We start from the raw sequence: 56,690 nt of genomic DNA, 5'->3' as shown, positions 1-56,690 counted from the left end.
ACCGCCGCGGCGCGTTCCGCTCTCGGCGCCGCCACACTGGTGGCGGGCGCCGGCCACCACCTCGAACTTCCCGAGCTCCCCGCGACCGCCGAGCGCATCCGCCTCGGCAGCGTCGCCCTCGCCGCCCGCCGCATCGCCAACCACCGCGGCACCGCCGTCGTCCTCGCCGACGGGGACCCCGGCTTCTTCGGAGTCGTCCGCACCCTGCGCGCCCCCGAGTTCGGACTCGAGGTCGAAGTCGTCCCCGCCGTGTCCTCCGTGGCCGCCGCCTTCGCCCGCGCCGGGATGCCCTGGGACGACGCCCACGTGGTCGTCGCCCACCCCCGCTCGCTGCGCCGCGCCGTGAACGTGTGCCGCGCCCACACCAAGGTCGCCGTCCTCACCTCGCCGGGCGCCGGCCCCGCGGAACTCGGCCTGCTCCTCGAAGGCGTCCACCGCACCTTCGTGATCTGCGAGGAACTGGGCACCGACCGCGAGCAGGTCAGCGTCGTGACCTCCGACAAGGCCGCCGACCACACCTGGCGCGACCCCAACGTCGTCATCGTCATCGGCGGATTCGTCGCCGCCGCCGAGGGCGGCGGCTGGATCGCCGGCCGCGAACCGGGAGCGGGCCCGCGCGGCTGGGCGCTGCCCGCCACGGCGTACGGCGGCGAACTGGGCGAAGGCGAAACGGATCTGCTGCGCGCGGCCCAGCTCGCCCGCCTCGGCCCGCGCATCGGCGACCTGGTGTGGGACATCGGCTCCGGCAGCGGCGCCTTCGCCACCGAGGCCGCCCGCACCGGCGCCGCGGTCATCGCGGTGGACCGGGACCCGGCCGCCTGCGCCCGCACCGAGGAGTCGGCCCGCCGCTTCGGCGTCCAGATGCACGTCGTGCCCGGCACCGCCCCGCACGTCCTGGAGAACCTCCCCGAACCCGACGTCGTGCGCGTCGGCGGCGGGGGAGCGGCGGTGGTCTCGGCCGTCGCCGACCGCCGCCCGCAGCGCATCGTGACCCACGCGGCGACCCGTGACGCGGCCGAACTCGTCGGCCGGGACCTGACCGAGCACGGTTACCAGGTCGAGTGCGCCCTCATCCAGGCCGTCGAACTCGACACACGGGCCTGGACGGAGAAGGAACGGAGCGTCGCGTTCCTGCTCACAGGGCGTCTGCCCGATCGCGCCCCGTGATCCGCTTGTCGTACCGCGCGCGGTAGGCTGGCCGATCGTCGTACCGCATTCGTGCCCGGCGCTTCGTCGGCCAATGTCCGGAAAACGCGCCCCTTTTGGGCTGGGTGTGGTAGGGCGCAACCGGAGGACGCGCAACGTGGCGCAGTCCACAGTGGACCGTCGCGGATCAAGCTGTCGCGACGGCGGGACGACCTGGACAATGCCAGTTAATGGCTTTGTCTCCTTTACGGGCGGGTCGTTCGTGCCGCTGGGCACGCACGCTCGTTCTTCATTGCGGGGGGCGGTCGGTGCGCCGTTCCGGGCGAGCTGGTCGTAGGAGCACTAACCGATGGGCGAGGGGTACGCATGACCGACACCGGCCAGGTCCCGGGCGAGGGACTGCCGGAGAACGCAGGCATGGTGGAGCAGCCGGGCGCCTCCGCGCACGGTGCGTACACCTTCCTCGACCCCTCCGACACTCCCGCCGAGGACGACGACCTGCTGCTCATGCCGGGCGCGCAGGGCGCGTGGGGCAACGAGGTGGCACCGCCCCCTCCGCTGCCCCTCGCCCCCGAGCCGGGCCCGGTGCCCGGCCAGGAGCCGGGGCCGCAGCTCGTCCACGAGCCCGGACCGCACGAGACGGACGGCCGGGACAGCGGCTCGGTCGACCTCGGTGCCGTCCGCATGCCTCCCGCCCCGGCCCCGGCGCCGCAGCCGACGCCGCCCCGCCGGCCGCTGCACCTCGGCCCGCCGATTCCGGACGGCTCGTCCAGCCCGGTGCGCTCGCTCGCCGACCGCGGCCCCGCGGGTGCCCCCGCGGGACCCGCGCCCGTACGCCAGGCCGGCCCGCCGACCATCGGCCCCGAGTACCTCGACGTCCCGCAGGCCGGCGAGGTACCCCAGCAGGGCGCGCCCTGGGGTGCGGCGCCGCAGTCGCAGGACGAGCCGCCGGTGCCGCAGGCGGGCTCCGGGGGGACGCCTGCAGAAACGGTCGCCCCCGAGGTGGCGCCGACCGCCGACGCCGACCCCGCCGAGGCGCCGGCGCCTGCCGTGGACGCCCCCGGCGAGCCGGTGCCCGCGTTCGAGCAGCCCGCCGAGGCCGCGCCGCTCCCGGAGGCGCCGGACGCCCCCGAGGCCGCGCCCGGAGAGTTCCAGGCGCCGGCGCCGGAAGCCACCGAGGTCCCGGCTCCGGAGACCTCCGACGCCGTACCGGCGCCCGAGGCCGGACCTCTGACCGACGCCGCGCCGGCGACGGAGGGCTACCTGCACCAGCAGGCCCTCGACACCGCCCTCGGCCGGCAGGCCGTGCACGGTTCCCCGGAGCCGTACGCCCCGGCGGACCCGGCCGCGCCGCAGGATCCGGCCGCCCCCGTCGTCCCGCAGGCCCCCGACGGCTCGGCGGACGCCCACACCGGGCAGACCGCCTTCGACGCCGTCCGGCCGGAGGAGCACCTTCCGCAGCCGCAGGCGCACCCCGAGGCCGTCGAGCCGTCCGTTCCCGGCGACGACCTCCAGCCGACCGCGCCCGCCGCCGAACCGGCACCTACCGAGCCCGCGCCCGTCCAGGACGCCGCCGACCACCTCCACGCGGCCCCGGACCCGCAGGCCCCGCAGCTCGCCGACGACCCGCAGCCCGCACTCGCCACCCCGCCGCAGCTCGCCGACCCGGCGGCCAACGAGGCCGACGCCGGGACCGGGCTGCCGGAGACCGCCGGGAGCTTCGCGCCCGCCGTGGAAGCGCAGCAGCCGTCCGCCGAGGCGCCGCAGTCGCCGAGCGAGCCGGAGACGGCCCCCGTGCCCGAGGCGCCGCTCCCGGACGCCACGCCCGGCTTCGTCGTCCCCGACCCCGGGACGGCGCACGTCCAGCAGTTCTCCGACGCCCCGGCCGAACCGCCGCGGGGCGTCCCGGTGGGAGTCGGCGCACACGCGACGGCACCGCAGGCGGTGCTCGGCCAGGCGCCGGTGGCCCACCCGCAGGGCGAGGTCCTGCCCGAGGAGGCTGCCGGGCTCCCCGAGCCCGCGCCCGTCGAGGCGCCCAGCGAACAGCGCGCAGGGCGGCACGCCCACCGGTCCGTCGGCGGGTTCGTCCCCGTCGACGGCTCGGTGCCGACCACCCCGCACCTGGCCCCGACGCCCCCGCACGCCATGGCGGTGCCGCCGCTGCCCCCCGAGCAGGAGCTGGAGCAGCCGCAGCAGACCACTTACGCCGCGGAGCCCGAGGCGCCCGCACCCCTCCAGGCACCGGCCGCGGAATCCGGCCCCGTCCACCCGCCGGTGGACGAACCGGCCCCGGTGGCCGAACCGGCCCAGGAACCGGCGGCCGGACCCGGCCTCGTCACCGTCCCCCCGGCGGACGGCGAACCCGTCGCCGCCGTGCCCGCCCCGCGCGAGGCCGAGGCACCCCCCGCTCCGGAGCCGCCCGCCGCGGACCCGGAACCCGTAGTCGCACAGCAGGCGGACGACCTGGACACCCAGGGCGCCGACCAGGAAGAGAGCACGGCCGCAGTGGAAGACGTACGAGAGTCCACCGGCCCCGCGGCGCCCGGTTACGACGACGCCGAGCGCGAGGCCGTGCTGCGCGTGATGCGGGAGCGCCGCGACATCCGCAACGGCTTCCGCAGCGACCCGATCCCGCACGACGTGCTGCTGCGCGTGCTGGAGGCGGCCCACACCGCGCCGAGCGTCGGCCACTCCCAGCCGTGGGACTTCGTGGTGATCCGCTCCGCCGAGACCCGCCGTTCGATGCACGAACTGGCGGCCCGCCAGCGCGAGGCGTACGCCAGGTCCCTGCCCAAGGGCCGCGCCAAGCAGTTCAAGGAACTGAAGATCGAGGCCATCCTCGACACCCCGGTGAACATCGTCGTCACCGCCGACCCGACCCGCGGCGGACGGCACACCCTGGGCCGCCACACGCAGCCGCAGATGGCTCCCTACTCCTCCGCGCTCGCGGTCGAGAACCTCTGGCTCGCCGCGCGCGCCGAGGGCCTCGGCGTCGGCTGGGTCAGCTTCTTCGACGAGCGCGAGATGGTGCGCGCCCTCGGCCTGCCCGAGCACCTGGAGGTCGTCGCCTACCTGTGCGTCGGCTACGTCGACGAGTTCCCGGACGAGCCCGAGCTGATGCAGGCCGGCTGGTCCAAGCGCCGCCCGCTGTCGTGGGTGGTCCACGAGGAGACGTACGGCCGCCGCGCGCTGCCCGGCGAGGAGCCGCACGACCTGCTCGCCGAGACCGTCACCAACATCCGCCCGCTCGACGCCAAGGCGCTCGGCGAGGCCTGGGAGCGCCAGAAGCGGATGACGAAGCCGGCCGGCGCCCTCGGCATGCTGGAGATCATCTCCGCGCAGCTGTCCGGGCTGTCCCGCCAGTGCCCGCCGCCGATCCCGGAGCCCGCGGCCGTCGCGATCTTCGCCGGCGACCACGGTGTGCACGCCCAGGGCGTCACCCCGTGGCCGCAGGAGGTCACCGCCCAGATGGTGGCCAACTTCCTCGGCGGCGGCGCGGTCTGCAACGCCTTCGCCAACCAGGTGGGCGCCGAGGTCTGCGTCATCGACGTCGGCGTCGCCTCCGACCTGCCCGCGACCCCGGGCCTGCTGCCGCGCAAGATCCGCGCGGGCACGTCCGACATGACGACCGGCCCCGCGATGACCCGCGAGGAGGCCAGGGCTGCCATCGAGGTCGGCATCGAGACGGCCCGCGACCTGGTGGCGGCCGGCAACAAGGCCCTGCTGACCGGCGAGATGGGCATCGCCAACACCACCGCGTCGGCGGCCCTGATCTCCGTCTTCACGGGCACCGACCCGGGTGAGGTGACCGGGCGCGGCACGGGCATCAACGACGAGACCCTGGCCCGCAAGACCGAGGTCGTGCGCCGCGCCCTGGAGGTGCACCAGCCGGACCCGGCCGACCCCATCGGTGTCCTCGCCGCGATCGGCGGCTTCGAGCACGCCGCCATGGTCGGCCTGCTGCTGGGCGGCGCGTCCCTGCGCACCCCGGTGATCCTGGACGGCGTCAGCGCCGGGGCGGCGGCCCTGGTGGCCCGCGCGATCGCCCCCGAGGTCCTCGCGGCCTGCATCGCCGGGCACCGCAGCGCGGAGCCCGGCCATGTGGCAGCTCTGAACAAGCTGGGCCTGCGCCCGCTGGTCGACCTCGACCTCCGGCTCGGCGAGGGCACGGGCGCCCTCCTGGCGCTGCCGGTGGTGCAGAGCGCGGCCCGGGCGATGCACGAGGTGGCGACCTTCGACTCCGCGGGCGTGACCGAGAAGTAGCCGCGAGCACCGCGTCCTGCCCCCGTCGCCCGGCGGCGGTACGGCAGGACGCGGCCCGCCCAGACCGCTCGCCCGGACCGCCCGCACGGCGTCCCGAGGACGGTGTCCCGGTTTCGGGCGGGGCGGGGCGCGGGGAGGTAACCCGCACCCGCCCGAGCCACCGCTCCCACCCGCAGCTTAAAATCCGCACGTCAGGCCCGCTCCGAAGGCGCAGGGGGCCCGTCTCGCACCGCCCCGCACGAGGAGCCGCACCTCCATGGCCGAACACCCCGCCTACCCCGTGGGCCTCCGTCTCGCCGGCCGCCGCGTCGTCGTCCTCGGCGGCGGCCAGGTCGCCCAGCGCCGCCTTCCCGCGCTCATCGCGGCCGGCGCGGACGTCCACCTGGTGTCCCCGCAGGCCACCCCGTCCGTCGAGGCGATGGCGGACGCGGGCGAGATCACCTGGACGCGGCGGCCCTACGAGGACGGCGACCTCGCCGACGCCTGGTACGCCCTGATCGCGACGAGCGACCCGGCGGCGAACGTACGGGCGTCCGCCGAGGCGGAGCGGCACCGTGTCTGGTGCGTCCGCTCCGACGACGCCGACGCGGCCACCGCCTGGACCCCGGCCACCGGGCACAGCGAGGGCGTCACGGTCGCCGTGCTGACGACGAACGCCCGGGGCCGCGACCCCCGCCACACCGCCGCCATCCGCGACGCGGTGGTGGAGGGGCTGCGCGACGGCACCCTGGTGGCCCCGCACCACCGCACCCGCGTTCCGGGCGTCGCCCTCGTCGGCGGCGGCCCCGGCGACCCCGACCTGATCACGGTGCGCGGACGGCGGCTGCTCGCCGAGGCCGACGTGGTCATCGCCGACCGTCTCGGCCCGCGCGACCTGCTCGCCGAACTCCCGCCGCACGTCGAGGTGATCGACGCCGCGAAGATTCCGTACGGCCGCTTCATGGCGCAGGAGGCCATCAACAACGCGCTGGTCGAGCACGCCCGGCTGGGCAAGGCGGTGGTCCGCCTGAAGGGCGGCGACCCCTTCGTCTTCGGCCGGGGCATGGAGGAGGCCCAGGCGCTCGCCGAGGCGGGCATCCCGTGCACGGTCGTCCCGGGCATCTCCAGCTCGATCTCGGTCCCGGGCGCCGCCGGCATCCCCGTCACGCACCGCGGGGTCGCGCACGAGTTCACCGTCGTCAGCGGCCACGTCGCCCCCGACGACGAGCGCTCCCTCGTCGACTGGGCGGCCGTCGCCCGGCTGCGCGGCACGCTCGTCGTCCTGATGGGCGTCGACAAGATCGGCGCGATCGCCCGCACGCTCATGGACAACGGCAGGTCCGGGGACACCCCGGTCGCCCTCGTCCAGGAGGGCACGACCGCCGCCCAGCGCCGCGTCGACGCCACCCTCGCGACGGTCGCGGACACCGTGCGCGCCGAAGAGGTCAAGCCCCCGGCGGTCATCGTCATCGGCGAAGTGGTGAACGTGGGCGCGGGCCTCCTCAAGGAGCTGTTCGACGAGGCGGCCTCCGCGAACCCGGCCTCCGGGCTCGCCGAGTAGCCGTGCGGGACCCGGCCCGCGACCCCTCCGGGGGCTCCGGCGTCGGGACCCACGGAGGGCCCGCCGTCCGGGCACTCCGAGTAACCCCGGGTAACCCACCCGTTCCGAGCCGTTGGCACCGCACCCAGGACAAGGCAGTATCACCCTGTGGCCGATCTCATCACCGTTGAGGACCCCGACGACCCGCGTCTGCGCGACTACACGGGCCTGACCGACGTGGAGCTGCGCCGCAAGCGCGAACCGGCCGAGGGCCTGTTCATCGCCGAGGGCGAGAAGGTCATCCGGCGCGCAAAGGACGCCGGCTACGAGATGCGCTCGATGCTGCTCTCCGCCAAGTGGGTCGACGTCATGCGCGACGTCATCGACGAGCTGCCGGCCCCGGTGTACGCGGTCAGCCCCGAGCTCGCCGAACAGGTCACCGGCTACCACGTGCACCGCGGGGCGCTCGCCTCCATGCAGCGCAAGCCGCTGCCGACGGCGGACGAACTCCTCCGCTCGGCCCGCCGCGTGGTCGTCATGGAGTCGGTCAACGACCACACCAACATCGGCGCGATCTTCCGCTCGGCGGCGGCCCTCGGCATGGACGCGGTGCTGCTCTCCCCGGACTGCGCCGACCCGCTCTACCGGCGCTCGGTGAAGGTCTCCATGGGCGCCGTCTTCTCGGTGCCGTACGCCCGGCTCGACTCCTGGCCCAAGAGCCTGGAGACGGTCCGCGAGGCCGGGTTCACCCTCCTCGCGCTCACCCCCGACGAGAAGGCCGCGACCCTGGACGAGGCCGCGCCCCACCGGATGGAACGCGTGGCCCTGATGCTCGGCGCGGAGGGCGACGGCCTGTCCACCCGGGCGCTGGTCGCCGCCGACGAGTGGGTCCGCATCCCGATGGCCCACGGTGTCGACTCGCTGAACGTCGGCGCGGCCGCGGCGGTCGCCTTCTACGCCGTGGCCACGGGCCGCCCGACGGCCTGACCACGCCGGGGCACCCGTCGTCCGCCCCTACGGAGCGGCGCGGTGCCCGTCCCCCGGCGGCGCGTACGCCTGTTCCTGCCGCACGTCGGTACGGGCGTCCCCGCCGCCGAGTCCCCGGGCCGGTCCCTGGCAGCCCTGCGCCGCCGCGATGCCCAGCGCCACCAGCAGCGTCACCACGACGAACACGAACAGCCGCTGACGCAGCAGCCGCGGATTGGCGGGCCGCCGGCCGGTACCGGTGGTGCGGGGCCCCGGCCGCCCGGCGCCGCTGCGCGGAGCGGGCCGCTTGCCCGAGCGGGTGGTGTTGCGCGACGGCGTCGGACGCGAACCCGACCGGGAGCCGCCGCCGGTCCTGGAGCCGCCGCCGGTCCGGGCCGGGGGAGTGCCCTGACCCGGCTGCGGGCCCTGCGGACGCCGCTGGGTGCGCTGCTCGGCGTACTGCTCGGCGAGCCGTCCACTCGGCCGGTCCGGATCGGAGCGCGGCGCGGGCGGCCGTACGTCCGCGAGCCCCTGTGCCTCACGCGCCGCGATCTCCTTGAGCCGCAGCGACAGTTGCAGCGTGCTGGGCCGCTCCTCTGGATCCTTCGCGAGACAGGCCCGCACGAGCGGGGCCAGCGCGTCGGGAACACCGTGCAGCTGCGCCTCCTCGTGCACCACCCGGTACAGCATCACCTCGGAACTGCCGTGCCCGAAGGGCGAGTCGGCCGTCGCCGCGTACGCGAGGGTGGCCCCCAGCGAGAACACGTCGGTCGCCGGGGTGACCGCGGCGCCGCGCACCTGCTCGGGCGCCAGGAACCCGGGGGACCCGACCGCCGTGCCGACGTGGGTGAGGGTGGAGGCGCCCGTCGCCCAGGCGATCCCGAAGTCGATGATCCGGGGGCCCTTCGGGGACAGCAGGATGTTGGACGGCTTCAGGTCGCGGTGGACGACACCGGCCTCGTGCACGGCGACCAGGCCCTCGGACAGGGCGGCACCGACCGCGGCCACGTCGGCCGCGCTCAGCGGACCCTCCTCGGCGACCTTGTCGTGCAGCGAGGGGCCGGGAACGTACTGGGTGGCGAACCAGGGCCGGTCCGCCTCGAGATCGGCCGCGACGAGCCGCGCCGTGCAGCCGCCCCTGATCCGCCGGGCCGCCGAGACCTCGCGCGCGAACCGCGACCTGAACTCCTGATCCTCCGCCAGATCGGGCCGGATCACCTTCAGGGCGACCCGCTGGCCGCGCCGGTCGGAGCCCAGGTAGACAACGCCCATCCCGCCCGCGCCGAGCCGTCGGTGAAGCCTGAACGAGCCGACGACACGCGGGTCCTCGCGCCTCAGGCGCATCATCGCCATGTCCATCCCCGCTGCCCGGTCCGTTTGACGAGCCACAGCTTACGTTTCCACGGCCGGGTGCGCGCATAGGCCGCGCCCTCACGACCCGATCGATTGTCAGTGCCGGGTGGGAAACTTGAAAGGTGGTCAGGGAACGCGCGACCGGGCCTGCTGCGAGCTGCCCGGGATCCCAACCATCCGTCCCAGAAGGGGGATTGAACGCGTGAAGGGTGACCGAGTGGAGATCGTCGTGGACGCCGGGGACACGACGCGTACGTACGAGGTGGTGGCGAGCAGGGCGGGCCGCCGGGTGGAGACGGCGGTGCGGCGGGGCGTCGTGGAAGTGAGCGAAGTCACCCGCAGCGGATCAGTGGTGCGCACCGCCCGGTTCATGGCGAATCGGGTGCTGGCGCTGGTGGAGCAGCCGATCCCGAGGGAGGACAGCTCGGAACAGTAGGGGCACACCGGGCGTCCCCTCCGGGAAGACCCTGAGACCCGGGACCTCGTCTCCACCCAGGGGAGTACGCCGCAGGTCATCGCTCATCCTCCGGGAGGCCCGGCAATCGGTACGAGGGCATGACGACCCGCGCCCGCCGCGCACCTAGATTTGAGGTCAAGCGGCGGGTGCAGCACTCGTCCCCCGAGGTCAGACACCCGCCGCTGCCAACCACAACAGAAGCTCGGTCAGGAGAGGGACCATGGCCCACACGGCATCGCGGACGGTGATCCGCGCGCAGGGACGCAAGGCGTACACCGCCGCGTTCGGCACCAGCCGCCCCGGCCGCCGCCACCCCTTGGTGGCGACAGCGATGGTCCTTCCTCTGGCGGCCCTGCTCGTGGTCGTCTTCGGCGGCTGGGAAGCGGTGGTCACACAAGCGTCGTCCGTGGGCGTGATGCTGGGGCGCTGAGCGGCGCCCCAGGCCCGGAAGAGCGGTCCGGGCGGGGACATCCGGCCATGAAACCCCGTGGGGACGGGGGTGCGGCGGACGGCACAAATGCCCGCGCAGCTGGGGAGCTGCGCGGGCATTGCCATGTCCGCGTCCGGCCCCGCGTCGCGGACCGGCCCGCCCCCGCACCGCCGGTGACCGGAGCGCCGCGCCGCCTGCGTACGCTCACTCCGGACCGAACGCATCCGAGGGGGACCCGTGACCGCAGAGGTACTGCCCGCGCTGACCGCCCAGGCGCGCGGCGCGGCCCACCCCGCCGGCGCCGGCTGCGCGCACGACGACACGGTGCTCGCCGACCGGCGGGACGGCACCGTCGTCCGCCACGGCGACACCGTCGCCAAGGCGCACGACGCGGGCACGGACCACCGCGAGCTCTCCCGCCGCCTGGCCGTCGCCGCGCACCCCGCCCTCTCCGGCGTCCTCCTCCCGCCGCTGCGCCCCGCCCCCGTCGACCTGCACGGCCGCCCCGTGACCTTCTGGCCCTACGGCACCCCGGTCGACCCGGAGACACCCGAGGCGGCGCCCTGGGAAGCCGCCGCGGCCCTGCTGGCCCGGCTGCACCGGGGGCCCGTGCCGGACGGGCTGCCCGCCATGCGCGGCCCCGTCAAGGCGGCCCGCGCGATCACCCGGCTCAGGGCGGCCGGCCCGCACCCCGCCGCCGCACCGGTCCTGCGCGCCTGGTCGGGCCTGCCGCCGTGGGCCCGCGCCGAGGCCCCGATGCCGGAGGGGCCCGGCGCGCTCTGCCACGGCGACCTCCACCTGGGCCAGCTGGTGCGCCACCCGGCGGCGACCGGCCCGTGGCTGCTCATCGACGTGGACGACCTGGGCCACGGGGTGCCCGCCTGGGACCTGGCCCGCCCGGCCGCCTGGTACGCCTGCGGTCTCCTGCCGCCCGAGGCGTGGCACCGCTTCCTGTCCGCCTACCGGCAGGCGGACGGTCCCGCCGTCCCCGCCGACGGCGACCCCTGGCCCGCTCTCGACGTACCGGCCCGTGCCCTCACCGTGCAGACCGCGGCACTGGCGATCGCCAAGTCCGCGGCGGCGGACCGCTCCCTGGACGAGGTCGAACTGGCCGTCGTCGACGCCTGCGACCGGATGGCCGCCCTCCCGCCCGAGTTGACGCCGGCAGGCCCCAAGTAGGGTGCAACCGACCGCAGCCGGGCAGTGTCTGTCCTGGTGTCACACGAAGCAGCACCGACGGCGAGGAGTTGAGCCGAGCATGCAGTGTCCGAAGTGCCATGCGCCCATGCACACCTACAACCGCAATGGCGTCCAGATCGAGCAGTGCAGCGGCTGCCGCGGGATATTCCTCGACTACGGCGAGCTGGAGTCCCTGACCCGCCTGGAGTCCCAGTGGTCGCAGCCCGGCCCGCCGCCCCCGCCCGCCCCGCAGGCCTACCCCTCGGCCCCGGCACCGGCATGGGGTGCCCCGCAGGGCGGCCACGGCGGTCACTACGGCGGCCACCACCGCCAGAAGAGCTTCGGGCGGATGCTCTTCTCGTCCTGACGAACGGGGGCCCTCCACGCCGGAGGGCCCCTGTCCGCTTCCGGCGGCCGGCGGGACGCACGACGAAGCCCCCGGCCGTCGAGACGGCCGGGGGCTTCGGCTGGTGCGCGATACTGGGATTGAACCAGTGACCTCTTCCGTGTCAGGGAAGCGCTCTCCCGCTGAGCTAATCGCGCGGGGCGTGGTGCGGTGTACTGCGTGCGCGATACTGGGATTGAACCAGTGACCTCTTCCGTGTCAGGGAAGCGCTCTCCCGCTGAGCTAATCGCGCGGGTAAGGATCTTGGACGAGATCCAGTGGACGATACTGGGATTGAACCAGTGACCTCTTCCGTGTCAGGGAAGCGCTCTCCCGCTGAGCTAATCGTCCTTGGAGGTGGAGACGGGATTTGAACCCGTGTAGACGGCTTTGCAGGCCGTTGCCTCGCCTCTCGGCCACTCCACCAGGAGTGCGGGGGGTCGGGAAGATCCCCCACTTCCTGCGAGCGGACGACCAGGTTCGAACTGGCGACCTCAACCTTGGCAAGGTTGCGCTCTACCAACTGAGCTACGTCCGCTTGTCGTTTCCGGTCGGCTCACGCGTCCCGGCGACGTGTTGAACTCTAGCGGATTCCACGGCCAGCACAAAAACGCGTTTACGCAGCGTGCTGCGGTGTGCCCGTACCAGGACACGGCCGGGCCCGGCCGCAGGTCACCCACCCTAGACTCGACAGCGTGCACGACCTCCCTGCTCTCGCCCGCTTCGGCGGCCTCGTGGCGACCGGTCTCCTCGACGTCACCAGCGACCCCGCGGCCTTGGAATCCGCCGGCTTCTGGGCCGTCGCGGCCGACTTCGAGGGCCGTCTGACCTGTGCCCGCTTCGCCGACGTACGGCCCGAGGCGGTGCCCGCCCCCGTGCCGGGGGACTGGCGGGGGCCGGCCGTCGGTGACTGGACGTCGTCGCTCGACCGCGCCGGGTACACCGAGGGCGTACGCCGCATCCGGCGGCACATCGCGGCCGGCGAGGTGTACCAGGCGAATCTCTGCCGGGTGCTCTCGGCGCCCGTCGCGCCCGACGCCGACGTGGACGCGCTGACCGCGCTGCTCGCCCGGGGCAACCCCGCACCGTACGCGGGAACGATTCGGCTGCCCGGTCACGGCGTCGAGATCGCCACCGCCTCCCCGGAGCTGTTCCTGCGGCGCGACGGGCGGACCGTCGAGTCCGGCCCGATCAAGGGGACCGGACGCACCGAGGCGGACCTGCTGGAGAAGGACTACGCCGAGAACGTGATGATCGTGGACCTGGTCCGCAACGACATCGGGCGGGTCTGCGCCACCGGCACCGTCACCGTCCCCGACCTGTGCGTCGTGGAGAAGCACCCCGGACTCGTCCACCTCGTCTCGACCGTGCGCGGCGAACTGCGCGAGGACGCGGGCTGGCCGGAGCTCCTCACCGCCGCCTTCCCGCCCGGCTCAGTCACCGGCGCCCCCAAGTCCAGCGCACTGCGGATCATCGACGCCCTGGAGACCGCGCCCCGCGGCCCCTACTGCGGCGGCATCGGCTGGGTCGACGCCGACCGGGGCACCGGGGAGCTGGCGGTCGGCATACGCACCTTCTGGATCGACCGGGCGGCGGGCGAGCTGCGCTTCGGCACCGGAGCCGGCATCACCTGGGGTTCGGACCCCGAGGGCGAGTGGCGGGAGACCGAGCTGAAGGCCTCCCGGCTGCTCGCGGTAGCGTCGGGGGCGTACGAGGCGAGTGGAGGGACCCTTTCGTGAAGACATGGCTCGACGGCGGGCTCAAGGACACCGAGTCCGCCCGCGTCTCCGTCCTCGACCACGGACTGACCGTGGGCGACGGCGTCTTCGAGACGGTGAAGGCGGTCGACGGGCGGCCGTTCGCCCTGACCCGTCACCTCGACCGGCTGACCCGCTCCGCGCGCGGCCTCGGCCTGCCCGACCCCGACCTCGACGAGGTGGGCCGCGCCTGCGCCGCCGTCATCGAGGCCAACCCGATGCCGCTGGGCCGCCTCCGGATCACGTACACCGGCGGTCACGGCCCGCTCGGCTCGGACCGCGGCGAGCACGGCCCGACCCTGGTCGTCGCCCTCGGCGCGTCCACCCGCCGTCCCGACTCCACCGCCGTCGTCACCGTGCCGTGGACCCGCAACGAGCGAGGCGCCCTCACCGGGCTCAAGACCACCTCGTACGCGGAGAACGTCGTCGCGCTCGCCCGCGCCCGCGAACAGGGCGCCTCCGAGGCGCTGTTCGCCAACACGGTGGGGCAGCTCTGCGAGGGCACGGGGTCGAACGTCTTCGTCGTCCTGGACGGCGAGATCCACACCCCGCCGGTCGTCTCCGGCTGCCTCGCCGGCATCACCCGCGCCCTCGCCGTCGAGTGGACGGGCGCCCGGGAGACCGATCTGCCCTTCGACGTCCTGGAGCGCGCCGACGAGATCTTCCTGACCTCGACGCTGCGGGACGTGCAGGCGGTGCACCGCGTCGACGGGCGCGAACTGCCGGGCGCGCCCGGCCCGGTGACCGCCAAGGCGATGCGGATCTTCGAGGAGCGCGCGGGCGACGACCTCGACCCGTGACCCGCGCGCGGCCGTAATCCGGATGACGCCGGAGCCCTGGGCGGGTACAACACCCGTGATGACCACGACCCTGCGGCCGACCGAGCCGCTCCAGCACCACGCCGACGGGACGCGTTCGCGCCACTTCCAGATCTGCGTGAACAGCCGTCCCGTGGGCGCGATACACCTCGGCACCCACGCGCTCTTCGGAGCCGATGTCGCCGTGGCGAGCGACCTGCGCGTCGACGAGGCCGAGCGCGGACGCGGCCGGGGCACGGTGGCCGCCCTCGCTGTCGAGGAGGTGGCCCGCGGCTGGGGCTGCCGGCGGATCGAGGCGTCCGTGCCCGCCGACGCGGAGGCCGCGCTCCGCCTGACCCGGGCGCTGGGCTACGTCACCCGCAACCGCGGCATGGAGAAGCGCCTGGCCGCCACGCCGCCCGAGCTGCCCGCGGGCACCCGCGCGCGCCCGATGACCGAGGAGGAGTTCCGGCCCTGGGAGGCGCTGGCCAGGGAGAGCTACGCCCAGCTGTGGATCGAGCGGGGGGTGCCCGCGGCCGAGGCGCACGAGAAGTCCCGGCGCGACCACGACCAGCTGCTGGCGCAGGGGACGGCCACCGAGAACGTGCTGATCAGCGTCCTGGAGCACGAGGGGACCCCGGTCGGCACCCTCTGGGTGGCCCTCCAGGAGGAGCGCGCCTTCGTCTTCGACGTCGAGGCCGACGCGGCGTACCGCGGCCGGGGCCACGGGCGCTCCCTGATGCTGCTGGCCGAGGCGCAGGCGATCGCCGCCGGCCGGTCGGTCATCGGCCTCAACGTCTTCGCGGGCAACACCCCGGCCGAGCGGCTGTACGAGTCCCTCGGCTACGAGACGACGGCCCACCACCTGTACAAGAACCTGCTGTAGGCCCGCTCCGGCGGCGCCGGGACCGGGTCAGGCCCCGTGCTCCGCCAGCAGCCGGTCGGCGATCTCCTCGACGCGCTCGCGCAGGCCCTCCTGGCTCTCGCCGTCGAGGCGCTCCCCGTCGATGACGTACGTCGGGGTGCCCGTGACGCCGATCGCCTTGCCCTCGGCCTGGTCGGCGTCGACGATCAGGATGTGCCGGCCGTCGATCAGCGCGGTGTCGAACTCCTCGGCGTCCAGACCGAGTTCGCGGGCCACCTCGACGAGGAACGGTTCGCCGCGCCGGTCCAGCTCCTCGACGCGGCCGAGCACGGCCTCGACGTACGGCCAGGCGCTGCCCTGCTCGGCGGCCTCCTCGGCGGCCTGGGCGGCCGCGAACGCGTGCTTGTGCTTCTCCAGCGGGAAGTGCCGCAGCCGCAGCTCCAGGCGGTCCCCGTAGCGGGCGCGCAGGGCGCGCAGGTCGTCCAGGGCGGTGCGGCAGTCGGGGCACTGCAGTTCGCACCAGACGTCCAGGACCGGGGTGACGGGGCGCGCGGCGGGGGAGTCGTTCATGGCGCACAGTCTTCCAGCCGCGGCCCCGGTGTCCCAACCGGGACCTGGGGAGGACCCCGACCCGGAGATGTCCCTGAGGTCCGCCCGGAGCATGGCACGGCGGGCCCGGGCCGGTGCAGGATGGAAGGGACGCAAGCACCCTTCCCGACCGCACACGCCGGAGGACCGGATGATTGCCGAGACCGTCTGTTCCGCCGTCTCCGCGGCCGGGCTGGGTATCGCCGTGGTCACGGCCTACCGCAAGCGCTTCCTGGCCGCGGCCCGGATCGCCGCCTACTCCCTGGTGCCCGTCGGCCTGGTGATGACCGGCGCGGTCGGCTGGGCCGCGGACACGGCGTTCAGCCCGACCGCGTGGGCCGGGTTCGCCGTGCTGGGCGGCGCCTGGCTGCTGTTCCTGACCACCCGGGCCGTGGAGCGACGCGGCGGCGGCACCCGCAAGGAACGCAGGGCGGCGCGGGCCGCCCGTCGCGAGGGCGTGGCCCCCGAGGCGTCGGCGCCCTCCCTCGGCGAGGGCGCGCGCCCGGCGGTGCGGCCCGCCCCGGCGCAGCGTCCGGCGGGCTCCTCGGACGACTTCAGCGACATCGAGGCGATCCTGAAGAAGCACGGCATCTGAGCGGCGCGGTCGGCGGCATCGGCAGCCGCGGGCAGCCGCCCGCTCCGCCGGCGAACCGAAACGACCCAGCCGAAAGTGATCAGCCGGACCCGCGCAAGTGATCACGTCCGTCACCGCGGTTCGCGAGAATTGATGAACTCCCGGTCATTTCGGGCGTGATGAGCGCCCAAGGGGTCTGCTGTAGGTCATCATCACGGCGAGATGCTGGACACAACACAGAGCGACACCGCCGCCCCTCCCGAGGAACGGCGAGGTTGTCTCTTCGCACTTTCCCAGCCGCCGCTGATGATCTTCCTTGCGGTGATCGGCTGTCTGCTGCTCATGGCTTCGCTGCACGATCTGCTGCTGCTCTGAGCCGTACACGGAGCCCCTGGCGCCACCCGTTGCGGGCTCCGTCAGCTCGCCGCTTCCTTGCGCCGGGCGCGGTAGGCGGCCACGTGCAGGCGGTTCCCGCAGGTTCGGCTGTCGCAGTAGCGGCGGGAGCGGTTGCGGGAGAGGTCGACGAAGGCGCGCCGGCAGTCCGGCGCCTCGCACCGGCGCAGGCGTTCCTGCTCCCCGGCGACCACGAAGAAGGCCAGCGCCATCCCGCAGTCCGCCGCGAGGTGGTCGGCGACGGAGGCGCCAGGCGCGAAATAGTGCACGTGCCAGTCGTAGCCGTCGTGATCGGTGAGCCGGGGCGTGGTCCCCGCGGCGGCCACCAGCTCGTTGATGAGCGCGGCCGCGGCCCGCGGGTCGTCCGCCGCGAAGATCCCGGTGAACCGGGCACGGACCGCCCGCACGGCCGCCAGGTCCTGCGCCGAGAGCACGCCCACGTCGCTGATCTCGTGCTTGCGTACGAAGTCCGCTAGGGCGGCGACGTCCGGGAGCCGGTCCGCCGCGTCGTCCTCGGGCACGGTGTTCACCAGATCCACCACGGTGTCGAGGGCGCACCGGGTGTCGTGGGTGATCAGCACGATTCGCTCCCTGGCCAGAAGTCGGGCGGGCGCCCGCCGATGGGGGCCGAGCCTAGCGGCTCGGCGGACGGCGGGGACCGGTGCGGGCCGGGCCGGGGAGCCGTCCCGGACGACCCGGGCGCTCCGCGGACGCGCACCGGCGCCGCCACCGCGGGATCCCGCGGCGACGGCGCCGGTGTGTGCCATATGCAGTTGTCCAGGCCCGAGCCGTCTCCCCGAGTGGACGGCGCCGGGCGGCTCCGGGTCTCTCGCTAACTCTCCGCCAGGATGTGGGAGAGCTCCGTGTCGAGGTCGAAATGCCGGTGTTCCGTGCCGGGGGGCACGGCGGCGTCGGTTCGCTTGAGGAACGACTCGAGAGCCCGTGCCGGGGCCTCGAGGAGGGCTTCACCCTCCGGAGAGCTGAGGGCGATGCAGACGACGCCCTGACCGTGGCTCCGGGACGGCCAGACACGGACGTCGCCGGTTCCGGTGGGCCGGTGCAGGCCCTCGGCAAGGAGGTCGCGGGCGAACACCCACTCGACGGTTTCCTCGGCTCCGGTGTGGAAGGTGGCGTGCACGGCGTAGGGATCGGCCGTGTCATACCGCAGTCCTGCGGGTACAGGCAGTGAGGACTCGCTCGACACAACGAGGCGCAGGTGCAGCTCGCAGCTGACCGTGGTGTTCATAAGCGCCAGGGCCTTTCGCTCAGTGTGCGCTCGGGGATTCGCACGTCGGCGAAATCGACATGCCACCTACGGTGCCGTTGTAAACCCCTCTGAGTGTTTTGCGTGGCTTTAAGTAGCTCATCCGGCCGAGAGTGCGTTCGCGAGGTACGCCCATTCCGGTGACCGGTTTCTCTCGGGTAGGGTTTGGTCGTATGAATACGGGGAGTGACGAGCCCGGCGAGGTCGCCGTGGCCGCCGAGGAATCGACATCCGAGCGGCCGCTCGGTTCACGTGCGCCGGAATTCGTCCAGTCGCGGCGCGCTCTGCACCTGAGCTGGCAGGTGGGCGTTTTCATCGTCGGACTCGCGGTCGTCGGCGCCGGCGTGGTCATGCTGCCGCTGCCGGGCCCGGGATGGCTGGTGATCTTCGGCGGCATGGCGATCTGGGCGACCGAGTTCGTCTGGGCGCAGCTTGTCCTGCGCTGGACGAAGCGCAAGGTGACCGAGGCGACGCAGCGCGCACTGGACCCCCGGGTCCGTCGGCGCAACATCGTCCTGACGACCGTCGGCCTGGTGATCGTGGCGGTTCTCGTCGCGGTCTACGTGTGGAGGTTCGGCTTCGAGATGCCGTGGAAGATCAAGGAATGACGCGGCCCCAGCGGGCGTCCCGCGGAACCGCCCGGCTGGTCCGGGCCACCCTCTGACATGGGGTAATGTTCTCCGTGCGCCCGGGCGATTAGCTCAGCGGGAGAGCGCTTCGTTCACACCGAAGAGGTCACTGGTTCGAACCCAGTATCGCCCACCAGTTCGAAGGCGGTCTCCGTCCACGCACTCCGTGGACGGAGACCGCCTTCGGCGTTTCCGGAGGTGGCGGGCGCGCCTTCCCGAGATGCCGGGCGGGGTGTGAAGCGGCTTCCCGGCCGGTTCGCGGCGGCTGAGGCGTCACGCCGGGGCGGTGGGGCCCGGATCGGAAAGCGGCCGTCAAGAGCCCTTGTGGCGGCGTACGGGGCCACCGTGCCGTCCGGTCCGGCGGCGCCGGCGGGCGGGCCCGTGGCTCCCCATCTCACGTCGGCCGGTCGTCCCACACCGGACCGGGCGCTCCCTGTTCCGGCCGCCGAAGCGTCGGCGGACAGCCACGCGCGGCCCGCCCCTCGGGACATCGGTGGAAGTGCTCCGGGGTCTCCTGGTGCCCGATCGGGCGACTCGGTCCACGCCTGGACGCCCACCCTGGGTTATCGCGGAACCCTTCCCTCCTTGTTCGCGGGAGGTCCGTGCCTCGTGCGACAGAGGATTTTCGGCCCGCGGTGCGTGACGGACGGAACGCCGTCCGGTGTTCGGCCGGTCGGCCTCGGGGTGTCCGACCTGCGAGGTCGTGGACGCGGGGGAGCGGTGCCGTCCGGATCGCGCGGGAGGGCCCCGGCCCGCCTCCCGCCCGTTCCTGTCCGAATCGTCGACGCGTCCGGGACCTCCGTACCTCGTACCGCCGCGCGCTTGCTCGAAAGAGGCGGCCCGGGATTCGCCGGCGGCGTGCGGTTGGCGGCTGCGGCGGCCACGGGCGTTCCGCAGGCCGGACGGTGACGGTCCGTTACGTCTGACGGGTGCCGACGGCGGGTTCAGAAGATCGACGAGCCATCGGGCTCTTCGAGAAGAAGGACCCGAAGATCGCGGTGAAGAGCGACTTCCGGATTTACGCCGCCTTTTGGGAGAAGTCGCGGACCGAGATCGCGGGCGGAAATGCATCCGTGACTCGAGATCGAGGAGCACGCCCCTCTTGTCGTACTTCCGAAAGAATCCGACGGTGTTCTGGAATATGCCGGACGGCGGTATTCCCGTCGGATCCCACACGACGTCACCCGCCGTCGAGGGAGGGGTCTTCGGCAAGGCCGGCGCAGGGCTGAAGGGGAGGGCTGGGCCCGGGCCGAGTACGCCGCCGCTCGGAAGGGGATCCGGGACGGCCGGGAAGTCGGAGGCGGCACCGGTCATTTCGGGATCACGTGTCTAAGCGCCCGCAGTCCGCCTCAGCGCATCCTTCCCAATACGTCCCGGACCCGCCGCGCGTCACGGATGCGCCGCTCGTACGTCGCACCCAGGGCGAGCAGCAGCAGACCGGCGAGTGCCGGGGGCACCCAGCGCGGCAGCGCCTCGGCTACCTGCGCGATGTAGGGGGCCAGTTCGTGCAGCGCGTCCAGGACGAGCACCCCGCCGCCGAGGACGAGCGGCGCCCGCAGCCGGTGGCGGGCACCGAGGAGCGTGAGGGCCAGTGCCGCGGCGCCCAGCAGCAGCGGACGCGGCCAGTGCGCGTCCGTCCACGCCGCCGCGAGGCTCGGCACGAGCGTCGCCGACAGGCCCGCCCCGTACGCCGTCCAGGACGAGACCCGCGGGTCCTTCCGGCGCCGCACGGCCCCGAGGAGCAGGGCGGGCACGGTCACCGGCATCGTGTACGCCTCCGGGGCGCCGACGTCCCAGCACGCGAGGCGGACCCAGGTGGCCAGGACGAACAGGACGGCGGCCGCCCAGCCGACACCCCGGCGGCTCTCCCGGATCGCGGTGCCCGCGGCGATCACCCCGCACAGGACGAGCAGCAGCGCCAGCATCGGCGGGTCCTGCACCGTCAGGCCGACGGCGAGCAGCGCGGCGGCGGCCCCGGTCACCTCCACCGGCACGGTCAGGGGCGAGGCGCCGAGACGGGCGGCGAGCAGGGCGGCGCCGGCCGGCACCACCAGCACGAGCAGGGCGGTGTGCTGCGGCTGCCAGCCGAGGGACGCCCCGGCGGCACAGGCGAGGGCGGCGAGCCAGGTGAGGGAGGCGGCCACCGCGACGGGTCCCGGCCGCGGTTGCCGGGCGGCCACGGCGAACAGCACGGACAGGGCGGCGAGCACGCCCAGGGTCGCCGTCTCGGAGGCGAGGGAGAGGAGGGCGAGACTCAGTGAACCGGCCAGGGCCAGCAGCAGAGCCACCAGGGGCAGCGGGGACCGCAGGGGCTCCGCCGGACGGAGGTGGGCCGCCGCAGCCAGGACCGCCATCGTCGCGACCGCCTGGACCGAAAGGGCCGCCGCGTAAGGCAATTGGAGGACGGCGGGGAGCGTGAACGCCGTCGCCCAGGCGAGCGCCAGAGAACCGGCCCGCGCCCTGTCCCTCCAGGCGGGGGCGCGGATCGCCGCCGCCAGGACCACGGCGACCGCCGCCAGGACGAGCGGCGCCGTCGCCGCGTGCACCGGCCAGGGGAGGTCCAGGGTGACCGCCGCGCGGGCGTCGGCCGGGGCGCCGGACCAGATGTGGGCCATCCGGCTCGCCGGACCCAGTAGGGCGACGAGGGGCACCGGGAGCGCCCACAGCACCGCCAGGGCCTGCACCGAGGCGGAGGCCAGGAGGAGTCCGCGCCGCACCGGCCCGGAAAGCCCGGTGCGGACCGCCGCCGCGAGCGCGACCCCGCACAGCAGGAAGCCCGGCACCGTCCAGTCGTCCGGCAGCCACGAGCGCAGGAGGCCGCCGAGCGCGCCGACCGTGACCAGACCGCCGGCCAGCGCGAGGGCCGTGGCCAGGTCGGAACCGGGCACGTGCCGGGACGTGACCAGGGCGATCGCCGCGGCGAGGAGGAGGAGCGCCGCCGCGGGGGCGGCCGTGCCGGGACCGGTCGCCTCCCACAGGAGCACACCGGCCGCCAGGGTGCCCCAGCCGCCCGTGCCGTACGCACCGGTGGCGGCGACCAGGCGCACGGACGGCACGGATGCGCGCAGCGCCACCGCCGCGTCGAGCGCGGCCGTGACCAGCAGGGCCGCCGCCGACGTGCGGGCGCCCGCACCGGCCGCCACGGTCCACAGCAGCAGCGGCGACTGCGCCACCGCCATGGCCGCGGGCAGGGGCAGCCGCAGGGCCGGACGCGTGCCGGCCGCCGCCGATGGGACGCGTGCGCCGAGCAGGAGGCCGTACCCCGCCCACCCGGAGGCCAGCACCGCCGACGCCACGGCCGCGTACCCGGCGCCGCTCCGGCCCGGGAACGCGACCTCGTACAGCGCGTACGCGTCGAGCACGGTCAGCGCCAGACCGAGGCCCGCCACCGACTCGGCGGTGGAGCGCAGCCCGCGCCGCAGCAGCGGCACCGGCGCCCCGAGCGCCGCCACCGTCACCGCGCCCAGCACCGAGGCGCGCCCGGCGATCCCGAGGCTTCCCCAGCTGACCAGCGTGAACGCGAGGGCCGCCACGGTGAGCAGGGTGCCGCCGAGGATCAACAGCAGGTTCTGCACCCCGGGAGCGGTGGCCTCGGGGCGGCGGGCCGGGGGAGTGCCGGGCTGCCCCGTGGCGTGCGGACGTGCGGCCGGTGCCTGCAGGACGCCGACCAGCCAGGCGCGGCGTGCCAGCAACTGGGCCCGTCGGAGGTCGAGTTGCCGGAGCTCGCCGTCGACGAGCCGCAACTCCTCGATCGGGGGCGGGATGTGGGTCATGCTCCGGAGTGTGGTCCCCGTCACCCCGCCGGGCATGAGTGCGCGTACTCACGCCGTACTCAACCGTCCGCCGGGCACACTCCGCACATGGACTGGTGCCGTTACCGCTTCCGCAGCCTGTGGACCCTGCCCGCCCCGCTCACCGCCGTCTACACCGCCCTGGAGCGCGCCGACGACTACCCGCGGTGGTGGCCCCAGGTGCGCGAGGTCGACCGCGTCGACGACACCACCGGCGTCATCCGTATCCGCTCGCTCGTGCCCTACGACCTGGTGTTCACCGCGAGAGAGGTGCGGCGCGACCCCGTGGCGGGGGTGCTGGAGATCGGGATGACCGGTGACCTCGACGGCTGGGCCCGCTGGACGCTCACCGCCGACGGGGCGGGCACCCTGGCCCGGTACGACCAGGAGGTGGAGGTGCGCAAGCCGCTCATGCGCCGGCTCGCGGTGCCCGGACGGCCGGTCTTCCGTGCCAATCACGCGCTGATGATGAGGGCCGGGCGGCGCGGACTCGGCGCGTACCTCGAAGCGGTTTGAACGAGACCCGCCGGGACCTGTATGGTTCAGTGCGTTCCCGGGCGATTAGCTCAGTGGGAGAGCGCTTCGTTCACACCGAAGAGGTCACTGGTTCGAACCCAGTATCGCCCACCCGGAAACAACCGGTCCGTCGTCGACGGGCCGGTTTTTCGTGTGCCCGGGACCGCTCAGGCGGCCGCGGGCAGCTCCGGCCGCAGCGGCCACGCCGGGTCCACGGCCTCCGGGGTCCCGCTCCGCGCGAACCACGCCTGCAGACCCCGGGCCTGCGCCGCGTGCCAGACCGCCTGCAGCGTGTGCAGCTCGGCCGGCGACAGCCGCTCCAGCCGGGCCGCGAAACGCCGTCCCACCGCCCGTACGAGGTCCAGCGCGGCCAGCGCGTCGGCCGCCGCGTCGTGCGCTGCCGCCAGCTCCACGTCGTAGTGCTCGCACAGGTCGGTCAGGGTCCGGCGGCCCTTGCGGTACCGGTCCAGGTGCTTGTCCAGGACCCGCGGGTCGAGGACGTGCAGCGGCGTCGAGTCCAGCCACCGGTCCAGCGAGGACGCGCGGTGACGGCGCAACTCCCGGTCCAGCAGCGTCAGATCGAACGGCGCGTTCATCACCACCAGCGGCCGCCCCGCCGCGGCCTGGTCGCCCAGCTCCCTGGCTATCTCCTCCATCACCGGCGACGGCCAGCGGCCGTTGCGCCGCAGATGCTCGTCCGTCAGCCCGTGCACCGCCGTCGCCCCCTCGGGCACCGGCACCCCCGGACTCACCAGCCACCTGCTCACCCGCGGCCGGGCCCCGGGAGCGTCCTGCACGACGACGGCGGCCGACACGATCCGGTCGGTCTCGACGTCCACTCCCGTCGTCTCCGTGTCGAACGCGGCCAGGGGGCCCTCGTACCAGCACGTCATAGGTCACAACTCCTCGCTCACCCACGGCAGCTGACGCCCCGTCCACTGCCCGTTCCGGTGATACCCGGGCTGTTTGCGGCATACGCCCGAAGGAGACAACACAGGTACGGGTCTTTGCAGTTCAGCGACCCGCAGTGGGAAGACCCTTGGCTCGGAGGGCTGTTGGACATGGCCATCGCGCAGCCCGAGCGGGGCGGGCTGCTGCCCCTGCGGACGGCACCGCACCGCGGCACACTCGCCACCACCGCCTGCATGGAGACACTCCAGGTGGGCTATCTCCACGCCGTCGCGGCCGCCGCGGGCTGCTCGCTGTCCCAGCCCTTCCCGGACAACGGCATCGACTGGCACGTCAGCCACAGCGCCCCCGGGCACACGGTCGACGACGAGGTCACCATCAAGGTGCAGCTCAAGTGCACGTACCAGATCCCGCCGGACCCGCCCGGCCCCGCCTTCTCCTTCACGCTCGACAACACGCATCTGGCGAAGCTGGCCCGCACCCCGGTCTCGGTGCACAAGATCCTGGTCGTGATGCTCGTCCCGAGGTCGCAGGACCAGTGGCTGCGGGCCGGGCACGACCGCCTCGACCTGCGGCACTGCTGCTACTGGATCAACCTCGCCGGCCACGCCGTCACCGGCCGGCGCAGGACCACCGTCCGGATACCGACCGCGCGCATCTTCGACGACCGGGCACTGTGCGAGATCATGACGCGCGTCGGGACGGGAGGCAGACCATGACACACCGCCCCAGCGACGAACCCCCGAGCCCGTCCGCGCCCCGCCCGGCCGGACCGGGCGGCGACCGGACGCCCGGCCCCCGCCAGGTGGACCCCGCCGTGCTCGGCGCGCTGCTGCGCCGGCACGGCTGGCAGCGGCGCGGCGGAGCCGCCGGGCGCTACGGCCGCTGGACCCCGCCCGGACCGGGCGGCGGCGGGACCAGCCTGCTGGTCCCGGAGAGCCGGGCGTTCCCCGACAGCGACGACCTGGTCGGCGAGGCGCTCCTCGCGCTGTCCCGCAGCGCCTCTCCGTCCGCCCGCGACATCCTGGTCGGGCTCGCCGTGCCCAGCGACGAGATCCGGTGGTGGCGGGACGCGCCCACCGGACCCGTGGGCGCCGCGCCCTGGACCGTGGAGGAACAACTGCGGACCGCCGCCCGCCTGATGCTGCTCGCCGGAGCGCTGGCCACCCGCGCGCGAGCCGGCTACCACGGCGCCAGGCACCGCCGGCCCGCCACCGCCTCCCTGGAGGACGTCCTCGTCGGCGCCGCCCCCGACGGCCGCCGGCTCACCGCCTTCGTGCCCGTCGCCACCGGGCGCCCGCTCGCCGTACGGCTGCACCACGCGCTGTACGCGGCCCGGGAGGCGATCGACTACCAGCGGGCCACCGGCGGCATGGACGCCTTCGACGCGGCCGTCGAGGCCGGCGTCAGCCACGAACTCACCGAATCGCTGATCGTCCTCGTCCGCGGCACCGAGGGCGCCCGCATCGCCGTCGAGTGGGCCCCCGCCGCCGGGACCCCGGACGGCTGCGCCGCAGCCGCCGAGCCCGTCGAGTTCTCCCCCGGCGACCTGCCCGCGCTGCGCGAGGCCGGCGCCCGCTACCTCCGCGAGGAGCCCTCCGTGCCGGTGCGGATCACCGGCGCCGTCGTGCGGATGCGCAGGCCGGCCGCCCGGGGCCCCGGTTCCGTACGGCTGCGGGTGATCGCCGGCGCCGAGGTCCCGCACGTCCGGCTGACCCTGGACGAGGAGGCGTACCGGACGGCCGGGCACGCCCACCTCGTCGGGCTCCCGGTGCGGGTGCACGGGCGGCTGGAGAGCCGCGGCGGCTTCCGCAGGCTGACGGACGCCTCCGGGGTGGTACCCGTGCAGGTCGACGAGGCGGAGCGGGACCGGCTGATGAAGTCGTCGCAGGAGACCGCGGAGACCGCGGACTTCTTCGAGGAGGCCTGCGGCGGCGACTGACCGCCGCCGCGGACGCCGTCCGCGACCGTTTCGCGGAGCGGACCCCGGGCTCGGTACGATCGCCTTTGTTACGACGCGCGCAGGACAGGATGCGCACGTCTCCTTCAGGCAGGAGAGACCGGTGTCAGACGTCCGTGTGATCATCCATCGCGATTCCGAGCGGGAAGAGCGCGTGGTGACGACGGGCACTACGGCCGCCGAACTCTTCGTCGGTGAGCGCTCCGTCGTCGCGGCCCGGGTCGCGGGGGAGCTGAAGGACCTGGCGTACGAGGTCCGGGACGGCGAGGAGGTCGAGCCGGTCGAGATCTCCTCCCCGGACGGCCTGAACATCCTGCGCCACTCCACCGCGCACGTCATGGCGCAGGCCGTGCAGGAGCTCTTCCCCGAGGCCAAGCTGGGCATCGGCCCGCCGGTCAAGGACGGCTTCTACTACGACTTCGACGTCGAGCGGCCGTTCACGCCCGAGGACCTCAAGGCCGTCGAGAAGAAGATGCAGGAGATCCAGAAGCGCGGCCAGCGCTTCTCCCGGCGCGTGGTGAGCGACGAGGCGGCCCGCGAGGAGCTGGCGGGGGAGCCGTACAAGCTGGAGCTCATCGGCATCAAGGGCGCGGCCTCGACCGACGACGGCGCGGACGTCGAGGTGGGCGGCGGCGAGCTGACCATCTACGACAACCTCGACGCCAAGACCGGCGAGCTGTGCTGGAAGGACCTGTGCCGCGGTCCCCACCTGCCCACCACCCGGAACATCCCGGCGTTCAAGCTCATGCGCAACGCCGCCGCCTACTGGCGCGGCAGCGAGAAGAACCCGATGCTCCAGCGCATCTACGGCACCGCCTGGCCCTCCAAGGAGGAGCTGAAGGCGCACCTGGAGTTCCTCGCCGAGGCGGAGAAGCGGGACCACCGCAAGCTGGGCAACGAACTCGACCTGTTCTCCATCCCGGACCAGATCGGCTCCGGCCTCGCCGTCTTCCACCCCAAGGGCGGCATCATCCGCCGGGTCATGGAGGACTACTCGCGGCGCCGCCACGAGGAGGAGGGGTACGAGTTCGTCTACACCCCGCACGCGACGAAGGGGAAGCTCTTCGAGACCTCGGGCCACCTGGACTGGTACGCCGACGGCATGTACCCGCCCATGCAGCTCGACGAGGGCGTGGACTACTACCTCAAGCCCATGAACTGCCCGATGCACAACCTGATCTTCGACGCGCGCGGCCGGTCCTACCGTGAACTGCCGCTGCGCCTCTTCGAGTTCGGGACCGTGTACCGGTACGAGAAGTCCGGCGTCGTGCACGGCCTGACCCGGGCCCGCGGCTTCACCCAGGACGACGCGCACATCTACTGCACCAAGGAGCAGATGGCGGAGGAGCTCGACAAGACGCTCACCTTCGTCCTCGGGCTGCTGCGCGACTACGGCCTGAACGACTTCTACCTGGAGCTGTCCACCAAGGACCCGGAGAAGTTCGTCGGCTCGGACGAGATCTGGGAGGAGGCCACCGAGACGCTGCGGCAGGTGGCCGAGAAGCAGGGCCTCCCGCTGGTCCCGGACCCGGGCGGCGCCGCCTTCTACGGCCCGAAGATCTCCGTCCAGGCCAAGGACGCCATCGGCCGCACCTGGCAGATGTCGACCGTCCAGCTCGACTTCAACCTTCCCGAGCGCTTCGACCTGGAGTACACCGGCCCCGACGGCGCCAAGCAGCGTCCGGTGATGATCCACCGCGCGCTGTTCGGCTCCATCGAGCGCTTCTTCGCGGTGCTCCTGGAGCACTACGCGGGCGCGTTCCCGGCCTGGCTGGCGCCCGTGCAGGCGCTCGGCATCCCGATCGGCGACGCCCACGTCGAGTACCTGGAGAAGTTCGCCGCCGCGGCGAAGAGGAAGGGCCTGCGCGTCGAGGTCGACTCCTCCTCCGACCGGATGCAGAAGAAGATCCGCAACGCCCAGAAGCAGAAGGTGCCCTTCATGGTCATCGCGGGCGACGAGGACATGGCGGCCGGCGCCGTCTCCTTCCGCTACCGCGACGGCTCCCAGGAGAACGGCATCCCCGTCGACGAGGCGATCGCCAAGATCCTCCAGGTCGTCGAGGACCGTGTGCAGGTCTGATCCGGCCGCGTGACGAGAGGCCCCCGGGAGGTCAGCGCCCCGGGGGCCTCTCGTCCTCCCGGGAGAACACCTGGATCAGCCAGGAGGAGAACGAGCCGGTCACCGCACCGAGCAGCGCGAGGCCGCAGGCCATCATGCCGGCGGCGATCACCCGGCCGCCCGCGGTGACGGGCACGACGTCGCCGTAGCCGACCGTGGTCAGCGTCGAGCAGGCCCACCACAGCGCGTCCCCGAACGTGCGCATGTTCGCGCCGGGCGCGTCCCGCTCCTGCTGGTACACGGCGAGGGCGCCGGTGAAGCCGAGCAGGGTGGCCGAGATGCCCGCGTAGGCGATCACCCGCGCGTGCAGGCTGAGCCGGGGCCGGCCGTTCCGGTGCTGCACGGCCTCGTAGATGCGCACGATCCGCAGCGGACGCAGCAGCGGCAGGATCAGCACCACGGTGTCCAGCACGTGCGTCCGTACGAATCCCAGCCGGCGCCCGCTGAGCCGCCAGCGCGCCGCGAAGTCCACGACGAAGACCGCCCACGCGCCGAGCAGGACGGCCAGGGCGACGTCCCGGCGCGCGCCCCCCGCGTCCGGCGCCAGCACCAGGTAGGCGTAGGCGCCGAGGAACACCAACGAGGCCGGGGTGAGCAGCAGCTCGGTGCGCCGCTCCCAGCGGGCGATGGGGCTGTCGGGGTCCACCGGCCCAGCTTGGCCCGGACGCCGCTTCCCGCAACCCCGGCGACACGCCGCGAACGGGCGAAGTCCTATGCTGCTTCCCATGACGAGTGAGCCGGAGCAGCAGATCGGAGTGGGGACGCAGGACGCGTTCCAGCGCCTGTGGACGCCCCACCGGATGGCCTACATCCAGGGCGAGAACAAGCCCACCGGCCCGGGCGCCGACGACGGCTGTCCCTTCTGCTCGATCCCCGCCAAGTCCGACGAGGACGGGCTGGTCGTCCGGCGCGGCGAGCACGTGTACGCGGTGCTCAACCTCTACCCGTACAACGGCGGCCACCTGATGGTGGTGCCCTACCGGCACGTCGCCGACTACACCGACCTCACGGGCCCGGAGACCGCGGAGCTGGCCGAGCTGACCAAGCAGGCGATGACCGCGCTGCGGACGGCCTCGGGGGCGCACGGCTTCAACATCGGCATGAACCAGGGCGGGGTGGCCGGGGCCGGCATCGCCGCGCACCTGCACCAGCACGTCGTGCCCCGCTGGGGCGGCGACACGAACTTCATGCCGGTCGTCGGCCACACCAAGGTGCTGCCGCAGCTGCTCGCCGACACCCGGAAGATGCTGGCCGACGCCTGGCCGTCGCAGGCCCAGTAGCCGGGCGCACGCGGGGCGGGGCCGCGGTGACGGCCCCGCGCCGGTCCCGCTACGCGTCGTACACGTCCGCCTTCCGCGGTGACACGTCCTGGACCGCGGTGCTGAGGAAGGACGAGCGGGTGCCGAACTTCTCGGTGTTCACGCCGTTCTCCTCCAGGACCTTGATCGCCGCGGCGTGGACCACGCGCAGCACCGGGGTCGCGGCGCGCAGCGCGTCGTCCGCCATGAAGCGGTGGCGCCAGGGCTGGTCCGCCCAGGCGTGCCGCAGGCCGAACGGCTCGGGCAGGGTCAGCGTGCCGCCCAGCCAGTTCAGGAGCGGCGGGTACCAGGTGAAGGGCGCGCGGGCGGTGAGGCGCACCACCTCGTCCGTGTCGACCAGGGGCAGGGTGACCTTGCGGGTCTCCCAGAACCTGACCGACTTGGCGACCTCCTTGGTGGGCGCCTCGGGCTTCGTGGTGAACAGGGAGTTGACCGGGCCCAGCGCGTGTCCGGTGACCTCGATGCGCAGCGTCTCGTGCAGCACGGTCACCGTGATCAGCATGGTGAGGACGAGCTGGCCGTCCCACAGCGTCCACTGCACGCCCAGGTAGTGGCGGTCGCCGCCGCCGAACTGCTGCTTGTTGCAGATGTCCTGTATCGCGTGGTTCCGGACCTGGAACGCGTCCACGTCCGTGCCCTCGGGCCGGGAGACCGCCTTGGCGTTCTCACCGATCGGCGTGACGATCCAGTGTTTGATGGAGGGCTTCGGGAAACCGCCCGTGTTCAGCGGGCCGCGCTCCAGCATGCGCAGCTGGTCGTGGATCGACCGGATGACGTCCCAGCTGCGGAAGGGGTGGATCTCCCGGTCGGGGTCGCGCGGCACCAGGTCCTCGGCGAGCTGCCAGCTGCCCCAGCGGGTGCCCATGCCGAGTATGCCCTTGGGCCCGGCGTAGAAGACCGAGTTGGACTGCTGCTCGGCGCTGAGCCTGGCGAGGGCCTGGCGCAGCCGCTCCGCCGCGTTCTCCCCCGGGCTGCCCGGTACCGCCTCGGGGATCTTGGCGCCGAGGCCGCCGCCGGCCAGCAGGCTGTCCCACCGCTCCCGCAGGTCCTGGGCGGTCCGCTCGCAGATCCGCTTGGCCCAGAACCAGCCGACGACCGGCATCACGACGGTCGCGCGGGCGTACCACCCCCAGAAACCGCTGAAGGGCATCTTGAGCACGAAGAGCACGGCGAGGGCGCCGACGGCCACCAGCAGCGTGGTGGCGAGCGCGGGCGAGCCCTTGTCGCCGCGCTTCGTCACCGCGGACCGGATCTGGAAGACCAGCAGCCAGACGACGAGGCCCGGCAGGAAGATCAGGCCGCACAGCACCCAGACCGCCGAGAGCCAGTTGTCCCGCTCCCGGCGGATGCGGTTCGCGGCGAGGCAGTGTTCGACGACGACCTGCGGCTCCGTGCCGAACGACTGGATGAGGGGCTTGCGGCCGGGGCCCAGCATGCGGTCCTGGACGGCCCGCGCGAAGGCCTCGCCCAGGTTCGGCCGCCACAGGGACGCCCACCTGCGGCCGGGCTTGACCACCGACTGGTGCCATTCGTTGTTGGCCTTGAGGATCTCCGCGATCTCGTTGTCCCGGTACGCCGCCGACGCCAGGGCGTAGGTGGCGGCGGTCTGTCCCGCCGAGCCCGAGAGCGGCACCTGTGCCCCGGGACTGAAATCGAATCCGTCAGTGGCCACTGCCGCCCCCATCGCCGCCGTCCGCTGCTGCGGCTTTTCCCGACTTCCGTGCCTCGCACACCTGTTGATCAGGTCATCGTGCTGATCGAGTCGCAACTTGATCAGGTCATCAGCGTATCCGCAGCCGCCGACATCCGTCGGCGGACGGCCGAAGCCGCCCGCCGACCCGCCCCCGCGCCCCGAACTGTCAGGCGGCTCCCGCCTGTTCGCGGATCCGCTCGGCGATCTGCGACGGCATCGGCTCGTGCCGCGCGTACCGCCGGCCGAAGCGGGCGGTGCCGTGCGAGAGCGAGCGCAGGTCGACCGCGTACCGGCCGATCTCGATCTCCGGCACCTCGGCCCGTACGACGGTGCGCCCGCCGCCCGCCTGTTCGGTCCCCACGACCCGGCCGCGCCGCCCGGACAGGTCGCTCATCACGGCGCCCACGTACTCGTCGCCCACCAGGACCGTCACCTCGGCCACCGGCTCCAGCAGATGGATCACGGCCCCCGAGGCGGCCTCGCGCAGGGCCAGCGCCCCGGCGGTCTGGAACGCGGCGTCGGAGGAGTCCACCGAGTGCGCCTTGCCGTCCCGCAGGGTGACCCGCACGTCGATGAGCGGATGGCCGGCGGCGACCCCTCGGGCGGCCTGGGCGCGTACGCCCTTCTCCACGGACGGGATGAACTGCCGCGGCACGGCGCCGCCGACGACCTTGTCCACGAACTCGATCCCGGAGCCGTTCGGCAGCGGTTCCACCTCGATCTCGCAGACCGCGAACTGCCCGTGGCCGCCGGACTGCTTCACATGGCGGCCGCGGCCCGTGGCGGCGGCCGCGAAGGTCTCCCGCAGCGACACCTTGTGCGGGACGACGTCGACCCGGACGCCGTACCGGCTCCGCAGCCGTTCCAGGGCGACGTCGGCGTGCGCCTCGCCCAGGCACCACAGCACCACCTGGTGCGTGTTCTGGTTCTGTTCCAGGCGCATGGTCGGGTCCTCGGCCACCAGGCGCGCCAGTCCCTGCGAGAGCTTGTCCTCGTCGGCCTTGCTGTGCGCCTCGATGGCCAGCGGCAGCAGCGGGTCGGGCATCTGCCACGGCGCCATGAGCAGCGGGTCGTTCCTGGCCGAGAGGGTGTCCCCGGTCTCCGCGCGGTTCAGCTTCGCCACGCACGCCAGATCGCCCGCGATGCAGTGCGTGAGCACGCGCTGCTGCTTGCCGAACGGGGCCGACAGGGCGCCGACGCGTTCGTCGACGTCGTGGTCCTCGTGGCCGCGGTCGGCGAGACCGTGCCCGGAGACGTGCACCGTCGCGTCCGGGCGCAGGGTGCCGGAGAAGACCCGCACGAGCGAGACGCGGCCGACGTAGGGGTCGCTGGCCGTCTTGACCACCTCGGCGACCAGCGGCCCGTCCGGATCGCACGCCGTCACCTCGCGCGCCCTGCCGTCCGGCGTGGTGACCGCGGGCGCCGGGCGCTCCAGGGGGGTCGGGAAGCCGCCGGTGACCAGTTCGAACAGCTCGACCGTGCCGAGTCCCTGGCGGGCGCCCTCCGCGGCGGGGGCGGCGGCCAGCACGGGGAAGAAGGTCCCGCGCGCCACGGCCCGCTCCAGGTCCTGCACGAGCGTCTTCAGGTCGATCTCCTCGCCGCCGAGGTAGCGGTCCATGAGGGTCTCGTCCTCGCTCTCCGCGATGATCCCCTCGATCAGCCGGTTGCGGGCCTCGTCGATGAGCGGCAGTTGCTCGGGGCCCGGTTCGGACTCCTTGCGCTCACCGGAGGAGTAGTCGAAGAGGCGCTGCGAGAGCAGCCCGATCAGCCCGGTCACCGGGGCGTGCCCGTCGGGCCCCGGCGCGCCGCGCAGCGGCAGGTACAGCGGCAGTACGGCATCGGGATCGTCGGCGCCGAAGGCGTCCGCGCAGATCCGGGTCATCTCCTCGAAGTCGGCGCGGGCCGCTTCGAGGTGGGTGACGACGATGGCCCGCGGCATGCCGACCGCCGCGCACTCGTCCCACACCATCCGGGTCGAGCCGTCCACCCCGTCCGAGGCCGAGACGACGAAGAGGGCCGCGTCCGCGGCGCGCAGACCGGCCCTCAGCTCCCCGACGAAATCGGCGTATCCCGGGGTGTCCAGGATGTTGATCTTGTACCCGCCCCAGTCGACGGGGACCAGTGAGAGCTGCACCGAACGCTGCTGCCGGTGCTCGATCTCGTCGTAGTCGGAGACGGTGCCGCCGTCCTCCACGCGGCCCGCCCTGTTCACCGCTCCCGCGGTCAGCGCGAGAGCCTCCACCAACGTCGTCTTGCCGGATCCGCTGTGGCCGACCAGCACCACATTCCGTACGGACGCGGGGTGGTCGGCCGCCGTAGCCCTGCCGGCGGCTCCGGGGTGTGCGTTCGCCTTGTCGCCCATGGCCTTGCCTCCCGTACACGGTGAGGTCACTGTGGGCGCGGACATGCCGGTCCGCGTGCGGTGGCGGCTCCGGCGACGCCCGCGGTCCTTCGAGCTTTCCACTCCCGTCACGGTGCGTCCATACGACGGACGCGATCGCGGCGCGACCCCGGTGCCGTCCGCCGGGACACGGGGCCCGGGTGCCCGGCCGTCGCACCGGCGCGGGCGTGGCTACGATGGGCCAGCCGGTGGCCAGCAGGGGCCGCGCGGCGACACCGACCCTCGGGAAGGCCATGCTGAACAAGTACGCGCGTGCATTCTTCACGCGTGTCCTCACACCGTTCGCCGCGTTTCTCATCCGGCGGGGGGTGAGCCCCGACACCGTGACGCTCCTCGGCACGGCCGGAGTCATGGCGGGTGCGCTGGTCTTCTACCCCATGGGCGAGTTCTTCTGGGGCACGGTCGTGATCACGCTGTTCGTGTTCTCGGACCTGGTCGACGGGAACATGGCGCGCCAGCTCGGCCGCTCCAGCCGCTGGGGGGCGTTCCTCGACTCCACGCTGGACCGGGTCGCCGACGGCGCGATCTTCGGCGGCTTCGCCCTCTGGTACGCGGGCGGCGGCGACGACATCGGGCTGTGCGCGGTCTCCATCTTCTGCCTCGCCAGCGGCCAGGTCGTCTCGTACACCAAGGCGCGCGGCGAGTCGATCGGCCTGCCCGTCGCGGTCAACGGCCTGGTCGAGCGTGCCGAGCGGCTGGTGATCTCGCTGGTCGCGGCCGGGTTCGCGGGCCTGCACAAGTTCGGCGTCCCCGGCATCCAGTGGCTGCTGCCCGTCGCGCTGTGGATCGTCGCCGTCGGCAGCCTCGTCACGCTGATCCAGCGGGTCGTCACCGTGCGCCGCGAGGCCGCCGAGGCCGACGCCGCCACCCAGGGCAGCGAGGCGGCCTCGTGAGCGGTCTGCGGGACCGGCTGACGGACGGGGCCTACGCGCTCGGCTGGAGCACCGTCAAGAAGCTCCCGGAGCCCGCCGCGGTCCGGCTCGGCCGTGCCGTCGCCGACCTCGCCTGGAAGCAGCGCGGCAAGGGCGTCCAGCGCCTGGAGAGCAATTACGCGCGCGTGGTGCCCGACGCGACCCCGGATCGGCTCGCCGAGCTGTCCAGGGCGGGCATGCGCTCCTACCTGCGCTACTGGATGGAGTCCTTCCGGCTGCCCGCCTGGAGCGAGGAGCGCGTGCGGGGCGGTTTCGAGGCCAAGGACCTGCACCACCTCACCGAGGGGCTCGCGGCCGGCAAGGGCGTCGTGCTGGCGCTGCCGCACCTCGGCAACTGGGACCTGGCGGGCGCCTGGGTCACCACCGAGCTGGGCATCCCCTTCACCACGGTCGCCGAGCGCCTCAAGCCCGAGTCGCTGTACGACCGCTTCGTCGCCTACCGCGAGGGCCTGGGCATGGAGGTCCTGCCGCACAGCGGCGGCTCCGCGTTCGGCATGCTGGCCCGGCGGCTGCGCGAGGGCGGACTGGTCTGCCTGGTCGCCGACCGCGACCTGTCCGCGTCCGGCGTCGAGGTCGACTTCTTCGGGGAGACCGCCCGGATGCCCGCCGGGCCCGCCCTGCTCGCCCAGCAGACCGGCGCCCTGCTCCTGCCGGTGACGCTCTGGTTCGACGACTCGCCCGTGATGAAGGGCCGGGTCCACCCGCCCGTCGGGGTCCCCGTGTCAGGCACCCGCGCCGAGAAGACGTCTGTGATGACACAGGCGCTGGCCGACGCCTTCGCCACCGGTATCGCCGACCACCCGGAGGACTGGCACATGCTGCAGCGTCTGTGGCTCGCCGACCTGGAGCCCCGCCCCGAGCCGTCCGGCACCGGGGAGCGCCCGTGAGGATCGGCATCGTCTGCCCGTACTCCTGGGACGTCCCGGGCGGCGTCCAGTTCCACATCCGCGACCTCGCCGAGCACCTCATCCGCCTCGGCCACGAGGTCTCCGTCCTCGCTCCGGCGGACGACGAGACGCCCCTGCCGCCGTACGTCGTCTCGGCGGGCCGCGCGGTCCCGGTGCCGTACAACGGCTCGGTCGCGCGGCTCAACTTCGGCTTCCTGAGCGCCGCCCGGGTACGGCGCTGGCTCCACGACGGCCTGTTCGACGTCATCCACATCCACGAGCCGACCTCGCCGTCGCTCGGGCTGCTGACGTGCTGGGCGGCCCAGGGGCCCATCGTCGCCACCTTCCACACCTCGAACCCGCGCTCGCGGGCGATGATCGCCGCGTACCCGATCCTCCAGCCCGCGCTGGAGAAGATCAGCGCGCGGATCGCGGTGAGCGAGTACGCGCGCCGCACCCTCGTCGAGCACCTCGGAGGCGACGCCGTCGTCATCCCGAACGGCGTCGACGTCGACTTCTTCGCGCGCGCCAAGCCCAACCCGGCCTGGCAGGGCGAGACCCTCGGCTTCATCGGGCGCATCGACGAGCCCCGCAAGGGCCTGCCGGTGCTGATGAGGGCGCTGCCGAAGATCCTCGCCGAGCGGCCCCGGACCCGGCTCCTGGTCGCCGGACGCGGTGACGAGAAGGAGGCCGTGGAGGACCTGCCGGCCGAGATGCGCTCCCGGGTGGAGTTCCTCGGCATGGTCAGCGACGAGGACAAGGCGCGCCTCCTGCGCAGTGTCGACGTGTACGTGGCGCCCAACACCGGCGGCGAGAGCTTCGGGATCATCCTCGTCGAGGCCCTGTCGGCGGGGGCCCCGGTGCTCGCCTCCGACCTCGACGCGTTCGCCCAGGTCCTCGACCACGGCGCGGCGGGGGAGCTGTTCGCCAACGAGGACGCGGACGCGCTGGCGGACGCGGCCGTGCGGCTCCTCGGCGACGAGGCCCGCCGCACCGGGCTGCGCGAGCGGGGCAGCGCCCACGTGCGGCGCTTCGACTGGTCGACGGTCGGCGCGGACATCCTCTCCGTGTACGAGACGGTGACGGACGGGGCGGCGGCGGTCGCGACGGACGAGCGGACCGGCCTGATGGCCCGCTTCGGACTCGCCCGGGACTGAACGGGGGCGCTGCCCGCCGGGAGTGAGCTCGTGCGCTGCCGGGCGGGGACTGAGCGGGGTCACTGCCGTCCGGCGGCGCACGTCCGTAGTCGGTGGCCCCTCGCGCGGTGACCGGCGTCGGCGCGCAGGGACGTGTTCCGGACGTTTCGTCGCGGACCGCCGGCACTTCCGCGGCGTCCTCGGGCGGCGGGCGCCGGGAGCACCCCGGCGACGGGCCGCCGTCGCGCGACCCGTGCCGACCAGCCCTGCCGCACCGTGCGGGCCCGTCCCGGCCGGGGGAGCCCGGGCGCCTGAACGAGACCGGCGACCCGGAACCGGCGGCCGGACGAGCAGGGCGTGCGCCGGTGTACCGGGAGCCGCGCGAGGCGCCGCGCGACGCACCGGTAGCCTTGCGGCCCGTGACCGCAACCCTCATCTGGATCCTCGTCGGCCTCGTAGCCATCGGCCTGTACCTGAGCTGGACCGCGGGACGCCTGGACCGGCTGCACGCCCGGATCGACGCCGCGCGCGCCGCCCTGGACGCCCAGCTGCTGCGCCGCGCCTCGGTCGCCCAGGAGCTGGCCACCTCCGGAGTGCTGGACCCGGCCGCCTCGATAGTGCTCTACGAGGCGGCCCACGCCGCCCGGCAGGCCGAGGAGGACCAGCGGGAGGTCGCCGAGAGCGAGCTGAGCCAGGCGCTGCGGGCCGTGTTCGGGGAGACGGCGCAGGTGGAGGCCGTCCGGGCGGCGCCCGGTGGCGAGGAGGCGGCCGACGAACTGGCCCAGGCGGTGCGCAGGGTGCCGATGGCCCGCCGCTTCCACAACGACGCCGTGCGGGCGGCCCGCGCACTGCGCCGGCACCGCAAGGTGCGGTGGTTCCGGCTGGCGGGACACGCGCCGTTCCCGCTCGCCTTCGAGATGGACGACGAGCCGCCGGTGGCCCTGGCGGACCGGCCCACGTCGTAGACGGACCGGCGACGCGGCTCCCGGCCCGGGCGAGGGGCTCCCGGCGGCACGGACGGCGAGCCGCCGGTGACCCACGTCATGGACGGACCCGCGACGCGCCTCCCGGCCCCGGAGAGCGGTCTTGCGTGGACCGCCGAGGCGGCCCGGACCCCGCTCCCACCGCCCGGTGACGACGCCGTGACCTGCGCTTTTCCGGGCGCTGAACGGAAAATGAGCCACCGGCTCGTCATTGGCCCTTGCTGTGGCCTGGTCCACAGGCGTTTCCTCGGTGCTGCAGCAGCCCTCTTTTCCACCGAGTGAGGTCAACCCGTGTCCAGCACGCTCTCCAACTCCGCCCAGTCCTCCGACAGCACCGCGACCGGCACCGCGCGCGTCAAGCGCGGCATGGCCGAGCAGCTCAAGGGCGGCGTGATCATGGACGTCGTCAACGCCGAGCAGGCGAAGATCGCCGAGGACGCGGGAGCCGTCGCCGTCATGGCCCTGGAGCGGGTCCCGGCCGACATCCGCAAGGACGGCGGCGTGGCCCGCATGTCGGACCCGAACATGATCGAGGAGATCATCGACGCGGTCTCCATCCCGGTCATGGCCAAGTCCCGCATCGGCCACTTCGTCGAGGCCCAGGTCCTGCAGTCCCTCGGCGTCGACTACATCGACGAGTCCGAGGTCCTCACCCCGGCCGACGAGGTCAACCACTCCGACAAGTGGGCGTTCACGACCCCGTTCGTGTGCGGCGCCACCAACCTGGGCGAGGCCCTGCGCCGCATCGCCGAGGGCGCGGCCATGATCCGCTCCAAGGGCGAGGCCGGCACCGGCAACGTCGTCGAGGCCGTCCGCCACCTGCGCCAGATCAAGAACGAGATCGCCAAGCTGCGCGGCTTCGACAACAACGAGCTGTACGCCGCCGCCAAGGAGCTGCGCGCCCCGTACGAGATCGTCAAGGAGGTGGCCGAACTCGGCAAGCTCCCCGTGGTGCTGTTCTCCGCCGGTGGCGTGGCCACCCCGGCCGACGCCGCGCTGATGCGCCAGCTCGGTGCCGAGGGCGTCTTCGTCGGCTCCGGCATCTTCAAGTCGGGCGACCCGGCCAAGCGCGCCGCCGCCATCGTGAAGGCGACCACCTTCTACGACGACCCGAAGATCATCGCGGACGCGTCCCGCAACCTGGGCGAGGCCATGGTCGGCATCAACTGCGACACCCTCCCCGAGGCCGAGCGCTACGCCAACCGCGGCTGGTAGTCATCCATGAGCACTCCTGACACCCCCGTCATCGGGGTTCTGGCCCTCCAGGGCGACGTACGGGAGCACCTGATCGCCCTGGCCGCGGCGGACGCCGTGGCCAGGCAGGTGAGGCGCCCCGAGGAACTCGCCGAGGTCGACGGCCTCGTCATCCCCGGCGGCGAGTCCACCACCATCTCCAAGCTCGCCGTGCTCTTCGGCCTGATGGAGCCCCTCCGCGCGCGCGTGCGTGCCGGCCTGCCCGTCTACGGCACCTGCGCGGGCATGATCATGCTCGCCGACAAGATCCTCGACCCGCGCTCCGGCCAGGAGACGGTCGGCGGCATCGACATGATCGTGCGGCGCAACGCCTTCGGGCGGCAGAACGAGTCCTTCGAGGCCGCCGTCGACGTCACGGGCGTCGAGGGCGCTCCCGTGGAGGGCGTCTTCATCCGCGCCCCCTGGGTGGAGTCCGTCGGCGCCGCGGCCGAGGTGCTCGCCGAGCACGAGGGCCACATCGTCGCCGTACGCCAGGGCAACGCGCTCGCCACGTCGTTCCACCCGGAGCTGACCGGCGACCACCGCGTGCACGGGCTGTTCGTCGACATGGTGCGCGCGAACCGGACAGCCGAGTCCTTGTAGGATCTCTGGCGTTCGTAAAGAGTTGGGTTACGCGAAGGAGACAGGCAGATGTCCGGCCACTCTAAATGGGCTACGACGAAGCACAAGAAGGCCGTGATCGACGCCAAGCGCGGCAAGCTCTTCGCGAAGATGATCAAGAACATCGAGGTCGCGGCCCGCACGGGCGGCGCCGACCCGGCCGGCAACCCGACCCTCTTCGACGCCATCCAGAAGGCCAAGAAGAGCTCGGTCCCGAACAAGAACATCGACTCCGCGGTCAAGCGTGGCGCCGGTCTCGAAGCCGGTGGCGCCGACTACGAGACGATCATGTACGAGGGCTACGGCCCGAACGGTGTCGCGGTGCTCATCGAGTGCCTCACCGACAACCGCAACCGCGCCGCCTCGGACGTCCGCGTCGCCATGACCCGCAACGGCGGCAACATGGCCGACCCGGGCTCCGTGTCGTACCTGTTCAACCGCAAGGGCGTCGTCATCGTCCCCAAGGGCGAGCTGTCCGAGGACGACGTGCTGGGCGCGGTGCTCGACGCGGGTGCCGAGGAGGTCAACGACCTCGGTGAGTCCTTCGAGGTGCTCTCCGAGGCCACCGACCTGGTCGCGGTCCGCACCGCACTCCAGGAGGCGGGCATCGACTACGACTCCGCCGACGCCAACTTCGTCCCGACCATGCAGGTCGAGCTGGACGAGGACGGCGCCCGCAAGATCTTCAAGCTGATCGACGCGCTGGAGGACAGCGACGACGTGCAGAACGTCTTCGCCAACTTCGACGTCAGCGACGACGTCATGGCGAAGGTCGACGCCTGAGCGGCCGACGACAGCACGGGCCGGCGGGGACACACACCCCGTCGGCCCGCGGCTTTGTCGGCGGTACCCGATAGCCTGCACGAACAGGCGGTCGACGGAGGGGTTCGGGGTGCGGGTACTGGGTGTTGACCCGGGTTTGACCCGGTGCGGTGTCGGGGTGGTCGAGGGTCTCGCCGGCCGACCCCTGACCATGTGCGGCGTCGGAGTCGTACGGACCCCCGCCGACGCCGAGTTGGGCCTGCGCCTGGTCGCCGTCGAGCAGGGCATCGAGCGGTGGCTCGACGAGTACCGGCCCGAATTCGTCGCCGTGGAGCGGGTGTTCAGCCAGCACAACGTGCGCACGGTCATGGGCACCGCCCAGGCCAGCGCCGTCGCCATGCTGTGCGCCGCCCGCCGCGGCATCCCCGTCGCCCTGCACACCCCCAGCGAGGTCAAGGCGGCCGTCACCGGCAGCGGACGCGCGGACAAGGCACAGGTCGGGGCGATGGTCACGCGCCTGCTGCGGCTCGACGCCCCGCCCAAGCCCGCCGACGCCGCGGACGCCCTGGCCCTCGCCATCTGCCACATCTGGCGCGCCCCCGCTCAGAACAGACTCCAGCAGGCCGTCGCCCTGCACGCATCGAAAGGGCGTACCGCATGATCGCCTTCGTCAGCGGCCCGGTCGCCGCCCTCGCCCCCGACTCCGCGGTGCTGGAGGTCGGCGGCATCGGCATCGCCGTCCAGTGCGCGCCGAACACCCTCTCCGGGCTCCGCATGGGCCAGGACGCCAAGCTCGCCACCTCCCTCGTCGTCCGCGAGGACTCGCTGACCCTCTACGGCTTCGCGGACGACGACGAGCGGCAGGTCTTCGAGCTGCTGCAGACCGCGAGCGGTGTCGGACCGCGGCTGGCGCAGGCCATGCTCGCCGTGCACAGCCCCGACGCCCTGCGCAGGGCGGTGGCCACCGGTGACGAGAAGGCGCTCACCGCCGTCCCCGGCATCGGCAAGAAGGGTGCCCAGAAGCTCCTGCTGGAGCTCAAGGGCCGGCTCGGCGAGCCCCTCGGCACCGGTGGCCCGGCGATCGGCAGGTCCGTCACCGCCGGCTGGCGCGACCAGCTGCACGCCGCCCTGATCGGCCTCGGCTACGCGACCCGCGAGGCCGACGAGGCTGTCTCCGCGGTCGAGCCCCAGGCCGAGGCGGCCGGCGGCACCCCCCAGGTGGGCCAGCTCCTGAAGGCGGCCCTGCAGACCCTCAACCGGACGCGCTAGCCGCACCGCCGGCCCCCCGCCCGTCCGCCCGAACCCCACCGCGACCGCGAGGCACACGCAATGAACTGGGACGACACGACCGACGAGACCGCCGACGAGCGGCTCGTCGGCGCGTCAGCCGACCGCGAGGACCAGGCCGTCGAGGCGGCCCTGCGACCCAAGGACCTGGACGAGTTCATCGGCCAGGAGAAGGTCCGCGAGCAGCTCGACCTCGTCCTGCGCGCCGCCCGCGCGCGCGGCGCCACCGCCGACCACGTGCTCCTGTCGGGCGCCCCGGGGCTCGGCAAGACCACGCTTTCCATGATCATCGCCGCCGAGATGGGCGCCCCCATCCGCATCACCAGCGGCCCCGCGATCCAGCACGCCGGCGACCTCGCGGCGATCCTGTCCTCCCTCCAGGAGGGCGAGGTCCTCTTCCTCGACGAGATCCACCGCATGTCGCGGCCCGCCGAGGAGATGCTCTACATGGCGATGGAGGACTTCCGCGTCGACGTCATCGTCGGCAAGGGCCCCGGCGCCACCGCGATCCCGCTCGAACTGCCGCCGTTCACCCTGGTCGGCGCCACCACGCGCGCGGGCCTGCTGCCGCCCCCGCTGCGCGACCGCTTCGGCTTCACCGCGCACATGGAGTTCTACGAGCCGGCCGAGCTGGAGCGCGTCATCCACCGCTCCGCCCATCTCCTGGACGTCGAGATCGACACCGCGGGCGCCGCGGAGATCGCCGGCCGCTCCCGGGGCACGCCCCGCATCGCCAACCGCCTGCTGCGCCGCGTCCGCGACTACGCGCAGGTCAAGGCCGACGGGATCGTCACCAGGGACATCGCGGCGGCGGCCCTCGCGGTCTACGAGGTCGACGCCCGCGGCCTGGACCGGCTCGACCGGGGCGTCCTGGAGGCGCTGCTCAAGCTCTTCGGGGGCGGCCCCGTCGGCCTGTCCACCCTGGCGGTCGCCGTGGGGGAGGAGCGCGAGACCGTCGAGGAGGTCGCCGAGCCCTTCCTGGTGCGCGAGGGACTGCTGGCCCGCACCCCCCGCGGCCGGGTCGCGACCCCGGCCGCGTGGGCGCATCTCGGACTCACCCCGCCCCGCCAGGCACCGGGGGGAACCGGACAACAGGACCTGTTCGGGACGTGACGGCGCGGGACTCTCCCGGCCCAGGAACCCCGGTGTCATGCTGAGCGTTGTTCCCTGAGTGCGGACTCGCTTAGACTCCGCCGATGCCGCCCTTGCAGGACGGCGCCGACCACCCCCATCCACCAGGCCGCCCTCCGCGCGGTCGTGCGAAGGAAACTCCGTCCCGTGAATACCTTGACCCTCCTCCCGTTCATCGTGCTCATCGGGGCCATGTTCCTGATGACCCGCTCGGCCAAGCGCAAGCAGCAGGCGGCCGCGCAGATGCGCAACGAGATGCAGCCCGGCACCGGCGTCCGCACGATCGGGGGCATGTACGCGACGGTGAAGGAGGTCGGTGAGGAGACGGTCCTCCTCGACGCCGCCCCCGGCGTCCACCTGATCTTCGCGAAGAACTCGATCGGCGCCGTGCTGTCCGACGACGAGTACAACCGCATCGTGCACGGCATCGACCCCGACCTGAAGGACGACGACGCCGCGGTCGTGCCGGACGACGCCTCCTCCCTCACCGGGACCGACGAGCCCGCCGACGCCGCCGACGACAAGATCGTCGACCTCGGCAAGAAGGACGCGGACGCGCAGGACACCCCGGCCGGCGAGCCCACCGGGACCGACGCGGCCGAGCCGAAGAAGACCGACGGCGAGTCCGACGCGAAGTAGGCACGACCCGGGAGCGCGGCGCGGTTCGCTCGCGCCCGGCGTTCCCCCGGGACGTGCGGTTCCGCACGGAATCCCGACACCATGTCATGGCCGCCCCGGCGCTCACCCGGCGCCGGGTGGCCCGAGAGGGAGTACGAGAAGGTGGCAGCACCGAAGAAGGGCCGGAGCGCGAGCGCCCAGAGCAGGCCGGGGCGCTCGCTGGCCCTCATCCTGATCGCCATCGTGGCGCTCACCGGGGGGATGTTCCTCTCCGGGCATTCCACCCCGCGTCTCGGCATCGACCTCGCCGGCGGCACGAGCATCACGCTCGAGGCGAAGAACGAGCCCGGCCAGCCCAACGCGATCAACAAGACCAACATGGACACCGCGGTCGACATCATGAACCGCCGCGTCAACGGTCTTGGCGTCTCCGAGGCGGAGGTGCAGACGCAGGGGCGACAGAACATCATCGTCAACATCCCCAAGGGCACGAACTCCAAGCAGGCCCGGGAGCAGGTCGGCACCACCGCCAAGCTGTACTTCCGCCCGGTCCTGGTGACCGAGGTCTCCGGCGGCGACGCGACGGCCAGCCCCTCGCCCAGCGGCAGCGCCTCCAAGGCGCCCACGGACAAGGCGAGCGACAAGGCCACGGACAAGTCCTCGGACAAGGCGACCCCGTCCGGCTCGGCGACTCCCTCGGCCTCCGTCACCTCGCAGGGCCGCGCGGTCACCGACGCCCTGAAGGCCACCGCCACCCCGTCGGCGAGCGCCTCGGCCAAGGCCTCGGCCTCCGCCTCCCCCTCGGCGAGCGCCGACCCGGCGACGGCCAAGCTCCAGGCCCAGTACGCCGCGCTCGACTGCACGAAGCCGGCTCAGCGTGCCAAGGCGGGCGCCGGCGCCAAGCCCTCCGACCCCACCATCGCCTGCGGCCAGAACTCGGGCGGTCAGTGGCAGAAGTACGTGCTCGGCCCGGCCGAGGTGTCCGGCACGGACGTCAAGAAGGCCGCCGCCGTCTACGACACGCAGAGCGGTGCCGGCTGGAAGGTCACCATGGACTTCACGTCCGGTGGCTCGAAGAAGTTCGCCGACATCACCGGCAAGCTGGCGCAGAACCAGTCCCCGCAGAACCAGTTCGCCATCGTCCTGGACAATGACGTCGTCTCCGACCCCTCCGTCAGCCAGGCGCTGACCGGCGGCAGCGCGGAGATCTCCGGCAGCTTCGACCAGACCGAGGCGCAGGACCTGGCGAACATGCTGAAGTACGGCGCCCTGCCGCTCACCTTCAAGGAGGCGAGCGTCACCACGGTGACCGCCGCCCTCGGTGGCGAGCAGCTGCACGCCGGTCTGATCGCCGGTGCCATCGGTCTGGGCCTGGTCGTCATCTACCTGGTGGTCTACTACCGCGGCCTGTCGCTCATCGCCATCGCCTCGCTGCTGGTCTCGGCCGTCCTGACCTACGTGATCATGTCCTTGCTCGGCCCGGCCATCGGCTTCGCGCTGAACCTGCCGGCCGTCTGCGGTGCCATCGTCGCGATCGGTATCACCGCGGACTCGTTCATCGTGTTCTTCGAACGCATCCGGGACGAGATCCGCGAGGGCCGTTCGCTGCGCCCGGCCGTCGAGCGTGCCTGGCCGCGTGCCCGGCGCACCATCCTGGTCTCCGACTTCGTGTCGTTCCTCGCCGCCGCGGTGCTCTTCATCGTCACCGTGGGCAAGGTCCAGGGCTTCGCGTTCACGCTCGGTCTGACCACGCTGCTCGACGTCGTCGTGGTCTTCCTCTTCACCAAGCCGCTGATGACGATCCTCGCCCGCAAGAAGTTCTTCGCAAGCGGTCACAGGTGGTCGGGCCTCGACCCCAAGCGACTGGGAGCCCAGCCTCCGCTGCGCCGCACCCGTCGCGCGTCCGCCCCCGTCGACACGAAGGAGGCGTGAGATGTCGAAACTCGGCACCCTCGGCGCCCGGCTCCACCGCGGCGAGATCGGCTACGACTTCGTCGGCAAGCGCATGATCTGGTACGGCGTCTCGATCCTGATCACCATCACGGCCATCCTCGGCCTGACGGTGCGCGGCCTGAACATGGGCATCGAGTTCCAGGGCGGCGCCGTCTTCACCACCGAGCGGACCAGCGTCTCGGTGTCCCAGGCCGAGACGTACGCGGAAGAGGCCTCCGGCCACGACGCGATCGTCCAGAAGCTCGGCAACGGCGGACTACGCATCCAGATCGCCGGGATCGACACCGGCAAGTCCGACCAGATCAAGGACGAGCTGGCCAAGGACCTGAAGGTCGACTCCGAGTCGATCAACGCCGACCTGGTCGGCCCCAGCTGGGGTGACCAGATCGCCAACAAGGCCTGGCAGGGCCTGGCGATCTTCATGGTCCTGGTGGTGATCTACCTGGCGATCGCCTTCGAGTGGCGCATGGCCCTAGCGGCCCTCGTCGCCCTGATCCACGACATCACCATCACGGTCGGCATCTACGCCCTGGTCGGCTTCGAGGTCACCCCGGGCACCGTGATCGGTCTGCTCACGATCCTCGGTTACTCGCTCTACGACACGGTCGTGGTGTTCGACAGCCTCAAGGAACAGACGAAGGACCTCACCAAGCAGACCCGCTGGACCTACAGCGAGGTCGCCGACCGCTCGATCAACAGCACGCTGGTCCGCTCGATCAACACGACGGTCGTCGCGCTGCTGCCCGTCGCGGCCCTGCTGTTCATCGGCGGCGGTGTCCTCGGGGCCGGCATGCTCAACGACATCTCGCTGTCGCTGTTCGTGGGCCTGGCGGCCGGCGCGTACTCCTCGATCTTCATCGCCACGCCGCTCGTCGCCGACCTCAAGGAGCGCGAGCCGCAGATGAAGGCACTCAAGAAGCGGGTCCTCGCCAAGCGGGCGCAGGCCGCCGCGCGGGGCGAGTCGCTGGACGCCCCCGTGGCCGCCGAGCAGTACGACGACGAGGACGACGAGCCGCAGGACGCCGCTCCCGCGGTCGTCGGCCCGCGCAACCAGCCCGCGTCCCGCAACCGCGGCGGCCGCGGCCGGCCGTCGGGCAAGCGCCGATGACCGGCATCCAGGAGCTGCTGCTCAGCCGCATCCGCGACGTCGCGGACCACCCGGAGCCGGGGGTGATGTTCAAGGACATCACGCCGCTGCTCGCGGACCCGGCGGCGTTCACCGCGCTGACGGACGCCCTGGCCGAGATCACGGTGCGCAACGGCGCCACGAAGATCGTCGGCCTGGAGGCCCGCGGCTTCATCCTGGGCGCTCCGGCGGCCGTCCGCGCGGGCGTCGGCTTCATCCCCGTACGCAAGGCCGGCAAGCTCCCCGGAGCGACCCTCAGCCAGACGTACGACCTGGAGTACGGCTCCGCCGAGATCGAGGTGCACGCCGAGGACCTGGCCACGGGCGACCGCGTGATGGTCGTCGACGACGTCCTCGCCACCGGCGGCACCGCCGAGGCCTCGCTCCAGCTCATCCGCAGGGCGGGCGCCGAGGTCGCGGGCGTCGCGGTCCTGATGGAGCTCGGGTTCCTGGGCGGCCGTGCCCGTCTGGAGCCGGCCCTCCGGGGCGCGCCGCTGGAGGCACTGCTCCAGGTCTGAGCCGCTCCCCGCGGACGCCTACGGCGCCCGCGCGGCAGCCTTGGACACCCGTTCGACACCGCCGAGGCGGGCCCGGAGGAATCCGGTGCCCGCCTCCGGTGTTTCCGCTGTACGAGGCCGTCCCACCGGCCGAAGGCGAGTTCGAAGCCCGGGATCGCTACCATGGGTTCTCCGGAGCCTGACCGGGGGACCCGGAAAGCGCACGAGGAGCCCTCTTGCCAGACGAGGCCCAGCCACTCGCCCCCAGTGCTGACCGCCAGCGGGGAACCGAAGCCGCCCAGCCCGTGCCCAGCGCGGGCCCCGCGGCCGAGCCCGCCAAGAGCGCCGCGCACGGGCCGGTCGAGCACGCCCAGGCGGCGCCCGAGGAGCGGGCGGCCGAGCAGCCGCGTCCCAAGCCGGCCCCGTCCGAGGGCGAGCGCGCCCCGCACACCCCGGTGGTCCGTCCCGCGGCCGCCCAGCCCGCCCGCACCGGCGGCGGCTCCTCCAACCGCGTACGCGCCCGTCTCGCCCGCCTCGGCGTCCAGCGCTCCAACCCGTACAACCCGGTCCTGGAGCCCCTGCTGCGGATAGTGCGCAGCAACGACCCGAAGATCGAGACGTCCACGCTCCGCCAGATCGAGCGCGCCTACCAGGTCGCCGAGCGCTGGCACCGCGGCCAGAAGCGCAAGAGCGGCGACCCGTACATCACGCACCCGCTGGCCGTCACCACCATCCTCGCCGAGCTCGGCATGGACCCGGCGACCCTGATGGCCGGGCTGCTGCACGACACCGTCGAGGACACCGAGTACGGCCTCGACACCCTGCGCCGCGACTTCGGCGACCAGGTCGCCCTGCTGGTCGACGGCGTCACCAAGCTCGACAAGGTCAAGTTCGGCGAGGCCGCGCAGGCCGAGACCGTGCGCAAGATGGTCGTCGCCATGGCCAAGGACCCCCGCGTCCTGGTCATCAAGCTCGCCGACCGCCTGCACAACATGCGCACCATGCGCTATCTCAAGCGCGAGAAGCAGGAGAAGAAGGCGCGCGAGACGCTGGAGATCTACGCGCCGCTGGCCCACCGGCTGGGCATGAACACCATCAAGTGGGAACTGGAGGACCTCGCCTTCGCGATCCTCTATCCCAAGATGTACGACGAGATCGTCCGCCTGGTCGCCGAGCGCGCCCCCAAGCGCGACGAGTACCTCGCCATAGTGACCGACGAGGTCCAGTCCGACCTGCGCGCGGCCCGCATCAAGGCGACCGTCACCGGCCGCCCGAAGCACTACTACAGCGTCTACCAGAAGATGATCGTCCGCGGCCGTGACTTCGCGGAGATCTACGACCTGGTGGGCATCCGCGTCCTCGTGGACACCGTCCGCGACTGCTACGCGGCTCTCGGCACGGTGCACGCGCGCTGGAACCCGGTCCCCGGCCGGTTCAAGGACTACATCGCGATGCCCAAGTTCAACATGTACCAGTCGCTGCACACGACGGTCATCGGGCCCAACGGCAAGCCGGTCGAGCTGCAGATCCGCACGTTCGACATGCACCGCCGGGCCGAGTACGGCATCGCCGCGCACTGGAAGTACAAGCAGGAGGCCGTCGCCGGCACCTCCAAGGTCCGCTCGGACCAGCCGAGGAGCACCGGCAAGGACGACCACCTCAACGACATGGCGTGGCTGCGCCAGCTGCTCGACTGGCAGAAGGAGACCGAGGACCCGGGCGAGTTCCTGGAGTCCCTGCGCTTCGACCTCTCGCGCAACGAGGTCTTCGTGTTCACGCCGAAGGGCGACGTGATAGCGCTCCCGGCGGGCGCCACCCCGGTCGACTTCTCCTACGCCGTGCACACCGAGGTCGGGCACCGGACCATAGGGGCCCGCGTCAACGGCCGCCTCGTCCCGCTCGAATCGACCCTCGACAACGGCGACCTGGTGGAGGTCTTCACCTCCAAGGCCGCCGGGGCCGGACCCTCCCGGGACTGGCTCGGCTTCGTCAAGTCGCCGCGGGCCCGCAACAAGATCCGGGCCTGGTTCTCCAAGGAGCGCCGCGACGAGGCGATCGAGCAGGGCAAGGACGCCATCGCGCGGGCCATGCGCAAGCAGAACCTGCCGATCCAGCGCATCCTGACCGGTGACTCCCTGGTCACCCTCGCGCACGAGATGCGCTACCCCGACATCTCGTCGCTGTACGCGGCGATCGGTGAGGGGCACGTCGCGGCGCAGAGCGTCGTCCAGAAGCTGGTGCAGGCGCTCGGCGGCGAGGAGGCGGCCACCGAGGAGATCGACGAGAGCGTCCCGCCGGCCCGCGGCCGGGGCCGCAAGCGGCGGTCGAACGCCGACCCCGGTGTCGTCGTCAAGGGCGTCGACGACGTCTGGGTCAAGCTCGCCCGCTGCTGCACCCCCGTGCCCGGCGACCCGATCATCGGCTTCGTCACCCGCGGCAGCGGCGTCTCGGTGCACCGCAGCGACTGCGTCAACGTGGACTCGCTGTCCCGGGAACCGGAGCGGATCCTGGAGGTCGAGTGGGCGCCCACCCAGTCCTCGGTCTTCCTGGTCGCCATACAGGTCGAGGCCCTGGACCGCTCCCGGCTCCTGTCGGACGTCACGCGCGTCCTGTCGGACCAGCACGTCAACATCCTGTCCGCGGCCGTGCAGACCTCCCGCGACCGGGTCGCCACCTCCCGCTTCACCTTCGAGATGGGCGACCCCAAGCACCTCGGCCACGTCCTGAAGGCCGTACGCGGCGTGGAGGGCGTGTACGACGTGTACCGGGTGACGTCGGCGCGCAGGCCCTGACCGCACGACGGGGGACGAGATGGACAACGTCGGCTTAGTGGCCGACCGCTACCGTCCGGTGGGACTGCTCGGGCGGGGCGGCATGGGTGTGGTGTACGAGGCGGTCGACGAGGTGCTCGGCCGCCGCGTCGCCGTGAAGATGCTCACCGCTGTCGAGGGACTGGCCGCCGACAACGAGGCGCTGGAGCGCTTCATGCGCGAGGCCCGCGCGCTCGCCAGGATCGACCACCCCTCGGTCGTCACGCTCTACGACACGGGTGTGCAGGACGGCACGCCGTACCTGGTCATGCAGGTGCTCGACGGCGTGAGCCTCGCCGACCTGGTGGCGGAGGCGGGACCGCTGCCGCCGGCCGCGGTCGCCTCCGTGGCCCTCGGCGTCGCGGACGCCCTCGCCGCCGCGCACGAGGCCGGGGTGCTGCACCGGGACGTCAAGCCCTCGAACGTCGGGATCGACCGGGCGGGGCGGGTCGTCCTCCAGGACTTCGGGCTCGCCCGTCTCGCCGGCGAGGCGGTGATCACCCGGACCGGTGTGCTGATGGGCACACCCCAGTTCATCGCGCCCGAGGCGATCCGCGGGGTGCTGCCGGAACCCGCCGCCGACCTGTACGGGCTGGGCGCGTGCGCGTACCTGATGATCACGGGCGAGCTGCCGTTCGGCGAGACCGTGGACGTCGGAGCCATCGTGGAGAAGGCCCTCGGCGACGGCATCCCGCGGCTGGTGGGCCGGAAACCGGCCTACCCGGACGCGCTGACCCGGCTCGTCGACCGCCTCTGCAGGCAGGACCCGGCGGACCGGCCGCAGCACGTCGGGGAGGTCGCGCGAGAACTGCGCGGCCTCGCGGACGGAGGCACCGCGATGCTGGCCGCGCTGGTGGCCGGGCACATCCGCGAGGAGGCGCTTGAGGGCGTCGCCGGGACGGCCGGCGTACACGGGGCGCCCCCGTCCGAGGGCTCGGGCGCCCCCGGCGACGGAGGGCCGTTCCGGCCGTCGGTCGAGGCGCCCGAGTACGACTGGGACCGGGCGGGGCGGGTGGGGGGCGGCGCCGCGTCGGTACCTCCGGAGGGCGACGAGGAGGAGGTCCTGCCGCAGGCGTCGTTCCGCAGGGCCCGCGTGCTGGCGCCGCCCACCCTCAGCGACGCCACCCGCCGGCTCGTGCTCAGCAGCATGACCCCGCAGAACGCGCTGTCCCGGCAGCGCGAGGCGGTCAACCTGGTGCTGCGCGGTGAACTCCGCGAAGCCGCCCAGATGTTGTCGGTGATCGTGCCGGTGTGCCTGTCGTCGCTGGGCCCCGACCACCTCACCACTCTGACCAGCCAGTACTGGCAGGCCGTGTGCCTGGCCAGGCTGGACGCCGGGGACCAGGCACTGGACCTGTTCTCGCGCGTGAACACACGTGTCGGCCGACGAACGGACGGGATCGATGACTGACTTCGTCGCGGGGATCGCGGGGATCGCGGAGTTCCCGGCGGCCGGGGGAGCCGAGCCGGCGCCGGACGCCGGGGGAGCACCCGGCGCCGAGGACGAACTCCGTTCCCTGCTGCGCTGGTTGCAGGCGGACGAGACGCTCGAGGTACGGGCCCGGGTGACCGGCGGGCCGACTCCCGCGCACCACATGGGAACCGGCTTCGACGTGCTTCAACTCGCCCTCGGCAGCGGGCTGTCCACCGCGTCCCTGGTCGTCTCCGTCCTGCAGTGGCAGACCTCGCGGCGCCGGGCGCCGTCCGTCACCCTGCGCCGCGGCGAGGTCGAGGTCCTGCTCACCGCGGAGGCGGCGCGCGACGAGGAGACGCTGCGCAGGATCGTCGCGGTCCTTGACCGGGAGGAAGCCGAGAGTGACCTCGACGCTTCCTGACCCGGCCCGCTCCCGGGCCGTCCTCATAGGGACCGCCTCCTACCGGCACCTGCCGCAACTGCCCGCCGTCGAGGCCAACGTGGTCGACCTCGCCGCGGAGTTGTGCGACGCCACGGTCTGGGGGCTCCCGGTCCAGCACTGCACGGTCGTCACCGATCCGCAGAGCCCCCTCGCCATGCTCGACCCGGTGCACCAGGCGGGCGACGAGGCCACCGACACCCTGATCGTGTACTACGCCGGGCACGGCATGCGCGACTCCGAGTCCGCGGACCTGTACCTCGCGCTCGGCGACTCCCGCGACCACCTCGGCTACACGGCCGTCGCCTACCAGCACCTGCGGTCCGCCCTGCGCGCCTCCCGCGCCCGCCGCAAGGTCGTCGTCCTCGACTGCTGCTTCAGCGGCCGCGCCGCCCGCACCCTCGTGGGCGGGGACGTGCTCGCCGCCCAGGCCGCCGTCGACGGCGCCTTCGTGCTCACCGCCTCGCCCCGCGACCGGCTGGCCCTCGCGCCCGACGGCGAGCGCTACACCGCGTTCACCGGCGAACTCCTCACCGTCCTGCGCGGCGGCGTCCAGGACGGCCCCGAACTCATCGACCTGGACACCCTCTACCGCGTCCTGGAGGAACGCCTGCGCGCCAAGAACCGCCCGCTGCCGCAGCGTTCGCAGGAGAACGGCGTGGGACGGCTGCCCTTCGCCCGCAACAAGGCCCGGGCCGGCCGGCGCACTCCCGCGGGACCGGTCCTCGCCGCCGACGTACGCGCCGCGATGGTCGCCACCGGCCTCGCCGTGGCCCGGGCGCTGCGGGCCGCCGGCAACTCCCGGGACGCCCTGCCCGTGCTGCGGCTCGCCCTCCAGGAACAGACGACGCACGGACAGGGCGACCTGCTCGCCGTGCAGCTGGAACTCTCCGAACTGCTCGCCGAGTCCGGCCAGGTCGGCGAGGCCGTGGAAGTCCTCGAACTCGCCTTCCAGCAGGTCCACAAGCTGTACGGGCCGGAGGCGATCCTCGTGTGCCGCCGGCTCGCCGACCTCCTCCAGGAGTCCGGGAACCACATCCAGGCCTGCGAAGTCCTCAAGCACGCCCTGCACATCGCCGAACAGGGCGGACCGCGCACCTCCTCCTGAACGCGGTGCGGCCCGGCGGTGGGGGGAACCACCGCCGGGCCGCACCGGAGGAAAGCCGCCCGCGGGCGGCGGGCGGGTGTCAGCCGCCGAACTCCTGCAGACCCTTCAGGGCCTGGTCCAGCAGTGCCTGACGGCCGTCGAGCTCCTTCTGGAGCTTGTCGGCCCTGGCGTTGTTGCCCGCCGAGCGGGCGGTCTCGATCTGGCCGCGGAGCTTGTCCACGGCGGCCTGCAGCTGACCGGTCAGACCCTCCGCACGCGCGCGTGCCTCGGGGTTGGTCCGGCGCCACTCGGCCTCCTCGGACTCCTGCAGAGCCCGCTCCACCGCGTGCATCCGGCCCTCGACCTTCGGCCGGGCGTCGCGCGGCACGTGGCCGATGGCCTCCCAGCGCTCGTTGAGCGCGCGGAAGGCGGCCCGGGCGGCCTTGAGATCCTTCACCGGGACGAGCTTCTCGGCCTCCTCGGCCAGCTCCTCCTTGAGCTTCAGGTTCTCCGACTGCTCGGCGTCCCGCTCGGCGAAGACCGAGCTGCGCGCCGCGAAGAAGACGTCCTGGGCGCCGCGGAAGCGGTTCCACAGATCGTCCTCGTGCTCACGCTGGGCGCGGCCCGCGGCCTTCCAGTCCGCCATCAGCTCGCGATAGCGGGCCGCCGTCGGACCCCAGTCCGTCGAACCGGACAGCGCCTCGGCCTCGGCGACCAACTTCTCCTTGGTCTTGCGGGCCTCCTCGCGCTGCGCGTCCAGCGACGCGAAGTGCGCCTTGCGCCGCTTGGAGAACGCCGAGCGCGCGTGCGAGAAGCGGTGCCACAGCTCGTCGTCCGACTTGCGGTCGAGCCGCGGCAGCCCCTTCCAGGTGTCCACCAGCGAGCGCAGCCGCTCACCGGCCGCCCGCCACTGGTCGCTCTGCGCCAGCTCCTCCGCCTCGGTGACCAGGGCCTCCTTGGCGTGCCGCGCCTCGTCGGACTGCTTCGCCCGCTGCTCCTTGCGCTCCTGCCGGCGCGCGTCCACCGTCTCGACGAGCTTGTCCAGCCGCTTGCGCAGCGCGTCCAGATCACCGACCGCGTGATGGGCGTCGACCTGCTCGCGGATGTGCGCGATCGCGGCCTGGGCGTCCTTCGCGGACAGGTCGGTGGTCTTGACTCGCTTCTCGAGGAGGCCGATCTCCACAACCAGGCCCTCGTACTTGCGCTCGAAGTAGGCCAGCGCCTCGTCAGGGGAGCCGGCCTGCCAGGAACCGACGACCTGCTCGCCGTCGGCCGTACGCACGTACACGGTCCCCGTCTCGTCGACGCGGCCCCACGGGTCGCTGCTCACAGCGCCTCCTCCACATGATGCCTGCGGGAGGCTTCAGCGCCCCCGGGCATCGTCCACAGTTTCGTCACGGCCAACATAGGCGACCGGCGGGGCGGCTGTCCGCATCCCGCGCGACCGAAATTTCGCAGCTCGCGGTCAGGATTTCGTCACGGTCAGCTTGTTGATCACGACGGTCGCGTTGGGTGCGCCGTCGCCCTGTCCGGTGCTCTCACCGGCGGCGGCGATCTTCTTCAGGACCGTCATGCCGGACTTGGAGATCGTTCCGAACGGTGTGTAGGTGGGCGGCAGCTTGCTGTCCTGGTACACGAGGAAGAACTGGCTGCCGCCGGTGTGCTTCTGGCCGGTGTTGGCCATCGCGACGGTGCCCGCCGGGTAGATGCCGCCCTTGAGGCTCTTGTCCTTCAGGTTCTCGTCCGGGATGGTGTAGCCCGGACCGCCGCCGCCGGTGCCCTGCGGGTCGCCGCACTGCAGGACGTAGATGCCGTTCGTCACCAGGCGGTGGCACTTCGTGTGGTCGAAGAACCCCTTGCCGGCGAGGAAGCCGAACGAGTTCACCGTGTGCGGCGCCGCCGCCGTCTTGAGGTCGACGTCTATGTCACCGCACGTCGTCGCCAGCTTCATCGTGTAGCCGGCCGACTTGTCGACGGTGACCGCCGGCTCCTTCTTCCAGCTGAGCTTCTTCACCTTGCCCGCGGCGGGCTTCTCGCACGGGTCCGGCGCCTTGCTCGGCGTCGAGGGGCTCGGCGTCACCTCCGCGCCCGCGTTGGCCTTCTTGCCGTCGTCGTCCTTGAAGACCCCGGTCGCGTACGACACGACACTGCCCACGACGACCACGCCGAGGACCGACGCGATCACCGCGTTGCGTGCGTGGGTCTTGCGCCGCGCGGCCGTACGCCGCTGCTGCTGCCGCAAGAACTTCTCCCGGGCGAGCTGACGCCGCCGCTGCTCCTGGCTGACCACCGGGTTTTCTCCTCGTGCGTCTCGTTCGTCAAGTGGGACGCGTGCGTCTTGTGAGCCGACCGCCTGCGTGTGCCCCGTACCGTATATGGGTTCGCTGAGGAAACGGCAGCGCCGGTAGGCTCTGATCCGCAGCCACCCGCCCCGTACGACGCCGTATGACCTCGTACGACACAAACGAAGGACGATCGTGCTCATTGCCGGGTTCCCCGCCGGGGCCTGGGGGACCAACTGTTATCTGGTCGCCCCCGCCGCGGGTGAGGAGTGCGTGATCATCGACCCGGGCCATCAGGCCGCCCAGGGAGTCGAGGACGCGCTCGCCAAGCATCGGCTCAAGCCCGTCGCGGTCATCCTCACCCACGGCCACATCGACCATGTCGCCTCGGTCGTGCCGGTGTGCGGAGCGCACGACGTACCGGCGTGGATCCACCCCCGGGACCGCTACATGATGAACGACCCGGAGAAGGGCATCGGCCGGTCCATCGGGATGCCGCTCATGGGGGAGATCACCGTGGGCGAGCCGGACGACGTCAGGGAACTCACCGACGGCGCCGAGCTTAAGCTCGCCGGCCTCGACTTCTCCGTCGCGCACGCGCCCGGCCATACGAAGGGGTCGGTGGCCTTCCGGATGCCCGAGAGCGCGGACGTCCCGTCCGTGTTCTTCTCCGGGGATCTGCTGTTCGCCGGCTCCATCGGACGCACCGACCTGCCCGGCGGCGACATGGACGACATGCTCGCCTCGCTGGGCCGCGTGTGCCTGCCGCTAGACGACTCGACCGTGGTGCTGTCCGGCCACGGCCCCCAGACGACCATCGGCCAGGAGCGCGCCACCAACCCGTATCTGCGGCAGGTGGCCGCCGGCGGCCAGGGAGCATCCGAGGCTCCCCGACGAGGAATGTGACGAGACCTTCCGTGAGCACCTTCAAGGCCCCCAAGGGCACGTACGACCTGATCCCGCCGGACAGCTCCAAGTACCTCGCCGTGCGCGAGGCCATCGCCGCCCCCCTGCGCACCTCCGGCTACGGCTACATCGAGACGCCCGGCTTCGAGAGCGTCGAACTGTTCGCGCGCGGTGTCGGTGAGTCCACCGACATCGTGACCAAGGAGATGTACGCCTTCGAGACCAAGGGCGGCGACCGGCTGGCGCTGCGCCCGGAGGGCACCGCCTCCGTGCTGCGCGCCGCGCTGGAGGCCAACCTCCACAAGGCGGGCAACCTCCCCGTCAAGCTCTGGTACTCGGGCTCGTACTACCGTTACGAGCGCCCCCAGAAGGGCCGTTACCGCCACTTCTCGCAGGTCGGCGCCGAGGCGATCGGAGCCGAGGACCCGGCGCTCGACGCCGAACTGATCATCCTGGCCGACCAGGCGTACCGCTCGCTGGGCCTGCGCCGGTTCCGGATCCTGCTGAACTCCCTGGGCGACAAGGAGTGCCGCCCCGTCTACCGGGCCGCGCTCCAGGACTTCCTGCGCGGGCTCGACCTCGACGAGGAGACGCTCCGCCGCGCGGACATCAACCCGCTGCGGGTCCTCGACGACAAGCGCGACGACGTCCAGAAGCAGCTGGTGGGCGCGCCGCTGCTGCGCGACTACCTGTGCGACGCCTGCAAGGCGTACCACGAGGAGGTGCGCGAGCTGATCACGGCGGCGGGTGTCTCCTTCGAGGACGACCCGAAGCTGGTGCGCGGCCTCGACTACTACACGCGCACCACCTTCGAGTTCGTCCACGACGGACTCGGCTCGCAGTCCGCGGTCGGCGGCGGCGGACGCTACGACGGGCTGTCCGAGATGATCGGCGGGCCCGCGCTGCCCTCCGTCGGCTGGGCCCTCGGCGTCGACCGCACCGTCCTCGCCCTGGAGGCGGAGGGCGTCTCGCTCGAACTCCCCTCGCCCACCAGCGTGTTCGCGGTCCCGCTCGGCGACGAGGCCCGCCGGTTCCTCTTCGCCAAGGTCAACGAACTGCGCAAGGTCGGCATCGCCGCGGACTTCTCGTACGGCGGCAAGGGCCTCAAGGGCGCGATGAAGAACGCCAACCGCAGCGGCGCGCGCTACACCATCGTCGCCGGTGAGCGGGACCTCGCCGAGGGCGTCGTCCAGCTCAAGGACATGGAGTCCGGCGAGCAGACGCCCGTGGGGGTCAACGAGATCGTGGCGGAACTGGAATCCCGCCTGGGCTGACGGCGGCGGGGCGGGGGCTCGCCCCCCCCCCGCCGGCCC

Annotated in this window: 50 protein-coding genes and 7 tRNA genes (1 of these 57 only partly in view); 41 read left to right on the top strand and 16 right to left on the bottom strand. The window is 73.0% G+C overall.

From position 1 onward, the window contains the following. The 4 genes from cbiE to ACWGIS_RS25030 form a co-directional block, all read left to right on the top strand. Positions 1–1,167, top strand: the 3' portion of a protein-coding gene (gene cbiE / locus ACWGIS_RS25045; RefSeq protein WP_453364698.1) for a precorrin-6y C5,15-methyltransferase (decarboxylating) subunit CbiE. It extends 45 nt beyond the left edge of the window; 1,167 of the gene's 1,212 nt are visible here — the last part of the coding sequence; its start codon lies beyond the left edge, outside the window; the stop codon is at positions 1,165–1,167. Positions 1,168–1,512: 345 nt separating this feature from the next. Beyond that, positions 1,513–5,409 (top strand): nicotinate-nucleotide--dimethylbenzimidazole phosphoribosyltransferase, encoded by a 3,897-nt coding sequence (gene cobT, locus ACWGIS_RS25040; protein ID WP_453364697.1) that lies wholly within the window; start codon positions 1,513–1,515, stop codon positions 5,407–5,409. A gap of 256 nt (positions 5,410–5,665) precedes the next feature. Then, positions 5,666–6,949 (top strand): uroporphyrinogen-III C-methyltransferase, encoded by a 1,284-nt coding sequence (gene cobA / locus ACWGIS_RS25035; protein ID WP_453364696.1) that lies wholly within the window; start codon positions 5,666–5,668, stop codon positions 6,947–6,949. A 147-nt stretch (positions 6,950–7,096) separates the two neighbouring features. Beyond that, positions 7,097–7,915: a TrmH family RNA methyltransferase gene (locus ACWGIS_RS25030; protein ID WP_453364695.1), complete on the top strand. Its 819-nt coding sequence runs from the start codon at positions 7,097–7,099 to the stop codon at positions 7,913–7,915. A 27-nt stretch (positions 7,916–7,942) separates the two neighbouring features. Here ACWGIS_RS25030 and ACWGIS_RS25025 read toward each other — a convergent pair whose 3' ends face one another. After that, complete coding sequence (locus ACWGIS_RS25025) at positions 7,943–9,253, bottom strand: serine/threonine-protein kinase (protein WP_453364709.1); 1,311 nt, start codon at positions 9,251–9,253, stop codon at positions 7,943–7,945. A gap of 196 nt (positions 9,254–9,449) precedes the next feature. Between ACWGIS_RS25025 and ACWGIS_RS25020 the strand changes: the two genes are divergently transcribed. The 4 genes from ACWGIS_RS25020 (at position 9,450) to ACWGIS_RS25005 (ending at position 11,680) form a co-directional block, all read left to right on the top strand. After that, the gene (locus ACWGIS_RS25020; protein ID WP_121404330.1) at positions 9,450–9,683 is read left to right on the top strand and encodes a hypothetical protein; all 234 of its coding nucleotides are present in this window, start codon (positions 9,450–9,452) and stop codon (positions 9,681–9,683) included. A gap of 241 nt (positions 9,684–9,924) precedes the next feature. Continuing rightward, positions 9,925–10,134, top strand: coding sequence for a hypothetical protein (locus ACWGIS_RS25015; protein ID WP_453364694.1), 210 nt, complete (start codon positions 9,925–9,927; stop codon positions 10,132–10,134). A 237-nt stretch (positions 10,135–10,371) separates the two neighbouring features. Continuing rightward, positions 10,372–11,313, top strand: a complete 942-nt coding sequence (locus tag ACWGIS_RS25010; RefSeq protein ID WP_453364693.1) for a phosphotransferase family protein — start codon at positions 10,372–10,374, stop codon at positions 11,311–11,313. A gap of 79 nt (positions 11,314–11,392) precedes the next feature. Further along, the gene (locus ACWGIS_RS25005; protein ID WP_453364692.1) at positions 11,393–11,680 is read left to right on the top strand and encodes a TFIIB-type zinc ribbon-containing protein; all 288 of its coding nucleotides are present in this window, start codon (positions 11,393–11,395) and stop codon (positions 11,678–11,680) included. A gap of 101 nt (positions 11,681–11,781) precedes the next feature. On the opposite strand, the gene ACWGIS_RS25000 is transcribed toward ACWGIS_RS25005, so the two are convergent. The 5 genes from ACWGIS_RS25000 to ACWGIS_RS24980 form a co-directional block, all read right to left on the bottom strand. After that, positions 11,782–11,856: transfer RNA gene (locus tag ACWGIS_RS25000), tRNA-Val, on the bottom strand. Positions 11,857–11,879: 23 nt separating this feature from the next. Then, a tRNA-Val gene (locus ACWGIS_RS24995) sits at positions 11,880–11,951 on the bottom strand. A gap of 26 nt (positions 11,952–11,977) precedes the next feature. Beyond that, positions 11,978–12,049, bottom strand: a tRNA-Val gene (locus ACWGIS_RS24990). Between the two features lies 1 nt (position 12,050). Beyond that, positions 12,051–12,124 (bottom strand) — tRNA-Cys (locus ACWGIS_RS24985). Positions 12,125–12,163: 39 nt separating this feature from the next. Further along, positions 12,164–12,236, bottom strand: a tRNA-Gly gene (locus tag ACWGIS_RS24980). 157 nt (positions 12,237–12,393) lie between these two features. On the opposite strand from ACWGIS_RS24980, the gene ACWGIS_RS24975 reads away from it, so the two are divergent. From ACWGIS_RS24975 to ACWGIS_RS24965, 3 genes are read left to right on the top strand one after another with little or no spacing between them, the layout of a single operon-like run. After that, positions 12,394–13,437 (top strand): chorismate-binding protein, encoded by a 1,044-nt coding sequence (locus ACWGIS_RS24975; protein ID WP_453364691.1) that lies wholly within the window; start codon positions 12,394–12,396, stop codon positions 13,435–13,437. Beyond that, positions 13,434–14,255 (top strand): aminotransferase class IV, encoded by an 822-nt coding sequence (locus tag ACWGIS_RS24970; RefSeq protein WP_453364690.1) that lies wholly within the window; start codon positions 13,434–13,436, stop codon positions 14,253–14,255. Before ACWGIS_RS24975 ends, ACWGIS_RS24970 begins: the two co-directional genes overlap by 4 nt. 58 nt (positions 14,256–14,313) lie before the next feature. Further along, positions 14,314–15,138 (top strand): GNAT family N-acetyltransferase, encoded by an 825-nt coding sequence (locus tag ACWGIS_RS24965; protein ID WP_453364689.1) that lies wholly within the window; start codon positions 14,314–14,316, stop codon positions 15,136–15,138. Positions 15,139–15,165: 27 nt separating this feature from the next. Here ACWGIS_RS24965 and ACWGIS_RS24960 read toward each other — a convergent pair whose 3' ends face one another. Beyond that, positions 15,166–15,687, bottom strand: a complete 522-nt coding sequence (locus ACWGIS_RS24960; RefSeq protein WP_453364688.1) for a DsbA family protein — start codon at positions 15,685–15,687, stop codon at positions 15,166–15,168. A 169-nt stretch (positions 15,688–15,856) separates the two neighbouring features. Between ACWGIS_RS24960 and ACWGIS_RS24955 the strand changes: the two genes are divergently transcribed. Both ACWGIS_RS24955 and ACWGIS_RS24950 read left to right on the top strand, forming a co-directional pair. Then, entirely contained in the window at positions 15,857–16,300 is a 444-nt protein-coding gene (locus tag ACWGIS_RS24955; RefSeq protein ID WP_453364687.1) for a hypothetical protein, read from the top strand. A gap of 201 nt (positions 16,301–16,501) precedes the next feature. Further along, on the top strand, positions 16,502–16,654 hold the full coding sequence (locus tag ACWGIS_RS24950; RefSeq protein WP_010988207.1) for a hypothetical protein: 153 nt from the start codon (positions 16,502–16,504) through the stop codon (positions 16,652–16,654). Between the two features lie 41 nt (positions 16,655–16,695). On the opposite strand, the gene ACWGIS_RS24945 is transcribed toward ACWGIS_RS24950, so the two are convergent. Both ACWGIS_RS24945 and ACWGIS_RS24940 read right to left on the bottom strand, forming a co-directional pair. After that, entirely contained in the window at positions 16,696–17,253 is a 558-nt protein-coding gene (locus ACWGIS_RS24945; RefSeq protein ID WP_453364686.1) for a CGNR zinc finger domain-containing protein, read from the bottom strand. A gap of 251 nt (positions 17,254–17,504) precedes the next feature. Continuing rightward, the gene (locus ACWGIS_RS24940; protein WP_003959770.1) at positions 17,505–17,918 is read right to left on the bottom strand and encodes an SsgA family sporulation/cell division regulator; all 414 of its coding nucleotides are present in this window, start codon (positions 17,916–17,918) and stop codon (positions 17,505–17,507) included. Between the two features lie 191 nt (positions 17,919–18,109). Between ACWGIS_RS24940 and ACWGIS_RS24935 the strand changes: the two genes are divergently transcribed. Further along, the gene (locus ACWGIS_RS24935; RefSeq protein WP_453364685.1) at positions 18,110–18,544 is read left to right on the top strand and encodes a TIGR02611 family protein; all 435 of its coding nucleotides are present in this window, start codon (positions 18,110–18,112) and stop codon (positions 18,542–18,544) included. A gap of 82 nt (positions 18,545–18,626) precedes the next feature. Then, positions 18,627–18,701 (top strand) — tRNA-Val (locus tag ACWGIS_RS24930). 1,213 nt (positions 18,702–19,914) lie between these two features. On the opposite strand, the gene ACWGIS_RS24925 is transcribed toward ACWGIS_RS24930, so the two are convergent. Then, positions 19,915–22,338 carry an SCO7613 C-terminal domain-containing membrane protein gene (locus ACWGIS_RS24925; protein ID WP_453364684.1) on the bottom strand — a complete coding sequence of 808 codons (2,424 nt, stop codon included), beginning with the start codon at positions 22,336–22,338 and terminating at the stop codon, positions 19,915–19,917. Positions 22,339–22,425: 87 nt separating this feature from the next. Between ACWGIS_RS24925 and ACWGIS_RS24920 the strand changes: the two genes are divergently transcribed. Both ACWGIS_RS24920 and ACWGIS_RS24915 read left to right on the top strand, forming a co-directional pair. Continuing rightward, a complete protein-coding gene (locus tag ACWGIS_RS24920) occupies positions 22,426–22,872 on the top strand; it encodes an SRPBCC family protein (RefSeq protein ID WP_453364683.1) in 447 nt (148 codons plus the stop codon). Positions 22,873–22,911: 39 nt separating this feature from the next. Beyond that, positions 22,912–22,983: transfer RNA gene (locus tag ACWGIS_RS24915), tRNA-Val, on the top strand. Positions 22,984–23,039: 56 nt separating this feature from the next. Here ACWGIS_RS24915 and ACWGIS_RS24910 read toward each other — a convergent pair. After that, positions 23,040–23,765, bottom strand: coding sequence for an exonuclease domain-containing protein (locus ACWGIS_RS24910; RefSeq protein ID WP_453364682.1), 726 nt, complete (start codon positions 23,763–23,765; stop codon positions 23,040–23,042). Between the two features lie 168 nt (positions 23,766–23,933). Here ACWGIS_RS24910 and ACWGIS_RS24905 point away from each other — a divergent pair, with 168 nt between their 5' ends. The 3 genes from ACWGIS_RS24905 (at position 23,934) to thrS (ending at position 27,821) form a co-directional block, all read left to right on the top strand. Beyond that, complete coding sequence (locus ACWGIS_RS24905; protein ID WP_453364681.1) at positions 23,934–24,500, top strand: DUF4365 domain-containing protein; 567 nt, start codon at positions 23,934–23,936, stop codon at positions 24,498–24,500. Further along, positions 24,497–25,723 carry a hypothetical protein gene (locus tag ACWGIS_RS24900; RefSeq protein WP_453364680.1) on the top strand — a complete coding sequence of 409 codons (1,227 nt, stop codon included), beginning with the start codon at positions 24,497–24,499 and terminating at the stop codon, positions 25,721–25,723. The genes ACWGIS_RS24905 and ACWGIS_RS24900 overlap by 4 nt, the downstream gene beginning before the upstream one ends. A 121-nt stretch (positions 25,724–25,844) precedes the next feature. Beyond that, a complete protein-coding gene (gene thrS / locus ACWGIS_RS24895; protein ID WP_453364679.1) occupies positions 25,845–27,821 on the top strand; it encodes a threonine--tRNA ligase in 1,977 nt (658 codons plus the stop codon). 31 nt (positions 27,822–27,852) lie between these two features. Here the strand turns inward: thrS and ACWGIS_RS24890 are convergent, their stop codons facing one another. Beyond that, positions 27,853–28,506 (bottom strand): potassium channel family protein, encoded by a 654-nt coding sequence (locus ACWGIS_RS24890; protein ID WP_453364678.1) that lies wholly within the window; start codon positions 28,504–28,506, stop codon positions 27,853–27,855. Positions 28,507–28,573: 67 nt separating this feature from the next. Here ACWGIS_RS24890 and ACWGIS_RS24885 point away from each other — a divergent pair, with 67 nt between their 5' ends. Next, the gene (locus ACWGIS_RS24885; protein ID WP_453364677.1) at positions 28,574–29,140 is read left to right on the top strand and encodes an HIT family protein; all 567 of its coding nucleotides are present in this window, start codon (positions 28,574–28,576) and stop codon (positions 29,138–29,140) included. A gap of 49 nt (positions 29,141–29,189) precedes the next feature. Here ACWGIS_RS24885 and ACWGIS_RS24880 read toward each other — a convergent pair whose 3' ends face one another. Further along, on the bottom strand, positions 29,190–30,863 hold the full coding sequence (locus ACWGIS_RS24880; RefSeq protein ID WP_453364676.1) for a hypothetical protein: 1,674 nt from the start codon (positions 30,861–30,863) through the stop codon (positions 29,190–29,192). A 175-nt stretch (positions 30,864–31,038) separates the two neighbouring features. Continuing rightward, positions 31,039–33,234, bottom strand: coding sequence for an elongation factor G-like protein EF-G2 (locus tag ACWGIS_RS24875; RefSeq protein WP_453364675.1), 2,196 nt, complete (start codon positions 33,232–33,234; stop codon positions 31,039–31,041). A gap of 215 nt (positions 33,235–33,449) precedes the next feature. Here ACWGIS_RS24875 and pgsA point away from each other — a divergent pair, with 215 nt between their 5' ends. From pgsA to ACWGIS_RS24785, 18 genes are all read left to right on the top strand, one after another. After that, positions 33,450–34,166 (top strand): phosphatidylinositol phosphate synthase, encoded by a 717-nt coding sequence (gene pgsA / locus ACWGIS_RS24870; protein ID WP_356166677.1) that lies wholly within the window; start codon positions 33,450–33,452, stop codon positions 34,164–34,166. Then, on the top strand, positions 34,163–35,092 hold the full coding sequence (locus ACWGIS_RS24865; protein WP_453364674.1) for a phosphatidylinositol mannoside acyltransferase: 930 nt from the start codon (positions 34,163–34,165) through the stop codon (positions 35,090–35,092). The genes pgsA and ACWGIS_RS24865 overlap by 4 nt, the downstream gene beginning before the upstream one ends. Continuing rightward, on the top strand, positions 35,089–36,249 hold the full coding sequence (locus ACWGIS_RS24860; protein ID WP_453364673.1) for a glycosyltransferase family 4 protein: 1,161 nt from the start codon (positions 35,089–35,091) through the stop codon (positions 36,247–36,249). The genes ACWGIS_RS24865 and ACWGIS_RS24860 overlap by 4 nt, the downstream gene beginning before the upstream one ends. Positions 36,250–36,647: 398 nt before the next feature. Next, complete coding sequence (locus ACWGIS_RS24855; RefSeq protein ID WP_453364672.1) at positions 36,648–37,193, top strand: hypothetical protein; 546 nt, start codon at positions 36,648–36,650, stop codon at positions 37,191–37,193. A gap of 309 nt (positions 37,194–37,502) precedes the next feature. Then, the gene (gene pdxS / locus ACWGIS_RS24850; protein ID WP_453364671.1) at positions 37,503–38,426 is read left to right on the top strand and encodes a pyridoxal 5'-phosphate synthase lyase subunit PdxS; all 924 of its coding nucleotides are present in this window, start codon (positions 37,503–37,505) and stop codon (positions 38,424–38,426) included. A gap of 6 nt (positions 38,427–38,432) precedes the next feature. Next, entirely contained in the window at positions 38,433–39,047 is a 615-nt protein-coding gene (gene pdxT, locus ACWGIS_RS24845) for a pyridoxal 5'-phosphate synthase glutaminase subunit PdxT (RefSeq protein WP_453364670.1), read from the top strand. 48 nt (positions 39,048–39,095) lie between these two features. Then, a complete protein-coding gene (locus ACWGIS_RS24840) occupies positions 39,096–39,848 on the top strand; it encodes a YebC/PmpR family DNA-binding transcriptional regulator (protein WP_453364669.1) in 753 nt (250 codons plus the stop codon). Positions 39,849–39,957: 109 nt separating this feature from the next. After that, positions 39,958–40,488: a crossover junction endodeoxyribonuclease RuvC gene (gene ruvC / locus ACWGIS_RS24835; protein ID WP_453364668.1), complete on the top strand. Its 531-nt coding sequence runs from the start codon at positions 39,958–39,960 to the stop codon at positions 40,486–40,488. Beyond that, positions 40,485–41,096 carry a Holliday junction branch migration protein RuvA gene (gene ruvA / locus ACWGIS_RS24830; protein WP_453364667.1) on the top strand — a complete coding sequence of 204 codons (612 nt, stop codon included), beginning with the start codon at positions 40,485–40,487 and terminating at the stop codon, positions 41,094–41,096. Before ruvC ends, ruvA begins: the two co-directional genes overlap by 4 nt. Before the next feature lie 60 nt (positions 41,097–41,156). Then, on the top strand, positions 41,157–42,227 hold the full coding sequence (gene ruvB, locus ACWGIS_RS24825; protein ID WP_453364666.1) for a Holliday junction branch migration DNA helicase RuvB: 1,071 nt from the start codon (positions 41,157–41,159) through the stop codon (positions 42,225–42,227). Positions 42,228–42,392: 165 nt separating this feature from the next. After that, positions 42,393–42,884 (top strand): preprotein translocase subunit YajC, encoded by a 492-nt coding sequence (yajC, locus tag ACWGIS_RS24820; protein ID WP_453364665.1) that lies wholly within the window; start codon positions 42,393–42,395, stop codon positions 42,882–42,884. 141 nt (positions 42,885–43,025) lie between these two features. Continuing rightward, on the top strand, positions 43,026–44,795 hold the full coding sequence (gene secD / locus ACWGIS_RS24815; protein ID WP_453364664.1) for a protein translocase subunit SecD: 1,770 nt from the start codon (positions 43,026–43,028) through the stop codon (positions 44,793–44,795). A gap of 1 nt (position 44,796) precedes the next feature. Continuing rightward, positions 44,797–45,924, top strand: a complete 1,128-nt coding sequence (secF, locus tag ACWGIS_RS24810) for a protein translocase subunit SecF (protein WP_453364663.1) — start codon at positions 44,797–44,799, stop codon at positions 45,922–45,924. Beyond that, a complete protein-coding gene (locus ACWGIS_RS24805) occupies positions 45,921–46,460 on the top strand; it encodes an adenine phosphoribosyltransferase (protein WP_453364662.1) in 540 nt (179 codons plus the stop codon). Before secF ends, ACWGIS_RS24805 begins: the two co-directional genes overlap by 4 nt. Before the next feature lie 215 nt (positions 46,461–46,675). After that, positions 46,676–49,231, top strand: coding sequence for a RelA/SpoT family protein (locus tag ACWGIS_RS24800; RefSeq protein WP_453364661.1), 2,556 nt, complete (start codon positions 46,676–46,678; stop codon positions 49,229–49,231). A 19-nt stretch (positions 49,232–49,250) separates the two neighbouring features. After that, positions 49,251–50,660 (top strand): serine/threonine-protein kinase, encoded by a 1,410-nt coding sequence (locus tag ACWGIS_RS24795; RefSeq protein ID WP_453364660.1) that lies wholly within the window; start codon positions 49,251–49,253, stop codon positions 50,658–50,660. Continuing rightward, entirely contained in the window at positions 50,653–51,084 is a 432-nt protein-coding gene (locus ACWGIS_RS24790; protein WP_453364659.1) for an effector-associated constant component EACC1, read from the top strand. The genes ACWGIS_RS24795 and ACWGIS_RS24790 overlap by 8 nt, the downstream gene beginning before the upstream one ends. Then, the gene (locus ACWGIS_RS24785; protein WP_453364658.1) at positions 51,065–52,210 is read left to right on the top strand and encodes a caspase, EACC1-associated type; all 1,146 of its coding nucleotides are present in this window, start codon (positions 51,065–51,067) and stop codon (positions 52,208–52,210) included. Before ACWGIS_RS24790 ends, ACWGIS_RS24785 begins: the two co-directional genes overlap by 20 nt. Positions 52,211–52,289: 79 nt before the next feature. On the opposite strand, the gene ACWGIS_RS24780 is transcribed toward ACWGIS_RS24785, so the two are convergent. Next, the gene (locus ACWGIS_RS24780) at positions 52,290–53,519 is read right to left on the bottom strand and encodes a DUF349 domain-containing protein (RefSeq protein ID WP_453364657.1); all 1,230 of its coding nucleotides are present in this window, start codon (positions 53,517–53,519) and stop codon (positions 52,290–52,292) included. Between the two features lie 135 nt (positions 53,520–53,654). Further along, a complete protein-coding gene (locus ACWGIS_RS24775) occupies positions 53,655–54,479 on the bottom strand; it encodes a peptidylprolyl isomerase (protein WP_453364656.1) in 825 nt (274 codons plus the stop codon). A gap of 187 nt (positions 54,480–54,666) precedes the next feature. On the opposite strand from ACWGIS_RS24775, the gene ACWGIS_RS24770 reads away from it, so the two are divergent. Further along, complete coding sequence (locus tag ACWGIS_RS24770; protein WP_453364655.1) at positions 54,667–55,377, top strand: MBL fold metallo-hydrolase; 711 nt, start codon at positions 54,667–54,669, stop codon at positions 55,375–55,377. Positions 55,378–55,388: 11 nt separating this feature from the next. Then, positions 55,389–56,651: a histidine--tRNA ligase gene (gene hisS, locus ACWGIS_RS24765; protein ID WP_453364654.1), complete on the top strand. Its 1,263-nt coding sequence runs from the start codon at positions 55,389–55,391 to the stop codon at positions 56,649–56,651. Positions 56,652–56,690 lie beyond the last annotated feature (39 nt).

It is taken from the genome of Streptomyces sp. NPDC054842 (assembly GCF_053611025.1).
The sequence above is the reverse complement of the archived record's forward strand: the minus strand, read 5'-3'. Positions and strand labels throughout refer to the sequence as shown.

Excerpts from the sequence above, each read along its gene's own strand:
- cobT (WP_453364697.1), top strand. The coding sequence starts at position 1,513 with ATGACCGACACCGGCCAGGTCCCGGGCGAGGGACTGCCGGAGAACGCA.
- cobA (WP_453364696.1), top strand. The coding sequence starts at position 5,666 with ATGGCCGAACACCCCGCCTACCCCGTGGGCCTCCGTCTCGCCGGCCGC.
- ACWGIS_RS25025 (WP_453364709.1), bottom strand. The coding sequence starts at position 9,253 with ATGGACATGGCGATGATGCGCCTGAGGCGCGAGGACCCGCGTGTCGTC.
- ACWGIS_RS25015 (WP_453364694.1), top strand. The coding sequence starts at position 9,925 with ATGGCCCACACGGCATCGCGGACGGTGATCCGCGCGCAGGGACGCAAG.
- ACWGIS_RS25005 (WP_453364692.1), top strand. The coding sequence starts at position 11,393 with ATGCAGTGTCCGAAGTGCCATGCGCCCATGCACACCTACAACCGCAAT.
- ACWGIS_RS24965 (WP_453364689.1), top strand. The coding sequence starts at position 14,314 with ATGACCACGACCCTGCGGCCGACCGAGCCGCTCCAGCACCACGCCGAC.
- ACWGIS_RS24960 (WP_453364688.1), bottom strand. The coding sequence starts at position 15,687 with ATGAACGACTCCCCCGCCGCGCGCCCCGTCACCCCGGTCCTGGACGTC.
- ACWGIS_RS24955 (WP_453364687.1), top strand. The coding sequence starts at position 15,857 with ATGATTGCCGAGACCGTCTGTTCCGCCGTCTCCGCGGCCGGGCTGGGT.
- ACWGIS_RS24950 (WP_010988207.1), top strand. The coding sequence starts at position 16,502 with ATGCTGGACACAACACAGAGCGACACCGCCGCCCCTCCCGAGGAACGG.
- ACWGIS_RS24940 (WP_003959770.1), bottom strand. The coding sequence starts at position 17,918 with ATGAACACCACGGTCAGCTGCGAGCTGCACCTGCGCCTCGTTGTGTCG.
- ACWGIS_RS24935 (WP_453364685.1), top strand. The coding sequence starts at position 18,110 with ATGAATACGGGGAGTGACGAGCCCGGCGAGGTCGCCGTGGCCGCCGAG.
- ACWGIS_RS24925 (WP_453364684.1), bottom strand. The coding sequence starts at position 22,338 with ATGACCCACATCCCGCCCCCGATCGAGGAGTTGCGGCTCGTCGACGGC.
- ACWGIS_RS24920 (WP_453364683.1), top strand. The coding sequence starts at position 22,426 with ATGGACTGGTGCCGTTACCGCTTCCGCAGCCTGTGGACCCTGCCCGCC.
- ACWGIS_RS24910 (WP_453364682.1), bottom strand. The coding sequence starts at position 23,765 with ATGACGTGCTGGTACGAGGGCCCCCTGGCCGCGTTCGACACGGAGACG.
- ACWGIS_RS24905 (WP_453364681.1), top strand. The coding sequence starts at position 23,934 with ATGGCCATCGCGCAGCCCGAGCGGGGCGGGCTGCTGCCCCTGCGGACG.
- ACWGIS_RS24900 (WP_453364680.1), top strand. The coding sequence starts at position 24,497 with ATGACACACCGCCCCAGCGACGAACCCCCGAGCCCGTCCGCGCCCCGC.
- ACWGIS_RS24885 (WP_453364677.1), top strand. The coding sequence starts at position 28,574 with ATGCTGCTTCCCATGACGAGTGAGCCGGAGCAGCAGATCGGAGTGGGG.
- ACWGIS_RS24880 (WP_453364676.1), bottom strand. The coding sequence starts at position 30,863 with ATGGGGGCGGCAGTGGCCACTGACGGATTCGATTTCAGTCCCGGGGCA.
- ACWGIS_RS24875 (WP_453364675.1), bottom strand. The coding sequence starts at position 33,234 with ATGGGCGACAAGGCGAACGCACACCCCGGAGCCGCCGGCAGGGCTACG.
- pgsA (WP_356166677.1), top strand. The coding sequence starts at position 33,450 with ATGGGCCAGCCGGTGGCCAGCAGGGGCCGCGCGGCGACACCGACCCTC.
- pdxT (WP_453364670.1), top strand. The coding sequence starts at position 38,433 with ATGAGCACTCCTGACACCCCCGTCATCGGGGTTCTGGCCCTCCAGGGC.
- ACWGIS_RS24840 (WP_453364669.1), top strand. The coding sequence starts at position 39,096 with ATGTCCGGCCACTCTAAATGGGCTACGACGAAGCACAAGAAGGCCGTG.
- ruvA (WP_453364667.1), top strand. The coding sequence starts at position 40,485 with ATGATCGCCTTCGTCAGCGGCCCGGTCGCCGCCCTCGCCCCCGACTCC.
- ruvB (WP_453364666.1), top strand. The coding sequence starts at position 41,157 with ATGAACTGGGACGACACGACCGACGAGACCGCCGACGAGCGGCTCGTC.
- secF (WP_453364663.1), top strand. The coding sequence starts at position 44,797 with ATGTCGAAACTCGGCACCCTCGGCGCCCGGCTCCACCGCGGCGAGATC.
- ACWGIS_RS24805 (WP_453364662.1), top strand. The coding sequence starts at position 45,921 with ATGACCGGCATCCAGGAGCTGCTGCTCAGCCGCATCCGCGACGTCGCG.
- ACWGIS_RS24795 (WP_453364660.1), top strand. The coding sequence starts at position 49,251 with ATGGACAACGTCGGCTTAGTGGCCGACCGCTACCGTCCGGTGGGACTG.
- ACWGIS_RS24790 (WP_453364659.1), top strand. The coding sequence starts at position 50,653 with ATGACTGACTTCGTCGCGGGGATCGCGGGGATCGCGGAGTTCCCGGCG.